Source organism: Mesorhizobium sp. M0862 (assembly GCF_040319795.1).
Taxonomy (GTDB): domain Bacteria; phylum Pseudomonadota; class Alphaproteobacteria; order Rhizobiales; family Rhizobiaceae; genus Mesorhizobium.
The window spans coordinates 273,427-327,976 of the sequence record NZ_JAMYOJ010000005.1 but is presented as its reverse complement, the minus strand read 5'-3'; the positions used below and the strand labels follow the sequence as shown (position 1 = coordinate 327,976).

General features: G+C 63.5%; 56 protein-coding genes (2 of these 56 running past the window's edge). 29 read left to right on the top strand and 27 right to left on the bottom strand.

The window, feature by feature from the left end:
• Both NKI15_RS10655 and NKI15_RS10650 read right to left on the bottom strand, forming a co-directional pair.
• Window positions 1-445, bottom strand: partial view of a LysE family translocator gene (locus NKI15_RS10655; protein WP_023692796.1) — the 5' portion only. It extends 182 nt beyond the left edge of the window; 445 of the gene's 627 nt are visible here — the first part of the coding sequence; the start codon lies at window positions 443-445; its stop codon lies off the left edge, out of view.
• Entirely contained in the window at window positions 442-2,589 is a 2,148-nt protein-coding gene (locus tag NKI15_RS10650) for a S9 family peptidase (protein WP_352514201.1), read from the bottom strand. Before NKI15_RS10650 ends, NKI15_RS10655 begins: the two co-directional genes overlap by 4 nt.
• 114 nt (window positions 2,590-2,703) lie before the next feature.
• Between NKI15_RS10650 and NKI15_RS10645 the strand changes: the two genes are divergently transcribed.
• The gene (locus NKI15_RS10645; protein WP_023702200.1) at window positions 2,704-3,078 is read left to right on the top strand and encodes an SH3 domain-containing protein; all 375 of its coding nucleotides are present in this window, start codon (window positions 2,704-2,706) and stop codon (window positions 3,076-3,078) included.
• A gap of 412 nt (window positions 3,079-3,490) precedes the next feature.
• Window positions 3,491-3,916 (top strand): Ros/MucR family transcriptional regulator, encoded by a 426-nt coding sequence (locus NKI15_RS10640; protein WP_023673680.1) that lies wholly within the window; start codon window positions 3,491-3,493, stop codon window positions 3,914-3,916.
• A 126-nt stretch (window positions 3,917-4,042) separates the two neighbouring features.
• On the opposite strand, the gene NKI15_RS10635 is transcribed toward NKI15_RS10640, so the two are convergent.
• On the bottom strand, window positions 4,043-4,471 hold the full coding sequence (locus NKI15_RS10635) for a SufE family protein (RefSeq protein ID WP_023673679.1): 429 nt from the start codon (window positions 4,469-4,471) through the stop codon (window positions 4,043-4,045).
• A gap of 116 nt (window positions 4,472-4,587) precedes the next feature.
• Entirely contained in the window at window positions 4,588-4,956 is a 369-nt protein-coding gene (locus NKI15_RS10630; RefSeq protein ID WP_352514202.1) for a DUF5330 domain-containing protein, read from the bottom strand.
• A gap of 531 nt (window positions 4,957-5,487) precedes the next feature.
• On the opposite strand from NKI15_RS10630, the gene NKI15_RS10625 reads away from it, so the two are divergent.
• From NKI15_RS10625 to NKI15_RS10615, 3 genes are all read left to right on the top strand, one after another.
• Window positions 5,488-7,233, top strand: coding sequence for a sensor histidine kinase (locus tag NKI15_RS10625; protein ID WP_352514274.1), 1,746 nt, complete (start codon window positions 5,488-5,490; stop codon window positions 7,231-7,233).
• Entirely contained in the window at window positions 7,208-7,996 is a 789-nt protein-coding gene (locus NKI15_RS10620) for a peptidoglycan-binding domain-containing protein (protein WP_352514203.1), read from the top strand. Before NKI15_RS10625 ends, NKI15_RS10620 begins: the two co-directional genes overlap by 26 nt.
• A 72-nt stretch (window positions 7,997-8,068) precedes the next feature.
• Window positions 8,069-8,416 (top strand): DUF1491 family protein, encoded by a 348-nt coding sequence (locus NKI15_RS10615; RefSeq protein ID WP_023698568.1) that lies wholly within the window; start codon window positions 8,069-8,071, stop codon window positions 8,414-8,416.
• Here NKI15_RS10615 and NKI15_RS10610 read toward each other — a convergent pair.
• The 4 genes from NKI15_RS10610 to NKI15_RS10595 all read right to left on the bottom strand — a co-directional run bounded on the left by NKI15_RS10610 (window position 8,403) and on the right by NKI15_RS10595 (window position 13,168).
• Window positions 8,403-9,413, bottom strand: coding sequence for a hypothetical protein (locus tag NKI15_RS10610; protein ID WP_352514204.1), 1,011 nt, complete (start codon window positions 9,411-9,413; stop codon window positions 8,403-8,405). The two genes, NKI15_RS10615 and NKI15_RS10610, sit on opposite strands and share 14 nt — an antisense overlap.
• Window positions 9,414-9,809: 396 nt before the next feature.
• Window positions 9,810-10,358 carry a DUF1254 domain-containing protein gene (locus tag NKI15_RS10605; RefSeq protein WP_023702197.1) on the bottom strand — a complete coding sequence of 183 codons (549 nt, stop codon included), beginning with the start codon at window positions 10,356-10,358 and terminating at the stop codon, window positions 9,810-9,812.
• Complete coding sequence (locus tag NKI15_RS10600; protein ID WP_023670163.1) at window positions 10,351-10,935, bottom strand: DUF1214 domain-containing protein; 585 nt, start codon at window positions 10,933-10,935, stop codon at window positions 10,351-10,353. The genes NKI15_RS10605 and NKI15_RS10600 overlap by 8 nt, the downstream gene beginning before the upstream one ends.
• A gap of 73 nt (window positions 10,936-11,008) precedes the next feature.
• The gene (locus tag NKI15_RS10595) at window positions 11,009-13,168 is read right to left on the bottom strand and encodes a transglycosylase domain-containing protein (protein WP_023687235.1); all 2,160 of its coding nucleotides are present in this window, start codon (window positions 13,166-13,168) and stop codon (window positions 11,009-11,011) included.
• A gap of 127 nt (window positions 13,169-13,295) precedes the next feature.
• Between NKI15_RS10595 and NKI15_RS10590 the strand changes: the two genes are divergently transcribed.
• Window positions 13,296-13,601: a glycine cleavage T C-terminal barrel domain-containing protein gene (locus tag NKI15_RS10590; RefSeq protein WP_023727644.1), complete on the top strand. Its 306-nt coding sequence runs from the start codon at window positions 13,296-13,298 to the stop codon at window positions 13,599-13,601.
• Window positions 13,583-15,136 (top strand): trimethylamine methyltransferase family protein, encoded by a 1,554-nt coding sequence (locus NKI15_RS10585; protein WP_023754804.1) that lies wholly within the window; start codon window positions 13,583-13,585, stop codon window positions 15,134-15,136. Before NKI15_RS10590 ends, NKI15_RS10585 begins: the two co-directional genes overlap by 19 nt.
• A gap of 12 nt (window positions 15,137-15,148) precedes the next feature.
• Here NKI15_RS10585 and NKI15_RS10580 read toward each other — a convergent pair whose 3' ends face one another.
• The 3 genes from NKI15_RS10580 to NKI15_RS10570 all read right to left on the bottom strand — a co-directional run bounded on the left by NKI15_RS10580 (window position 15,149) and on the right by NKI15_RS10570 (window position 17,504).
• The gene (locus NKI15_RS10580) at window positions 15,149-15,313 is read right to left on the bottom strand and encodes a hypothetical protein (RefSeq protein WP_023687237.1); all 165 of its coding nucleotides are present in this window, start codon (window positions 15,311-15,313) and stop codon (window positions 15,149-15,151) included.
• 135 nt (window positions 15,314-15,448) lie between these two features.
• Window positions 15,449-17,077, bottom strand: coding sequence for a chaperonin GroEL (gene groL, locus NKI15_RS10575; RefSeq protein ID WP_023687238.1), 1,629 nt, complete (start codon window positions 17,075-17,077; stop codon window positions 15,449-15,451).
• Window positions 17,078-17,141: 64 nt separating this feature from the next.
• On the bottom strand, window positions 17,142-17,504 hold the full coding sequence (locus NKI15_RS10570; RefSeq protein WP_023727642.1) for a co-chaperone GroES: 363 nt from the start codon (window positions 17,502-17,504) through the stop codon (window positions 17,142-17,144).
• A gap of 247 nt (window positions 17,505-17,751) precedes the next feature.
• Between NKI15_RS10570 and NKI15_RS10565 the strand changes: the two genes are divergently transcribed.
• On the top strand, window positions 17,752-18,015 hold the full coding sequence (locus tag NKI15_RS10565; protein ID WP_023670169.1) for a hypothetical protein: 264 nt from the start codon (window positions 17,752-17,754) through the stop codon (window positions 18,013-18,015).
• Complete coding sequence (locus tag NKI15_RS10560; protein WP_023727641.1) at window positions 18,012-18,278, top strand: DUF1488 family protein; 267 nt, start codon at window positions 18,012-18,014, stop codon at window positions 18,276-18,278. The genes NKI15_RS10565 and NKI15_RS10560 overlap by 4 nt, the downstream gene beginning before the upstream one ends.
• Window positions 18,279-18,321: 43 nt before the next feature.
• Here NKI15_RS10560 and NKI15_RS10555 read toward each other — a convergent pair whose 3' ends face one another.
• Complete coding sequence (locus tag NKI15_RS10555; RefSeq protein WP_023684535.1) at window positions 18,322-18,513, bottom strand: hypothetical protein; 192 nt, start codon at window positions 18,511-18,513, stop codon at window positions 18,322-18,324.
• Between the two features lie 7 nt (window positions 18,514-18,520).
• Entirely contained in the window at window positions 18,521-18,730 is a 210-nt protein-coding gene (locus tag NKI15_RS10550; RefSeq protein ID WP_023727640.1) for a hypothetical protein, read from the bottom strand.
• A 217-nt stretch (window positions 18,731-18,947) separates the two neighbouring features.
• Between NKI15_RS10550 and NKI15_RS10545 the strand changes: the two genes are divergently transcribed.
• Window positions 18,948-19,355, top strand: a complete 408-nt coding sequence (locus tag NKI15_RS10545; RefSeq protein ID WP_023670173.1) for a DUF3168 domain-containing protein — start codon at window positions 18,948-18,950, stop codon at window positions 19,353-19,355.
• 6 nt (window positions 19,356-19,361) lie between these two features.
• On the opposite strand, the gene NKI15_RS10540 is transcribed toward NKI15_RS10545, so the two are convergent.
• Window positions 19,362-19,748, bottom strand: a complete 387-nt coding sequence (locus NKI15_RS10540; protein WP_023684533.1) for an ester cyclase — start codon at window positions 19,746-19,748, stop codon at window positions 19,362-19,364.
• A gap of 280 nt (window positions 19,749-20,028) precedes the next feature.
• On the opposite strand from NKI15_RS10540, the gene NKI15_RS10535 reads away from it, so the two are divergent.
• The 8 genes from NKI15_RS10535 (at window position 20,029) to NKI15_RS10500 (ending at window position 27,180) form a co-directional block, all read left to right on the top strand.
• Entirely contained in the window at window positions 20,029-20,289 is a 261-nt protein-coding gene (locus NKI15_RS10535) for a hypothetical protein (RefSeq protein WP_023670174.1), read from the top strand.
• Window positions 20,290-20,370: 81 nt separating this feature from the next.
• Window positions 20,371-21,036 (top strand): response regulator transcription factor, encoded by a 666-nt coding sequence (locus NKI15_RS10530; protein ID WP_023670175.1) that lies wholly within the window; start codon window positions 20,371-20,373, stop codon window positions 21,034-21,036.
• Window positions 21,020-22,438, top strand: coding sequence for an ATP-binding protein (locus NKI15_RS10525; protein ID WP_023670176.1), 1,419 nt, complete (start codon window positions 21,020-21,022; stop codon window positions 22,436-22,438). The genes NKI15_RS10530 and NKI15_RS10525 overlap by 17 nt, the downstream gene beginning before the upstream one ends.
• 174 nt (window positions 22,439-22,612) lie before the next feature.
• Entirely contained in the window at window positions 22,613-23,056 is a 444-nt protein-coding gene (locus NKI15_RS10520) for an RT0821/Lpp0805 family surface protein (RefSeq protein WP_023670177.1), read from the top strand.
• An 85-nt stretch (window positions 23,057-23,141) separates the two neighbouring features.
• Window positions 23,142-24,281, top strand: a complete 1,140-nt coding sequence (gene ccmI / locus NKI15_RS10515) for a c-type cytochrome biogenesis protein CcmI (protein ID WP_023698582.1) — start codon at window positions 23,142-23,144, stop codon at window positions 24,279-24,281.
• 3 nt (window positions 24,282-24,284) lie between these two features.
• Window positions 24,285-24,728 (top strand): cytochrome c maturation protein CcmE, encoded by a 444-nt coding sequence (ccmE, locus tag NKI15_RS10510; protein WP_023670179.1) that lies wholly within the window; start codon window positions 24,285-24,287, stop codon window positions 24,726-24,728.
• The gene (locus tag NKI15_RS10505; protein ID WP_352886080.1) at window positions 24,728-26,719 is read left to right on the top strand and encodes a heme lyase CcmF/NrfE family subunit; all 1,992 of its coding nucleotides are present in this window, start codon (window positions 24,728-24,730) and stop codon (window positions 26,717-26,719) included. The genes ccmE and NKI15_RS10505 overlap by 1 nt, the downstream gene beginning before the upstream one ends.
• A complete protein-coding gene (locus NKI15_RS10500; protein ID WP_023670181.1) occupies window positions 26,716-27,180 on the top strand; it encodes a cytochrome c-type biogenesis protein in 465 nt (154 codons plus the stop codon). The genes NKI15_RS10505 and NKI15_RS10500 overlap by 4 nt, the downstream gene beginning before the upstream one ends.
• Here the strand turns inward: NKI15_RS10500 and NKI15_RS10495 are convergent.
• Entirely contained in the window at window positions 27,177-27,485 is a 309-nt protein-coding gene (locus NKI15_RS10495; RefSeq protein ID WP_023670182.1) for a type II toxin-antitoxin system RelE/ParE family toxin, read from the bottom strand. The two genes, NKI15_RS10500 and NKI15_RS10495, sit on opposite strands and share 4 nt — an antisense overlap.
• Window positions 27,482-27,751: a CopG family ribbon-helix-helix protein gene (locus tag NKI15_RS10490; RefSeq protein ID WP_023684527.1), complete on the bottom strand. Its 270-nt coding sequence runs from the start codon at window positions 27,749-27,751 to the stop codon at window positions 27,482-27,484. The genes NKI15_RS10495 and NKI15_RS10490 overlap by 4 nt, the downstream gene beginning before the upstream one ends.
• Window positions 27,752-27,942: 191 nt before the next feature.
• Here NKI15_RS10490 and NKI15_RS10485 point away from each other — a divergent pair, with 191 nt between their 5' ends.
• The 5 genes from NKI15_RS10485 to NKI15_RS10465 all read left to right on the top strand — a co-directional run bounded on the left by NKI15_RS10485 (window position 27,943) and on the right by NKI15_RS10465 (window position 35,512).
• Complete coding sequence (locus NKI15_RS10485; RefSeq protein ID WP_023702184.1) at window positions 27,943-29,496, top strand: Do family serine endopeptidase; 1,554 nt, start codon at window positions 27,943-27,945, stop codon at window positions 29,494-29,496.
• Window positions 29,497-29,750: 254 nt separating this feature from the next.
• Window positions 29,751-30,425: a response regulator transcription factor gene (locus NKI15_RS10480; protein WP_023670185.1), complete on the top strand. Its 675-nt coding sequence runs from the start codon at window positions 29,751-29,753 to the stop codon at window positions 30,423-30,425.
• 107 nt (window positions 30,426-30,532) lie between these two features.
• A complete protein-coding gene (locus tag NKI15_RS10475) occupies window positions 30,533-32,008 on the top strand; it encodes a sensor histidine kinase (protein WP_023709807.1) in 1,476 nt (491 codons plus the stop codon).
• Entirely contained in the window at window positions 32,008-34,974 is a 2,967-nt protein-coding gene (locus NKI15_RS10470) for a bifunctional [glutamine synthetase] adenylyltransferase/[glutamine synthetase]-adenylyl-L-tyrosine phosphorylase (protein WP_352514208.1), read from the top strand. The genes NKI15_RS10475 and NKI15_RS10470 overlap by 1 nt, the downstream gene beginning before the upstream one ends.
• A gap of 64 nt (window positions 34,975-35,038) precedes the next feature.
• Window positions 35,039-35,512, top strand: a complete 474-nt coding sequence (locus NKI15_RS10465) for an EF-hand domain-containing protein (RefSeq protein ID WP_023705425.1) — start codon at window positions 35,039-35,041, stop codon at window positions 35,510-35,512.
• 103 nt (window positions 35,513-35,615) lie between these two features.
• Here the strand turns inward: NKI15_RS10465 and NKI15_RS10460 are convergent, their stop codons facing one another.
• Entirely contained in the window at window positions 35,616-37,937 is a 2,322-nt protein-coding gene (locus NKI15_RS10460) for a PAS domain-containing sensor histidine kinase (protein WP_023705424.1), read from the bottom strand.
• A 308-nt stretch (window positions 37,938-38,245) separates the two neighbouring features.
• Window positions 38,246-40,885: an aminopeptidase N gene (gene pepN, locus NKI15_RS10455; RefSeq protein WP_023705423.1), complete on the bottom strand. Its 2,640-nt coding sequence runs from the start codon at window positions 40,883-40,885 to the stop codon at window positions 38,246-38,248.
• A gap of 37 nt (window positions 40,886-40,922) precedes the next feature.
• On the opposite strand from pepN, the gene NKI15_RS10450 reads away from it, so the two are divergent.
• Entirely contained in the window at window positions 40,923-41,135 is a 213-nt protein-coding gene (locus NKI15_RS10450; protein WP_352886077.1) for a hypothetical protein, read from the top strand.
• A gap of 170 nt (window positions 41,136-41,305) precedes the next feature.
• Window positions 41,306-42,208, top strand: coding sequence for a DMT family transporter (locus NKI15_RS10445; RefSeq protein WP_023705422.1), 903 nt, complete (start codon window positions 41,306-41,308; stop codon window positions 42,206-42,208).
• Between the two features lie 19 nt (window positions 42,209-42,227).
• On the opposite strand, the gene NKI15_RS10440 is transcribed toward NKI15_RS10445, so the two are convergent.
• The 3 genes from NKI15_RS10440 to NKI15_RS10430 form a co-directional block, all read right to left on the bottom strand.
• A complete protein-coding gene (locus NKI15_RS10440; protein WP_023705421.1) occupies window positions 42,228-43,040 on the bottom strand; it encodes a helix-turn-helix domain-containing protein in 813 nt (270 codons plus the stop codon).
• 226 nt (window positions 43,041-43,266) lie between these two features.
• Window positions 43,267-44,145, bottom strand: coding sequence for a uracil-DNA glycosylase (locus NKI15_RS10435; RefSeq protein WP_023705420.1), 879 nt, complete (start codon window positions 44,143-44,145; stop codon window positions 43,267-43,269).
• Window positions 44,146-44,411: 266 nt separating this feature from the next.
• Window positions 44,412-44,966, bottom strand: coding sequence for a hypothetical protein (locus NKI15_RS10430; protein ID WP_032890987.1), 555 nt, complete (start codon window positions 44,964-44,966; stop codon window positions 44,412-44,414).
• 302 nt (window positions 44,967-45,268) lie between these two features.
• On the opposite strand from NKI15_RS10430, the gene NKI15_RS10425 reads away from it, so the two are divergent.
• Both NKI15_RS10425 and NKI15_RS10420 read left to right on the top strand, forming a co-directional pair.
• Window positions 45,269-46,948: an electron transfer flavoprotein-ubiquinone oxidoreductase gene (locus tag NKI15_RS10425; RefSeq protein WP_023705418.1), complete on the top strand. Its 1,680-nt coding sequence runs from the start codon at window positions 45,269-45,271 to the stop codon at window positions 46,946-46,948.
• Window positions 46,945-47,691 carry a DUF922 domain-containing protein gene (locus NKI15_RS10420; RefSeq protein ID WP_348528043.1) on the top strand — a complete coding sequence of 249 codons (747 nt, stop codon included), beginning with the start codon at window positions 46,945-46,947 and terminating at the stop codon, window positions 47,689-47,691. Before NKI15_RS10425 ends, NKI15_RS10420 begins: the two co-directional genes overlap by 4 nt.
• 25 nt (window positions 47,692-47,716) lie before the next feature.
• On the opposite strand, the gene NKI15_RS10415 is transcribed toward NKI15_RS10420, so the two are convergent.
• The 5 genes from NKI15_RS10415 to NKI15_RS10395 all read right to left on the bottom strand — a co-directional run bounded on the left by NKI15_RS10415 (window position 47,717) and on the right by NKI15_RS10395 (window position 51,561).
• A complete protein-coding gene (locus NKI15_RS10415; protein WP_156932609.1) occupies window positions 47,717-48,730 on the bottom strand; it encodes an endonuclease/exonuclease/phosphatase family protein in 1,014 nt (337 codons plus the stop codon).
• A 139-nt stretch (window positions 48,731-48,869) separates the two neighbouring features.
• Window positions 48,870-50,330 (bottom strand): AMP nucleosidase, encoded by a 1,461-nt coding sequence (locus tag NKI15_RS10410; protein ID WP_023731828.1) that lies wholly within the window; start codon window positions 50,328-50,330, stop codon window positions 48,870-48,872.
• Window positions 50,331-50,606: 276 nt separating this feature from the next.
• On the bottom strand, window positions 50,607-50,801 hold the full coding sequence (locus NKI15_RS10405) for a hypothetical protein (protein ID WP_023670200.1): 195 nt from the start codon (window positions 50,799-50,801) through the stop codon (window positions 50,607-50,609).
• A 39-nt stretch (window positions 50,802-50,840) separates the two neighbouring features.
• A complete protein-coding gene (locus NKI15_RS10400; protein WP_023670201.1) occupies window positions 50,841-50,993 on the bottom strand; it encodes a hypothetical protein in 153 nt (50 codons plus the stop codon).
• 226 nt (window positions 50,994-51,219) lie between these two features.
• Complete coding sequence (locus NKI15_RS10395; protein WP_023705415.1) at window positions 51,220-51,561, bottom strand: DUF2147 domain-containing protein; 342 nt, start codon at window positions 51,559-51,561, stop codon at window positions 51,220-51,222.
• A gap of 440 nt (window positions 51,562-52,001) precedes the next feature.
• Here NKI15_RS10395 and NKI15_RS10390 point away from each other — a divergent pair, with 440 nt between their 5' ends.
• Both NKI15_RS10390 and NKI15_RS10385 read left to right on the top strand, forming a co-directional pair.
• Window positions 52,002-52,268 (top strand): SEL1-like repeat protein, encoded by a 267-nt coding sequence (locus NKI15_RS10390; RefSeq protein ID WP_006199745.1) that lies wholly within the window; start codon window positions 52,002-52,004, stop codon window positions 52,266-52,268.
• A gap of 386 nt (window positions 52,269-52,654) precedes the next feature.
• Window positions 52,655-53,776, top strand: coding sequence for an ABC transporter substrate-binding protein (locus NKI15_RS10385; protein WP_023670204.1), 1,122 nt, complete (start codon window positions 52,655-52,657; stop codon window positions 53,774-53,776).
• Between the two features lie 66 nt (window positions 53,777-53,842).
• Here NKI15_RS10385 and NKI15_RS10380 read toward each other — a convergent pair whose 3' ends face one another.
• Window positions 53,843-54,550, bottom strand: partial view of an acetyl/propionyl/methylcrotonyl-CoA carboxylase subunit alpha gene (locus tag NKI15_RS10380; RefSeq protein ID WP_352514209.1) — the 3' end only. It continues 1,254 nt past the right edge of the window; the window shows 708 of its 1,962 coding nt (coding positions 1,255-1,962); its start codon lies off the right edge, out of view; its stop codon occupies window positions 53,843-53,845.

The following is a 54,550-nucleotide window of genomic DNA, read 5'->3' as shown; positions in this document are numbered from 1 at the left end:
GCTGGAGCATCACCGATCCGTTTTCAGGCCGCACGAACTGGGGCAGGAAGGCGAGGAAGAAAAGCGCCGTCTTTGGATTAAGCACTTCGGTCAGGACAGCTTGACGAAACGCCTTGCTGGCGGAGATCGCGAGTGCGCCGGCAGTAGGGTCGGCCGGTATTCTCTCGATGATTGCGCGGATGCCGAGGTAAACGAGATACGCCGCGCCGATGTATTTTACGACGCTGAACAGCGTTGCCGAAGTGGCGATGATCGCCGAAATGCCGACCATCGCCATGATGGTATGGAACACATCGCCAGCCGCGACGCCCGCGCCCGTCGCGACGCCAACCCTGGTTCCGGAACTCGTCGCTCGCGCGACCGTCAAAAGCGTGGCTGGGCCTGGAATAAACACAAAGCCAAGCACAACCGCTATGTAAGCCGTCAAGGTGGATAGATCGATCATTGCGACGCCTCCGTTGCATTCTCAGCCTTGCCCGTAACCTCGGGTTCGGGCTTGGCCGTAACCTTGAGCGCGAAGGAGTAGGTATAGGCGATCTCCTCCAGCCTGGAGAACCGGCCCGACGCGCCGGCATGGCCGGAATCCATGTTGATCTTGAACAGCACCGGATTGTCGCCGCTCTTGCGCTCGCGCAGCCGCGCCACCCATTTGGCCGGCTCCCAATAGGTGACGCGCGGATCGGTGAGGCCGGCCAGCGCCAGGATCGGCGGGTAGTCGTGATCGGCAACATTGTCATAGGGCGAGTAGGCGGCGATGGTATTGTAATCTTCCGCCGACCCGATCGGGTTGCCCCATTCCGGCCACTCCGGCGGCGTCAGCGGCAAGCTTGCGTCGAGCATCGTGGTCAGCACGTCGACAAAGGGAACCTCGGCAACGATGGCGCCGAAATTTTGCGGCGCCATGTTGGCGATCGCACCCATCAGCATGCCGCCGGCCGAGCCGCCTTGCGCGACGATGCGGTCGTGATGGGTGTAACGCTCGGCGACGAGATGCTGCGCGACGGCGATGAAATCGGTGAACGTGTTCATCTTGTGCGCCCGTTTGCCGTCGTCATACCAGCCATAGCCCTTGTCCTTGCCGCCGCGGACATGGGCGATGGCAAAGACAAAGCCACGGTCGACCAGCGAGAACCAGTTGGTGTTGAACGCCGCCGGAATGGCAATGCCGTAAGAGCCGTAGCCGTAAAGCAGGCACGGTGCGGAGCCATCGAGCGGCGTGTCGCGGTGGTGCAGCAGCGAGACCGGCACCAGTTCGCCATCGGCGGCCGGCGCCATCAACCGGCGCGTGACATAATGATCCGGATTGTGACCGGACGGCACTTCCTGGGTCTTCAGCAGCACACGCTCGCGGCTGCGCATATTGTAGTCGAAGACCTGCGCCGGGGTCGTCATCGACGAATAGGTGAAGCGCATGATCTCGGTGTCGTATTCATAGGACCCCGACAGGCCGAGCGAGAACGCCTCTTCGTCGAACGAGATCAGATGCTCCTCGCCGCTGCGGCGATCGCGAACGACGATGCGCGGCAGCCCTTCCTTGCGCTCGAGCCTGACCATATGATCCCTGAAGCCGACCACCGACAGGATCAGCCGGCCTGGCTCGTGCGCCACCAGCTCTTCCCAATTGGCGCGAACCGGGTCATTAGCCGGCGCCGTCATGATCTTGAAGTCCTTGGCGCCGTCGGCATTGGTGAGGACGAAGAAGATGTCGCCGCCTTCTTCCAGATCATATTGCAGGCCAGTCTCGCGCTTTGCCACCAGCTTTGGCTCGGCGAAAGGCTCATCGGCGCGCATCAGGTGATATTCCGAGGTTTCGTGATCGTTGATCCCGATCATGATCCATTCGTTGGAGCGCGTGCCGCCGACATCCATGAAGAAGCCGGGATCGGTTTCCTCATAAATCAGCCGGTCATTAAGGGGGCTGCCGCCGAGCGCGTGGAACAGCACCTTGGACGGGCGATGATTGTCGTCGAGCCTTGTGTAGAAGAAGCCGTCATCGGCGGCATTCCAGACGCCGCCACCACTGGTGGCCTCGATCTGGTCGCTCAGTTCCTTGCCGCTGGTGAGATCGCGCACGCGAAGTGTGAAGAATTCAGAGCCCTTGTCGTCGAACGCCCACAACAGCTTGCGGTGATCGGCCGAATGGTCGACGCCGCCGAGGCGGAAATAGGGCTTGCCCTCGGCTTCCGCGTCGCCATCGAGCAGGATCTGCTCATCGCCGCCATCGCGCGGCATGCGGAAATAGCGGGGCTGTTCGCCGCCAAGCTTGAAGGATGAGCCGTAAGCATAGGGGCCATCCTTCATCGGCACCGTCGAATCATCTTCCTTGATGCGCCCCTTCATCTCGCCGAACAGCTGCTTCCGAAGCTCTAGCGTATCGGCCATAAGCACTGCTTGATAGGCGTTTTCGGCTTCGAGATGGGCGCGGATGCGGCCCTCAAGCAGGGAAGGGTCCCTGAACATCGCCTGCCAGTTCTCGGCCCTCAGCCAGGCATAGTCATCTGTGCGGGTAATGCCGTGATGCGTGTCGAAGACGGGGTGTTTCTCGGGGCTCGGCGGGCTGGCGGTCGGAAAAGCTGAGGTCTTGGTCATTGCGTCTCACTGAAGAAATTACTTGAATGGCAAATGAACACGCCGATCAGCGCGGGTTCAAGGGCCGGGATGTATTGGTTGCGGCGGGCTCGGGAGATGAGCCAAAAGGAGAGGATGATGAATTTCCATATCAACACCGCTGCGGCTCTCGCCGTCGTCGCTTCGACCGTTCTGGCTTTCACCGGCCAGTCTCATGCAACCGCGTTCGCCGCTTGGCAAGTGGCTGGCGTGCCGTTCGGCGACACGCTCAACGTTCGCAAATATCCGTCCGGCACCTCGCAGAAGCAGGCCGCCTATCCCAACGGGACGATCCTGCAGATGACCGGCAAGTGCACCGGCGGCTTGAATCTTCTGGAGATCGCCGGCCAGCCGCACTGGAAACAGAAACAGGCAATTCGCTATCAATGGTGTCAAGTTTGGCACGACCCGGCGCAAAATGGTGGTTTTGTTAGTGGCTGGGTCTATGGAAAATACCTCACGCCGTATTGAATCCGGTCAGACCGAAGATCTTCTTCGGCGTGTTTCGCCAACGCTTTGCAACTTGCGGTTTGGTACGAATCCGACAATCAGCCGCCCAAACCTCGAAGCATAGACCAAGCATCGCTGCCCACTTTATGAGTCCTTGCTGATTTAGCGGTGGTGTGACCTTACGTCATGCTAGTCCTGGTCCGACCAGAAAATATCGCGAAGTTACAGAGTGCACGAAAGATTGAAGCTGAAGAGCGACTATTCGATGAATATCGTTGAATATAGCGCAAGATGCGAATTGACTTACTTTGTCTGTGGGCTCATTAAGATGCCCGGACGCGAATCCATGAAGCTCTTCCCGCGTGAAATTCGCGCCATGCCCGATCTTCCAAAAAGGGCGCAAACAGAAACATCCTTCGTTGGGGCCTAAACCATGGATATCGTCGAAACACCTTCCAGAAATAGCGATGCGCTGATCGAGCTGACCGCCGATGTGGTGGCAGCCTATGTCAGCAACAATCCCGTGCCGGTCGGCGAATTGCCGAACCTTATCGCTGATGTCCATGCCGCTCTCGGGCGCGTGGGCGGAGCAAGCGAACAGCCTCCGGCCGACAAGCAGAAGCCTGCGGTAAACCCGAAGCGCTCTGTTCATGACGATTACATCGTCTGCCTTGAAGATGGCAAGAAGTTCAAGTCGCTGAAGCGCCACCTGATGACCCATTACGGTCTGACGCCCGATGAATACCGCGAGAAGTGGAATCTCGACGCCAGCTATCCGATGGTTGCCCCCAACTATGCCGCTGCCCGTTCGCAGCTGGCCAAGAAGATGGGCCTCGGCCGCAAGCGCAAGGGGCGGTAACACCGGCTCCAATGGACAAGATCAACGGCGCCCCTTACGGCGCCGTTTTTGTTCCTAGAACAATTCCAGGAAAACTGCCGAGCGCTTTCCCTTGGAATTGCGTCGAAAGAAGAGAAGATAGAGCAATCAAGCAGTCTGCTTGAGAGCCATCTCGGCGTCCCGCTTGACGCGCTTGACCATCGAGCGCAGGCCATTGGCCCGCTGCGGCGACAGATGTTCGTCGAGGCCAAGCGACCTCAGCGTCGCCTCGGCGTCCGTTTCAAGGATCTGGCTGGCAGTCCGTCCCGAAAACAGCGCCAGCATGATGGCGACCAGACCGCGCACGATATGAGCGTCTGAATCGCCTGTGAAGGTGATGACCGGATCGGCGCCCGGCGCTCGGCTCGTGGTCAGCCAGACCTGGCTGACGCAGCCCGGCACCTTGTTGGCGGCGTTGCGTTCGGCGTCGGGAAATGGCGGCAGCGCTTCGCCGAGCTCGATCACATAGCGATAGCGGTCTTCCCACTCGTCGAGCAGGGAGAAGTCGTCGCGGATCGTCTGGATCGTCGTGGCCATTGCTCAGGATATAGTCATCCGCGGCTGCGGCGTCACGGAAAAAGAAGAAAAGCACCGCAGGCATCGAGAGGTCCGACCGGCCTGCGGTGTCGCTGTAGATACAGCTGAAACGGTGTTTAGTTCTTCGCCACCAGCTTGGCAGGTATGTTGACTGTCGCCGGCAGCACGATGTCCTTGGCGACGTTGCCGGTGGCCAGCGATGTATCGGGCGAGGTCTCGGCGCTCTTGTCGTCCAGCATGGCGGCGGCGATCTTGGCGGTTTCCTTGGCCCGGGCGCTGATCGTATGCATCGCCGACTTGCCGGTTTCGCAGACGTCCGGCTTACGCTCGCAAATGCCGGCGATGTCGCCGACCGCTTCGCGCGCCGCAAAAAGCGCCTGGAACGGCCCGACGCTTTCGCGGCCATCCTCGTCGGGGCCGACGGTCAGCGGCAGCGCCAGCAACACCAGCGAAAACCAGAACGCCATTCTTATCAAAAAGCCCATCGATCTGCCCTCTCGTCCAATGACCGGATCATGCGTCCATGCGCAATGACCTCTTTATATCAGCGACAATGGCACATGAGGCGCAAAGGACGGCTTTCTTGCTCAGCGAAAATTTTCCTCAAATTTTAGGCAAATTCGAAGCGAGGCGTTTTGCAGTGCATTAGCCTCAAATGCCGGCAATTTTCTTAACCTTGCAGTAACCATCTAAGCGATTGTTGCGCATGGATATCTTCAGAAGAGCAGGCATGCCGGCTCAGGGTTTCGCAGCCACGGGCACGCCCTTTGCACATAACGCTCCGTTTACTATGGCTACAAATGGCGGTGCATTCCGGTGCCGGCGCTCCAATTTTTGCCGCAGCGCGCTCGTTGTTCCGGTCAGCCTTATTCATTCCTTAAACGCTGGATGCGAGTTTCAAACAAGCAAAAGCGACCTGCAAAGCAGGGCAGTCACGACCGGGTGCGAGTGCGTTGAGTTTGACAACTGCCAGATACATTGAACTGCCTGGCGCGCTGGCGGCCGGTTGCGAACGCATGGTCCATCCGGCCATCATCGGCCAGGGCGATCGCCTGCGCCAGCGCCGGTTCATCGGCATCATGCTTGCCGCTCCGTTCTTCGCCGCCGGTGCGGCGGTGACACTGGTCACCTCGGGCATGGGCGCCGCCGTCACCGTCGCAACCATTTTCGCCGCCTTCGGTCTTTGCTGGTTCGCCGCCTTGCTGGTGGCGGCGTCGGGCAAGATGACGCTGGCAGCCCAGGTTGCCCTTGCCGCCGGCGGTCTTGCCCTTGCCGGCGCCGTCGCGGCAGCAGGCGGCCTGGCGTCGCCGGTTGCGCTGCTGGCCCTGGCACTGCCATTCGAGGCCTGGTGGATCGGCGGTTCAAAGCGCGCGGCACTTTGGGGCGGCCTCTCAACCTTGGCCGCAATGCTGCTGCAGCCCTTTGTCGGCTCTGTCGTCCCGCTCGGAGGGGCGCAAGTCGCGGCGTGGCACTGGCTGCTGCCGCTCGCCTGGGGCCTGACGCTGGTTCCCCGGCTCGCAGCCCTCGGCGATGCCGCACGCGCGCAGCCCGCGCTGCTTCCAAACGACCGCCTTGAAGATATGATCGACGCCGTTGTCCTGCATGTCGCCCGGCATGGCGAGGTCCTGGATGCCTCGGCCAAGGCGCGCACCATCCTGAAGCTGCCGCCGGAACTGCTTTTCGGCGCCGGGCTGTTCGACCGCATCCACCTGTCCGATCGCGTCGCTTATCTCAGCGCGCTTGCCGACATGCGCGATGGCGCCCTGGCGCGCCGGCTCGATCTTCGGGTAAGGCTGCCGCAGGACGGCAGCGCCTCGACGGCCGACAATTACCGGCCATTTCAGCTCGAACTGATGCGTGCCGAAGAGCAGCAGGAGACCTTCACCCTGCTGCTGCGCGAGAACGACGAGACTGCCGAATTGCGCGACGAGCTTGCTGCCGCCAATGAGGCCGCAGCGTCGGCCGAGGTGGCAAAGGGCCGCTTCCTGGCGGTCGTCAGCCATGAGCTTCGGACGCCGCTCAACGCCATCATCGGTTTTTCCGACATGCTGCTGCATGAGATGTTCGGCGGCTTCAAGGACCCGCGCCAGAAGGAGTATGTCAGCCTGGTGAAGGAGTCGGGCCAGCATCTGCTTGCCGTCGTCACCTCCATCCTTGATGTCTCGAGGATCGAGGCCGGCGCCTACGCGACCGAGCCCGAACCGTTCCGATTCATCGAAGCGGTCGAGATGTGCCAGTCGATGATGCAGCTGCAGGCGAATGCCAAGAACATCGATCTCCAGGCGCAGATTGCGCCGGACGCCGGGGAGATCAATGCCGACCGTCGTGCCGTGCAGCAGATCCTGATCAACCTCGTCTCCAATGCGGTCAAGTTCACGCCCGATGGCGGCAATGTCGTCGTCGGCGCCAAGCGGATCGGCTCGCGGCTGCATTTCTGGGTCAGGGACACCGGCATCGGCATCGCCGAGGAAGATTTTGTCAATCTCGGAAAGCCGTTCATGCAGATCCAGAATGACTATACGCGCCGCTTCGAGGGCACCGGGCTCGGCCTGTCGCTGGTCAAGGGCCTGGTGGCGCTGCACGACGGCACGATGTCGATCGAAAGCATGCCGGGCGAGGGGACGACGGTCACGATCAGCCTGCCGGTGAACGGGCCGAAGAGGAGCGCGACCGACAGGAACGGCGTGCTGCCGATGCCCGCGACCAGGACGAAAGGCGACGCGAAAGGGGACAGGAATGGCTCGCTCCGCAAAACAGCCTAAGGCGGTCAAGCGCCGCAGCGGCGCGTTCGAGGCCGGCGCGATTGCGCTCGGCGGCGCGATCTCGCGCAATCCGGTCCTGGTCGGCGGGTCGACCGCCTTCCTGGTGACGCTGTTCTACGTTTCCGCCAACGCGCTGTGGTACCAGCCGTTTCCGCATGCCGGCGCCTTCTTCGCCACCCGCAGCATCGAGGGTTTTCCGCACCCCGGCGCGGACGAACCCGAAACCACCATCAACATCCTGCGGCCCGGCCCGGCACCGGTCAAAAGCGACCCGACCGTCGAGCAGGTCCAGGGCATCCTGAAGGATCTCGATTTCTACACGGGAACGGTCGACGGCATTTCCGGGCCGAATACCCAAAAGGCGATCCAGGCATACCAGCAGAAAGTTGGCCTGCCGGCCTCCGGTGAGATCGACGCCGTCCTGCTCGACCAGCTCGGCGCCAAGCAGACAACAGCTGGCATCCCGCATCCTGTGCCGAGGCCCGTGGATATGGCCGCCGCTCGAGTTGCCGCGCCCGAGGCCGCGCCTGCGCTCATCCCGGTTTCCGCGTCGGTATCCGCCCAGGCGCCCGATGCCCGCATCGTCAAGATCCAGGCCGGCCTGAAGGCATTCGGCAATGACGACATGCAACTCGACGGCGTCGTCGGCGCCCGCACCAAGGCGGCGATCAAGGAATTCCAGTCGCTGTTCGGCCTGCCGGAAACGGGCGAGCCCGACGAGGTCGTCTACGTCAAGATGCGCGAGATCGGCCTGACCAATTGAGGGTCAAGACGACCGCTCGCGGATAGCCGAAAATCCGGCTAAGACGCCGCGCATGTCCTCCGGAGCCTCGTCATGCGCGTAACCACCGAGTTTTGGGTGTCGGCCCTGCTGCGCCGTGTGTTCGGCGCCGGCGGCTTTGCGGCCGTCGTCAAGCGCGGCGCGACCGAGGCCGGCGCTGTCTTCGTGCTCTCCCGCGGCAGGCTGGGCGACGTCTCCCTGTTCGGCCCGGCGCCGCAGACGAGCTACGATTCGGACAAACCGGATGATCGCTTTTTCACGCTGCTCGGCGCCGGCGACGATGCCGCCGCGCTTGACGCCAGGCTTGAGCGGGAGAAAAAATTCGATCCCGACATCTGGGTGGTCGAAATCGAGGCCGGAACGGTTTCCGTCGAGGAGCTTCTCTCCGTCAAGACGCCTTGAGGCTGGCCCCTAAGCTGGCTTTGTCGACGTCCGGCGCTTGGTCGCCATTCGCGGCGACAGGGGTGTTGCCGCGCACCGCTCGCGACAATGTTTCGGCCTTCCAGCCGCGCACCTTGTCGAGCGCCGCCTCGTGGTGCAGCAGCCGGTAGCGGTCGAGGAAGATGCGGATCGCCTGCGGGTGCGGAAACTCCCGGGGGTAAACCGCGACCACGATCAGGAATGCCCTGTCCTCACTGAGGTCGAGCGCCCGCAGCGCGGCGAGCAGCGAGACATAGCTCGAATGCTCGGTCAGCGACCGCGCCGTCGAGAAGTCGATGTCGAGCGCGTCGGCAAGCGCGGTCTGGAAGAAGGCGGCGTTGCCGGTCAGCGCCGTCTCGCGCAGCTTGCTGTAAGTTGCTAAGCCGACGAAGGGATTGACCGATGTCGCCTCGCCCTCGGCGAGCATCATCGAGCGCAGGCGGCGCCTGGCGGTTTCGGCGGCGCTGCCGGGCAGTTTTGGTGCGCTGGGAGCGGCGGCAGCGGCTTCGGCGTCGGCGCCCGCCACGTCGGCGATCGGCTCGGGCTGCCGCACGCGCACCAGGGTCGGCTTTTCCAGCGCCTTGATCAACTGCGCGATGGTCGGGTTCAAATCCTTGCGGCGGGCAATGGCGCGCGCATGCGGCAGGCCGTGGCGGCCGATCAACGCGATCAGGTCGATGTCGCCCAGCGCCCGCGAACGGACGAGCAAGGGCGCGCAGACATCGACCGGCTCCTCGCAAAGCCGCCGCACCAGGGCGGCCGGCGCATATTCGCATTCGGACAGGGCGGCGGCGACATAGCGGCGCGATTCGTCCGGCACGCTGTCGAACAGCGGCAGCGTCAGATCCTCGAGCTGGGCGATCTCGCGGCGCGACGGGCGGGTCAGCGAGCAGAACGCCGACACGGCGGCGCGAAACAGCCTTTCGGCTTTTCCCGATTCTGTCCGTATGGCGATTTGCCTGAAATCCGAAGCTGACACGGAAGATACGCCCGACACTCGACACAACCCGGACCATGCTCAACCGCAACTGTGTCGGTTTCGCGCTAGGCCTGGAACAAACATCAAATTAGCCGCGATCCGTTAGCGCTCCGTTAACCCTCTGCCTGCCTTAATCACATTTGGAGGCGTTGCGTTGTGCTCCGGGGCAACCGAGAGGAATACGCGAACCATGGGCAGGGTACTGTCTTTCGTGCCGCGATCGGCACCAGTCAATCGAGCAGTTCAGGACACCGGTACGCCGGCGGCGGTGATCATTTTCCCCGGCGTCCGCTACGAGCATCCGCCATTGGCGGGCCAGGCGCGACCGGCGGACCAGCCGGGCACACCACGGACGCCTGTTCCGCACCACTGAATTTGCTGGTCGTCGGGGTGAGGTCAGTAGTCCTGCAGTTCGCAGGAGCTCTGGTCCAGGAACTGCGACACAACCGGCTTCCAGCTGTCGTCAGGCACCAAGGCGCGGATGACGAAGATGCCTTCCTCGATCGGCGCCTCGACGAAGATCGCCCCTTGCAGGTCTTCGGGAAGCTCCCTGCGCACGTCGATCATCTGTGCCGGCGTCAGCACCACGGTGTCCAGCTTGTTGCCGGTCGCCGTGCGGTCGTTGAATGAATAGAAATTGTGGCCGTTGCGGTCATAGACCGACACCGACCAGAACGGCACGCTGCCCGGCGCTTTGATCCGCACCACGCCTTCGGCAAGGTCGAAGCGGCAGGCGGCGGCGTAAAACAGCGGATCCACCGACTTCACCACCGGCGCGCCGCCCGCCTCGGCATCCAGCCTGGTCATCTTGTAGAGGTCGGACGCCATCGCCAGCCGTGACCAGGCATCGCGCTCGGTAAATTCCGGCACCAGCAAAAGCACCACGATGTGGACGATGCCGGCGCCGAGCAGGCCGAGCAGGATGGCGTGCAGCAACCTACGCATTGCAGCCAGCCTTGACGATCCGGGGCAGCGACACGTCGGAAAGGCCGGTGCTTGAGGCAATCGGCGTGTCGTAGAAGGTGAGCACGAAATACATCCGGCCAAAACCTTCGGTCAGAAGCCAGTTGCCGGGGGCCGGACGGTTGCCGACGGCGATGATCACCGAATTGTCGGGCTGACGCAGCACCTGGTAGGATTGCAGCGCCGCCAGCCTCGGCTTGCCGGTGTCGACCACGCCGAGCGATTGATCCGCGGCATAGAGCGTCCAGAACCGGGCGGTCGGGAAACTGCCTTCGATCCTGTAGTCGCATTGCCGCTGAAGCTCATCGCCGGCCGCATCGCGTTCGGCGATGAAGGACAAGCCTTCCGCCTTGCCGAGCGCCAGCACGCCCTCGCGCGCCACGCGCGCCTTCGAATAGGGGTCGGCATCTTGCGTGCCGATCTCGGGGAAGGCGGTCCATTGGCCGATGCTGATCGCGCCGACGCCGCTCTGCGCCTGCAGCGCATACCAGACGCTGCCGCCGCCGAGGCCGATGGCTATGGCAAGCGAAAGCAGCGTGAAAAAGGCGGTCTTGAGCATGAAGAACCGGGACGAGAGAATTATCGTTCGGGGATATAGCGGGGCAGGCCACAGAGCAAGCAGCGCTGTGGAATCAAAGCGCCGACAGGGTCTCCGGTGTCTGCGGCGAGCCGAGCACGGGCGCTGTCTGGAACACCTTGGTCATCTCGCGCAGCGTCTGTGTCGTGCGGCTGGACAACACCGCCGGGCGCTCGGCCGCGGCATCGGCGGCTGCCTGATCGGCGTTTTTCTTCTCCGCTTCCTCGGCTTTGGCCGCGATCTCTTCGTCGACGAAGGGCTTGTCTAGGCCGGGGATCGGCTTCAGGTCGATATTCTGGTGCGCGTAGACCATCAGCCGCTGCCACACCATCGCCGGCAGCGTGCCGCCGGTCATGTTGCGGGTCGGGGTGAAGTCGTCATTGCCGAGCCAGACGGCAGCCGTGTAATTGCCGGTGAAGCCGACGAACCAGGCGTCGCGGTAGGATTGCGTCGTCCCCGTCTTGCCAGCGACGACGATGTTGGGCAGCTGCGCGCGCCGCGCGGTGCCGATCGCCGGCACCGCAGCCAGCATGGTGTTCATGTATTTCAAAGCCTGTTCCGACAGAACCCGATGCGGCGCCGGCGCATCCTTGGCAAAGTCGTAGACGACATCGCCGGTGCGGGTGACGAGCTGGGTGATGCCGTGCCGCGAGCCGGCGAAGCCGTTCTGCGCGAACACGCTGTAGCCCGTCGCCTGGTCCATGACCGTCATGCCCGATGTGCCGAGCACCATGGTCTTGTGCGACTCCAGCGGCGATTCCACGCCGAATGATTCGGCCATCGCCTTGATCGGGCCGATGCCGAGATAGTCCTTGGCCAGCCGTACCGGCACGGTGTTGATCGATTTGGCGATCGCCGTGATCAGCGTCACATTGCCGGCCGAGCCGCCATTGTAATTGTGCGGTGACCAGCCGCCCCAGCTGATCGGCCCGCCTGAGACGACGGAGTCCGGGGTGAACCCGTGCTCCATGGCGGTGGCGTAGACGTAAGGTTTGAACGAGGAGCCGGTCTGGCGCAGCGCCTTGGTGGCGCGGTTGAACTGGCTTGCGCCATAGTCGCGGCCGCCGACAATGGCGCGTACCGCGCCATTGGTCTCGATCACTACAACGGCGCCCTCGGTGACGTTGTATTCCTTGCCGAACTGGCGGAGATGGAATTCGACGGATTCCTCCGCCGCTTTCTGGATGTTGGCGTCGAAAGTGGTGTGGGCGACCAGCGAATGCTGGCCGGGCTTGGCGATTTTCTTGACCTCATCGAAGGCCCAGTCGAGGTAATAATCCGGGCTCTTCTGCTCGCCGCGGTCGACGATCTCGGCTGGATGCAGCCTTGCCTGCAGCACCTGGCCTTCGGTCATGAAACCGGAATCGACGAGGTTCGACAGCACCACATTGGCGCGAGCACGGGCGGCGGGCAGGTTGATGTGCGGGGCGTATTTGGTCGGCGCCTTGAACAGGCCGGCCAGCATCGCCGCCTCGGCGAGGTTCAGATCCTTGACGCTCTTGCCGAAATAGAAATCCGCCGCCGCCTCGATGCCGAACGTGCCGCCGCCCATATAGGCGCGGTCGAGATAAAGCTGCAGGATCTCCTTCTTCGACAGATTGGCCTCCAGCCACAGCGACAGGAAGGCTTCCTTGATCTTGCGTTGGAAGGTCCGCTCATTCGACAGGAACAGGTTCTTGGCCAGCTGCTGGGTGATGCTGGAGCCGCCCTGGACGACGGAATTGGCCCGCACATTCTCGAAGATGGCGCGCGACAGGCCGAGCACGTCGATGCCGTAGTGCTCGAAGAAGCGCCGGTCCTCGGTCGCCAGCACTGCTTTGATGACATGGTCCGGCATCTCGTCGACAGGCACGGAATCGCGCTGGATGATGCCGCGCTGGCCAATCTCGTTGCCGTAGCGGTCGAGGAAGGTGACGGCGAAATCGCCCTGACTGCGCCAGTCGCCGGTGGTGATCTGGAAGGCCGGCATCGCGAGTGCGAGCAGCACGACGACGCCGCCGGCGCCCATCGTAAAACCTTCGCTCAGCACCTCGATGATGCCGCGTCGCCAGCCGGTGACTCGGAAGCGCCGCGAAAAAATGGTCGCCGATTCCCAGAACTGGCCGGCTTTGAAGCCGATTTCGTAGAGCGAGGAATCGATCCACGCGTCCACCGCCAGCAGTGCGGCGGCGATCGGACCTCTTCGTCTTGGACGTCGTTCTAAAGGACTGGCCATTCCCGAAACTCACCCCACCCACCTGAGAACCGCAAGCGGGCAATTTCAGGGCGGGCATACCCGGCGAAGACTATTCTTCCATTTCAGCCCGGCTCACAAGGGCAGCCAGGCCACACCGCACGGTTTGTTGAGCGCCGCCCGGATCGTGACGCTGGAGGTCGACGCCGTCGATGCCGACGCCAGTGGCTTCGAGCCAGTCTGGCACAAGGGCCGGCGCGTCGGCTTCGTCGCCTCAGCCGGCTATGGCTACACAATAGGCAAAAGCGTCGCGCTGACGTTGCTGGGCGACGAATTCGCCGGGGAGGGGACCGCGCTTTGGGTGCACATTGTCGGCGTCGAGCGGCCGGCGCGAATTATTCCGGCCTCGCCATACGACCCCGAGGGCAGGCGATGCGGCAATGAGGAGTTTTGGCCATGGTCGATGACATTATAAGGGAGACCAGGCGCGAGCGCCGGCGCGGGCACACCGGTGAGGCCGGCAGCGGGTCAAGCCGCCACCCGAACTATCGCTCGCTCAAGAACCCGTTCCTGCCGCAGCCGGTGTTTTCGGACGACCAGGTCGCGGCCATCCACGACACGGCGTTGCGCGTGCTGGAAGAGCTCGGCATCAAGGTGCTGCTGCCGGAGGCACGGGCGATCTACGCCAAAGCCGGTGCGCTGGTCGACGAGGACAGCCAGATGGTGCGCATCGGCCGCGATATTGTCACTGCGGCACTGGCCTCGGCGCCGAAATCCATCCGGGCGCTGGCGGGCAACCGTAGCCGCGATCTCATGCTGGAGCTCGGCTCGATGACGTTCCTGGCCGGAGCCGGGGCGCCCAACGTCACCGATCTCGAACGCGGACGGCGTCCGGGCACGCTCGCCGCTTTCGAAGAACTGACCAAGCTTGTTCAGAATTTCGACGTGCTGCATATGCTCGGCCCCTGGATCGAGCCGCAGGATGTCGACAACCATTTGCGCCACTATGCCGTCAACCGTGCGCAGCTGACCCTGTCGGACAAGTTCCCCTTCGTCTTCGCCCGCGGCACGCCGCAGGTCGAGGATGGGTTCGAGATGATCAGGCTGGCGCGCGGGCTCTCGCAGGACGAGTTCCTGGCCGGCGTCCATTGCTACACCGTGATCAACACCAATTCGCCGCGCCAGCTCGATATCCCGATGGCGCAAGGCATCATCGACTTCGCCAGGGCCGGCCAGGTCTCTGTCATCACGCCCTTCTGCCTGGCCGGCGCCATGGCGCCGATCACCGTCGCCGGCGCATTGACGCTGCAGCATGCCGAGGCGCTGGCTGGTCTCGCGCTGGCGCAGATGGTGCGGCCGGGCGCACCGGTGGTCTACGGATCCTTCTCCTCCAATGTCGACATGAAGTCCGGCGCACCGGCCTTCGGCACGCCCGAGCACGTCAAGGCGACGCTGGGCGCCGGCCAGCTGGCGCGCTTCACCGGCCTGCCTTGGCGGTCCGGCGGCGGCAGTGCGGCCAACATTTCCGATGTGCAGGCGGCGCACGAGACGCAGTTCGCGCTGTGGGGCTCGGTGCTTGCCGGCGCCACCGTCTGCATCCATGCCGCGGGCTGGCTGGAGGGTGGCCTCAGCGTCTCCTACGAGAAGCTGATCACCGATATCGAGGCATTGCAGACGGTTGCCGAACTCTGCGCTACGACCCCCGGCGACGAGGATTCGATCGGCTTCGAGGCGATCGCTGAAGTCCAGCCGGGCGGGCATTTCTTCTCCGCCGGCCACACCATGACGCGCTACCGCACCGCCTTCTACGAGCCGCTGGTCGCCGATTGGTCGAATTTCGGCAGCTGGACGCAGTCCGGTTCGAAGTCGGCCACCGAGCGCGCCACCGGCATCTGGAAGCGGACGCTGGCCGACTTCCAGCCGCCGGCGTCGGCCGTTGCCACATCCGATGTGCTCGACGAGTTCATTGCCCGCCGCACCGAAGAGGGCGGAGCGTTGCCGGTGTCGTGAGGTTGGCAGCCGTCACGTCGGCCGCTTGTCGCCGGTCTTCGACGGCTCGCGGCGAATCGGCCCGGCATCGGCCTGCCTGTGCTTGTCGGCGGCAATCCGGCGGATGCGATCGAAGCGGCTCTCCTCCGCCGGCTTGGTCGCGGATACAGCGTTTGGCTTCGGGGCGAATGTGATCATCTATCGATCTCCCTGTCGTTGATGACTGGTCTTGACTGACTGACGGAAATTCCTGGCTCGCCGGGGAAATGTCCCCGGCAGCCTGTTTTGATTTATGCCCGCCCAGATTCCCAGCGGGCAATTTTCGGGCGATGGTCAGTAGCCGCCCATGCCGCCACCGCCGCCCGCAGGCGCCGCATCCTTGGCCGGAACGTCGGTGATCATCGCTTCGGCGGTGATCAGAAGGGCGGCGATCGAGCCGGCGTCCTGCAACGCGGTGCGCACCACTTTCGCCGGGTCGACGATGCCGGCCTTGATCATGTCGACATAGACCTCGTTCTGGGCGTCAAAGCCCTGATTCTGGTCCTTGCTGTCGGACAGCTTGCCGACGACGATCGAGCCTTCGACGCCGGAATTCTCGGCGATCTGGCGGATCGGCGCTTCCAGCGCCCTGAGCACGATCGAAATGCCGGCGGTCACATCGTCATTGGCGCCGGTCAGGCCGGCCAGAGCCGATCTTGCGCGCAGAAGCGCCACGCCACCGCCGGGCACGATGCCTTCTTCCACCGCCGCGCGCGTCGCATTCAGCGCGTCGTCGATGCGGTCCTTCTTTTCCTTCACTTCAGACTCGGTGACGCCGCCGACGCGGATCACGGCGACGCCGCCGGCGAGCTTGGCCAGCCGCTCCTGCAGCTTCTCCTTGTCGTAGTCGGACGTGGTCTCCTCGATCTGGCCCTTGATCTGCGCGATGCGCGCCTGGATGGTCGCCTTGGTGCCGGCGCCGTCGATGATCGTGGTGGTGTCCTTCTCGATCAGTACGCGCTTGGCGCGGCCAAGCATCTCGATGGTGACGTTTTCGAGCTTGATGCCGAGATCCTCGGAAATCATCTGGCCCGATGTCAGCACGGCGATGTCTTCCAGCATCGCCTTGCGGCGATCGCCGAAGCCCGGCGCCTTGACGGCCGCGACCTTGAGGCCGCCGCGCAGCTTGTTGACGACCAGCGTCGCCAGTGCTTCGCCTTCGACGTCTTCCGAGATGATCAGCAACGGCCTGCCGCTCTGCACCACTGCTTCGAGGATCGGCAGCATCGCCTGCAGATTGCCGAGCTTCTTCTCGTGGATGAGCACGTAAGGCTCTTCCAGTTCGACGCGCATCTTGTCGGCATTGGTGACGAAATAGGGTGAGAGATAGCCGCGGTCGAACTGCATGCCTTCGACGACGTCGAGTTCGGTGTCGGCGGTCTTGGCCTCCTCGACGGTGATGACGCCGTCATTGCCGACCTTGTCCATCGCCTTGGCGATCATGGCGCCGACGCTGGCATCGCCATTGGCGGCGATAGTGCCGACCTGCGCGATCTCGGCCGACGACTTGACCTTCTTGGCCTTCGCCTTGATGTCCTTGACCACGGCGGCGACAGCCTGGTCGATGCCACGCTTGAGGTCCATCGGGTTCATGCCCGCGGCAACCAGCTTGGCGCCTTCGCGCAGGATCGATGCGGCCAGCACCGTGGCGGTGGTGGTGCCGTCACCGGCGAGGTCGTTGGTCTTCGAAGCCACTTCGCGCACCATCTGCGCGCCCATGTTCTCGAACTTGTCAGCAAGCTCGATTTCCTTGGCCACCGTCACACCGTCCTTGGTGATGCGCGGCGCGCCATAGGCCTTGTCGATGATGACGTTGCGGCCCTTGGGGCCGAGCGTGACCTTCACCGCATTGGTGAGGATCTCGACGCCGCGCAGCATGCGGTCGCGCGCGTCGGTGGCGAATTTGATTTCCTTGGCAGACATTTTTTTCAATCCCGTTGGTGTGGTGAAGCAAGCGGCTCGCCGGAGCCTGGCAAAGCCAGGCCGGTCAGGCAGCCTTCTTGGCTTTGACGCTCTTCTCGGTGACGACCGTCCCGCTCTTGCCGATAGCGGCCGTCTCGCTCTTGCCGATGACGCCCATAATGTCGGCTTCCTTCATGATCAGCAGGTCCTCGCCGTCGATCTTGACCTCGGTGCCCGACCATTTGCCGAACAGGATGAAGTCGCCGGCCTTGACGTCGAGCGGAACAAGCGCGCCGTTTTCGTCGCGTGCGCCCGGCCCAACGGCGATGACTTCGCCTTCCTGCGGCTTTTCCTTGGCATTGTCGGGAATGATGATGCCGCCCTTGGATTTGACATCGCCTTCGGCGCGCCGGATGACGACGCGGTCGTGGAGTGGCCGAAACTTCATGAGAACTTCTTTCTGGGGCCGGCATAGGCGACCGCGCCGTTCTTATAGGCGTGTTGGCACTCGATAGATAGGAGTGCCAAAAATTATTCGTGGCCAAAATTAAATATTAAAAAGTATTATGATGTCTGCAGGGTTCGAAACGTCGCGAGGCGCCTAGATATTTCAAAAAATTGAATTTCGAGGCAAAAGTGGCTATTTATATCGTAAGTTCGATTTCACAATTTCAGGCACGAAGGAGATTTAGGCGATGGCCGAAGGCAATCAGAGCATCATGGAAAAAGCTGAAGCCCGCTTCATGGACAAGCAGAAGAAGACGGCCGAGCGCAACAAGGCAACCTCCGACTACATGTCCGAAGCGAGGGCCAGGGAGATCAAGACAGCAAGGCTCAGGGAATTGCGCCTGGCCAAGGAAGAGGCCGACCGCGTCGCGGAAGCCTTGAACCCGACACCGAAGAAGAAGCGGGCGACAGTCAAGAAAGCCGCCGCCGCGCCGAAGGGGGGCACGTCATGAGCCTGACATTCCCCAATCCAAGTCGCTTCTATGACGAGGCCGGCAAGCGCATCCGCTTTGTCGGCCACGACGGCATGTTCCAGATTTCCTTCTCTGTCGCAGCCGATGCCCTCTCGAAGGCGCCATCAGGGACGGCGACCGCGGAAGCCACCTATCTGGCGGCTTTCGACACCGCGTCCAGCTCCATCCATGACGTTGCCAGCAAGGCCTACGCCCGCACCCGCAAGAGCATATATGTGCTCACAGCCGCGGATTTCGGTTAGCGCGCGTTCGTCTTGCAATCAGAGCGGCTGAGATCAGCGTGCGTCAGGACTTGCGGTCGGCTTTTGCCCGCCGCTTGACGTCCCGGCTGTTCAGGCGGTCGGCCATCGCTTCCGCATCGCGCAAATTCATGGCCACCATCACCTGTTGCTTAAGCTCGACAGGCTGGCCGGTGAAGATGTCGAAGATAGTCCAGCTCTCGGGCTCGTCCATGCGCAACGCGTAGCGGTTTGTCATATCGGCATCAGGCCTTTGACATGAAAAATGCCGCCGCCAGGATCAGGATTGTCCAGGCCACCACCGACAGCTTCAAGGCCAGGCCGCCATGCATTGAAAGTATCTCGCGCATGCGCAGGGCCACGGTCCTCTTCGACAGGGCGGGTGCTGCCGCAATCGCGACCGGGGGCTTGACGCCGAGCTTTCCAAAAGCCGGCAGCAGCGGTGGCGTTCGCATGAAATGACCTCGAATTGCCGGAGAAAACAGGGCTCCTCATAACACCCTTCTTGAAACTCCCCGCATGCCAAATAGAACCCGGTCCGTGAAAGGGCCATGCCGCCCGATTCGCCGCCTTCCATCAGGCGGATCGTCATCTGGCGAAATCCGTGCAACGCGGTTAGGTTGCGCGCGAAACTGAGGTTGTTCAAAGCGTGACAGGCGAACGGAGACGACGATGACGGCGCCCGGCGATTTGCTGCAAGCCTTGTTCATGAGATTGAAGAGCGATGCCTCGCTGACGGCGCTGCTCGGCGGCGCCGGGTTGCGCGAGCAGGCGGCCGACAGTGCCGCCTTCCCTTATGTGACCTATGGCAGGACCAGCGCATTCGATCTGGACACCGGCGCCGACAATGATGACGACCAGCTCATCACGCTGCATGTCTGGTCGAAGGCGCAAGGCGAGGCCGAGACGCGTCTGATCATGGACAGCATCCGGGCGCGCCTTGACGGCGCCGCTTTCGCCACCGGCTCGCGCGACCAGACCCGCCTGTCCTTGGAGTTCGCCGAGGCCCGCTACGACGAGGACCTGGCGCTCTACCACGGGGTGCTGCGGATACGCGCCCTCACCGAGCAAAGTGATTGAAGCAACCTAGATTTGCGCCTGGATCTCGGCCTTGTCGATGACTGACCACACCTCGCGGATGCGACCCTCTCCGAATTCGTAGAAAACATTCTCAGCGAACGACACGCGCTTGCCGTTCACCGGCAGGCCGAACAGCACGCCCTTGGGATGACAGTCGAAATGCAGGCGCGCCGCCACGCGCGGCGGCTGGCAGACCAGCAGTTCGATGTTGAAGCGGAGGTCGGGAATCGCCTCGAAATCGCCTTCGAGCATACGGCGATAACCCGACAGGCCGAGCATTTCGCCATTGTGCTGCACCTCGTCGCCGACAAAGTCTCCAAGTTTCGCCCAGTCCTGGGCATTCAGGCAAGCGATATAGCCCCGGTAAAGGTCGGCAAGGTCTTTATCCGTCATGGCGCACTCCGATGATTTGGCGTTTCCCGCGCTATTTAGGGCGGCCCTTCAGAATGGTCTCGCCTTGACCTGTTCCCAATCTGGCTGCGAATTGAGAACCTGCGCGCAAACACCATAGCCGCGCAGCCGGTTTTCCGGTTATGAATCCATTGCCCGGTCTGAGGGACTGGGCGGTAGGATCGCATTCATTCGTTGCGCGCGCAGGGGGTATTGCGGGGATGGATTTTCACCCGTTTACCGTTCATTTCACGTTCAGCACAGTTGCGTTACAACGCCGACCATGAAAACGCTTCGCTCTCATGTCAGAACCGCGATACTGGCGCTCACAGCGGCCGGCCTGTTGGCGTCGCAAGCGACGCCGGCAGCCGCGGCGGATTGCTACGCGATCGGCCAGCAGGTTGCCGAGCAGAATGGCGGCACGCTGGCCAAGGCTTCGCAGACGACGCGTGGCGGCCAGGAGGTCTGCGTCATCGTCGTGCTTGTGCCGGGCAAGGACGGCCAGCGTCCGCGCCGCTCCGAGATCGTCGTCCCGGCGAACTGATCCAATCTTCCCCCTTGCAGGGTCGTTTCCCAGACCACCGGAATCGGCCTATAGCTGACCCATCAACAGGCCTGACCGATCATGCGCGTACTCGTCGTCGAAGATGACAAGGATCTCAACCGGCAACTGGCCGACGCGCTGGTCGATGCCGGCTATGTCGTCGACCGCTCCTATGACGGCGAGGAGGGGCATTTCCTCGGCGACACCGAGCCCTACGATGCCGTCGTGCTCGACATAGGCCTGCCGCAGATGGACGGCATCAGCGTCGTCGAGCGCTGGCGCCGCAACGGCCGCAAGATGCCGGTGCTGATCCTGACAGCGCGCGACCGCTGGAGCGACAAGGTGTCGGGCATCGATGCCGGCGCCGACGACTATGTCACCAAGCCGTTCCACATCGAGGAGGTACTGGCCAGGGTGAGGGCGCTGATCCGCCGCGCCGCCGGCCATGCCTCGTCCGAGCTCACTTGCGGGCCGCTGCGCCTCGACACCAAGGCCTCCAAGGCCGATGTCAACGGCGTGCCGCTGAAGCTGACCTCGCATGAGTTCCGCCTGCTGGCGTATCTGATGCACCATATGGGCGAGGTGGTGTCGCGCACCGAGCTGGTCGAGCATCTCTACGACCAGGATTTCGACCGCGATTCCAACACCATCGAGGTCTTTGTCGGCCGGCTGCGCAAGAAGATGGGCATCGACATGATCGAAACCGTGCGCGGCATGGGCTATCGCATGCGTGAGCCGGAGGCGTAAGGCGGAACCGCTCCCCATACCAGCAAGGAAGCCTTTTTCGGCGCGGCTCTGGCCTCGCTCGCTGGCCTTCCGCGTCATCGGCTTTTCCACGATCTGGGCGATCCTCACCCTGATCGTCATCTTCACTCTGATCACCACGCTCTACCGCCAGGCCAGCGAGCGCGGCTTCGACAGCCTGCTGTCGGCGCATCTGTTCAATTTGATCGGCTCCGTCGGCGTTTCCGAAACCGGCCAGCTCACCGGCGCTCCCGACCTTGGCGACCTGCGCTTCTCGGAGCCGAATTCGGGCTGGTACTGGTCGGTGGAGCCGGCTTCCGAAGGCGTGCACGGCAACCTTCATTCGTCCTCGATGACCACGACGATCCCGTCGCCGACCGTTGCCGAGGTGCCTTTCAATTCCAGTTTCCAGCGCAGCTATTCCACCGACGGCATCGGTGACGAGGAACTGCAAGTGTTCGAAAGCGAATTCGTCCTCGATGCCAAGAACCGCGCCGCGCGCTTCCGCGTGATGGGCAACAAGACCGAGCTCGAGCACGAGATCGCCACCTTCCAGGGCCGCCTGTTGACCTATCTCAGCCTGTTCGGCGTCGGCATGATCGCCATCAATGCGATCGCTATCCTGCTCGGCCTCCAGCCCTTGCGCCGGGTTCGCAACGCGCTTGCCCAGGTGCGCGAAGGCACGGCGCAGCGGCTCGATGGCCGGTTTCCCGCCGAGATCGAGCCGCTCGCCAACGAAACCAATGCGCTGATCGAAAACAACAAGCGCATCGTCGAGCGCTCGCGTACGCAGGTCGGCAACCTTGCCCATTCGCTGAAGACGCCGCTCGCCGTGCTGATCAATGAGGGCCGGGCTCTAGGCGGCGCCAAGGGCCAGCTCATCGCCGACCAGGCGGCGTCGATGCAGAAACAGGTCGACCACTACCTGCAGCGGGCACGGGTCGCGGCGCAGCGCGACAGCGTCGTCTACCGCACGCCGGTGACGCCGCTGGTGCAGCGCATGGTGCGCGTGCTGCAAAAACTCAAGCCTGATGTCAGCCTGTCGCTTACGCTGCCGGCGGCCGACATCGTCTTTGCTGGCGAGCGCGAGGATTTGGAGGAACTGCTCGGCAACCTTCTCGACAATGCGATGAAATGGGCGAAGAGCACTGTTGCCGTATCCGTCACGCCGGCCGCAGCCGGCCTGTTCGAGCTATCGATCGAGGATGACGGTCCCGGCATCCCCGAGGACAAGGCCCGCGATGTCTTGAAACGCGGCCGGCGCCTCGACGAGACAAAGCCGGGAACCGGGCTCGGACTTGCCATCGTTGCCGACCTCGTCAACGAGTATGGCGGGGCGCTGGCGCTGGAACGCTCCACGATGGGCGGGCTGAAGGCGGTTGTGCGCTTGCGGAGCTTGCAATGATGTACTGCCCAGGGCCAATCGACACGGCCGAATGCCTGTGTTATGGCGGCCCCTCGATTGCACAAAAGCCGTTAAAAACGGCCAAATTTCCGACAAATGTCAATAGTATGACGTCCTGACGCCCCCGATGACGCGGCCCCCAGCGCATCCCGTTCAAGAAAACCGGTTGTTGGCATGAAGATTCGCGTTGCGCTCGTTTCCGCACTGCTCGCTCTTTCCGGCTGCGGAACGCTGGGCAAGGGCAGTGGCCCGGATATCTCCATCACCAATCCGCCCGCGTCACCTCCCTCGGGTGCCAAGGTCGCGACGACGATCATCTCGGCCATGGCTGGCGGGCTCGTCGGCGGGTCGATCGGCAGCGGCCTGACCAGCACCGAGAAGCGCAAGGCGCTCGAGGCGGAGTACAAGGCGCTCGAATATACCGCGAGCGGCCAGAAGGTGACCTGGAAGGGCGACAGTTCGGCCCATTCCGGCGAAGTCGTCGCGGCCCAGCCCTACCGCGTCGGCTCGCAGGATTGCCGCCAGTACACCCATACAGTGTTTACCGGCACGGGCGGCCAGACCGCGCGGGGCACCGCATGCCGCAACGCCGACGGCAGCTGGACGCCGCTGACCTGAACATTGGGCCGGGGTCGGAATCCCGTCAAAGCGTCGCAGCGACCTCATGTTGTGAGAGCAGGGCTCTCGCTCTATTGGAAGAACCATGCTGTTCTGGGTCATAGCCGCACTCCTCACGCTGGGCGCAAGCCTGGCGGTGCTGCTGCCGCTGACCGGCGGCGGCACGGACGCTCCGACCAGCAGCGACCATGACCTCGAAGTCTATCGCGATCAATTGGCCGAGCTCGAGCGTGACGCCGCGCGCGGCCTGATCCAGCCGGCGGAAGCCGAGGAGGCGCGCGCCGAAATCGCCCGCCGCATCCTTCGGCTGGGAAATGCCGGCCAGGCCGATGCCGCGACGCTTCAGCAGCCGTCAAAGGCGGCCAGGCTGGTGGCGACATCAGCGGTGCTGATGGTCCCGCTGCTCAGCTGGGGCATGTACAGCCAGCTCGGCTCGCCCGATCTGCCGTCGCAGCCGCTTGCCGAACGGCTGGCCAAGAATCCGGCCGATAGTTCGGTCGATGAGTTGGTGGCGCGCGCCGAGGCCCATCTTGCCGCCAACCCTGGCGATGGACGCGGCTGGGACGTGCTCGCCCCGATCTATCTGCGCCTGCAGCGCTTTCCCGATGCCGTGACCGCCTATCGCAATGCCATCCGCCTCGATGGCGACACGGCTGCCCGCGAGGCCGGTCTCGGCGAAGCGATTGCCAATGCGGCCGGCGGCATCGTTTCGGCCGATGCGCAATCCGCTTTCGAACAGGCGCTAAAACTCGACCCGGCAAACGCGAAAGCCTCGTTCTATTTGGCGATGGCGCTGGCCCAGGAAGGCCGCATACCCGAGGCAACCACGGCTTGGCAGAAAATGCTCGATTCCCTGCCGCAGGATTCGCCATGGCGCGGAGCTGTCCAACAGGCACTGGCCGAGGCCGCCAACCGCAGCGTCGCGTCAGGAGAGCCCGCCAAAGGCCCCGACGCCGCAGCCGTCGATGCCGCCTCGTCGATGGCGCCGCGGGACAGGCAGGCCATGATCGAAACCATGGTCGCCGGCCTCGACGAAAAATTGCGGCAAAATCCGCGCGACACGGAAGGATGGATGCGGCTCATTCGTTCCTATGTTGTGCTGGGCAAGGCCGACCAGGCGCGGGACGCGCTGCATCGCGGTATTGCCGTGTTTGGCGCCGACAGTGAGGAAGCGAAGAAATTCACCGCCTTTGCCGCCTCGCTCGGCCTGACGGCGACGGAGTAGGACATGACGCGCAAGCAGAAGCGATTGTCGGTGATTGTCGGAGGTCTTGCCTTCCTCGGCGCCGCCACCGGGCTGACCTTCTATGCGTTGGGCCAGAAGGCCTCCTATTTCTATATGCCCGCCGATCTGACCACCGCCAGCTTGCAGCCGGGACAGCGCATCAGGCTCGGCGGCCTCGTCGAAAAGGGCACGGTCGTGCGCGGGCAGGGCGCGACGGTTGCGTTCTCGGTCACCGACACGCACAAATCGGTCAAGGTCAGCTATACCGGCATCCTGCCCGATCTGTTCCGCGAGGAGCAGGGCGTCATCACCGAAGGCAGCTTTGGCGCCGACGGCGTTTTCGTCGCCGACAGCGTGCTGGCCAAGCATGACGAGCGCTACATGCCCAAGGAAGTCGCTGACGGGCTGAAGGCCAAGGGCGTGTGGCAAGAGAGCAAGAGCCAGTAATGGTTGAGACCGGACACTTCGCGCTCGTCCTCGCCTTTGTGCTGTCGCTGGTGCAGACGCTGGTGCCGCTGATCGGCGCCCGTACCGGCAACCAGAGGCTGATGGCTGTCGGCGGTCCCGTCACGGTCACAGGCTTCGCGCTCACGGCGCTATCGTTCGCAGCACTCGCCGGCGCCTATGCAAGTTCCGATTTCTCGGTGGCGAGCGTGTGGGAAAACTCGCATTCGCTGCAGCCGCTGATCTACAAGATCACCGGAACCTGGGGCAATCACGAAGGCTCGATGCTGCTCTGGGTGCTGATCCTGACCTTCTTCGGTGCGCTGGTCGCTGTCTTCGGCTCCAACGTTCCGGCGACGCTGCGCGCCAATGTGCTGGCCGTGCAGGGGGCGATCGGCGCCACCTTCTTCCTGTTCATCCTGGCGACATCCAATCCGTTCACCCGGCTCAATCCGGCGCCGATCGAGGGCCGCGATCTCAACCCGGTCCTGCAGGATCTTGGCCTCGCCATCCATCCGCCGCTGCTCTATCTCGGCTATGTCGGGTTCTCTATCTGCTTTTCCTTCTCGGTCGCCGCCCTCATCGAAGGCCGCATCGATGCCTCCTGGGCGCGCTGGGTGCGGCCGTGGACGCTGGTCGCCTGGATGTTCCTCACCGGCGGCATCGCGATGGGCTCCTACTGGGCCTACTACGAGCTCGGCTGGGGCGGCTTCTGGTTCTGGGATCCGGTCGAAAACGCCTCCTTTATGCCGTGGCTGGCCGGCACGGCTCTTCTGCATTCGGCGATCGTCATGGAGAAGCGTTCGGCGCTCAAGATCTGGACGCTGCTGCTTGCCATCCTCACCTTCTCGCTGTCGCTGCTCGGCACCTTCCTGGTGCGCTCCGGCGTGCTGACCTCGGTGCATGCTTTCGCCACCGATCCGACCCGCGGCATCTTCATCCTGTGCATTTTGACGCTGTTCATCGGCGGCTCGCTGGCCCTGTTTGCGCTGCGCGCCTCGCGGCTGACGGCCGGCGGCCTGTTCCACCCGATCTCGCGCGAAGGCGCACTCGTCCTCAACAATCTGTTCCTGACCACGGCCACGGCCACCGTGCTGGTCGGCACGCTCTATCCGCTGGCGGTCGAAGCGCTTTCGGCCGGCAAGATCTCAGTCGGCGCCCCCTTCTTCAACCTGACATTCGGCCCGCTGATGGTGCCGCTGCTGGTCGTGGTTCCTTTCGGACCATTGCTCGCCTGGAAGCGCGGTGACCTCTATGCCGTCGCCCAGCGCTTGATGGCGGCTTTCGGCGCCGCTCTCCTGGCGATGCTGGTCACCGGGCTGTTCATCGACGGCGCGTCGGTGTTCGCCGCCCTTGGTGTCGGCCTCGCCTGCTGGCTGGTCTGCGGCGCGCTCACCGACCTCGCCGTCAAGTCCGGCTTTGGCAATGTGTCGCACGCCATCATGCTGCGCCGTTTCGCCGGCCTGCCGCGTTCGGTGTTCGGCACTGCACTTGCCCATCTCGGCCTCGGGCTGACGACGCTCGGCATTGTCGGCACGCTGTGCTTCGGCACCGAAAGGATACTGTCGATGCATGCCGGCGAGAGCGTCGAACTCTCCGGCCACACGCTGCGTTTCGACGGCCTCTTCCCGGCGCAGGGTCCGAACTACAGCGAGCAGCGCGGCCGCTTTTCCCTGATCGGCGCCGATGGCGGCGTTTCAGCCGAAATCACCTCGGCCAAGCGCTTCTTTCCGGTGCGGCAGACGACGACGACCGAATCCGGCATCGAGACGATCGGCTTCAACCAGCTCTATCTGTCGCTGGGCGATGAAGGCACCGATGGATCCGTCGTGGTGCGCCTGTGGTGGAAGCCGCTGGTGACGCTGATCTGGGGCGGAGCTCTGGTGATGATGGCGGGAGCCGCAATGTCGCTGCTCGACCGTCGCCTGCGGGTTGGCGCACCCTCGCGCCGCCGCAAGCAGGCAGCCTCCATGCCGTCGGCAGGCGCGCCGTGAGCACCAGGTTCTCGTTGGCCTCGCTCACCCTGCTTCTGGCGCTGCTGTTTGCCGGCGCCGCGCAAGCGGTGAAACCGGACGAGGTTCTCACCGATCCGGCGCTCGAGGCGAGGGCGCGGCTCCTGTCGGAAGGCCTGCGCTGCATGGTCTGCCAGAACCAGTCCATCGACGAATCCGATGCAGACCTCGCCCGCGACCTGCGCATCCTGGTGCGCCAGCGCCTGGTTGCCGGCGATACCGACCAGCAGGTGATGGACTATATCGTGTCGCGCTACGGCGAGTTCGTGCTGTTGAAGCCGCGCTTCAGCCCGCGCAACGCCTTGCTTTGGGGCACGCCGGTGCTTCTGCTTCTAGTCGGCGGCATTTTCATTGTGCTGACCACACGCTCCCGCCGCTCGTTGGCAACCAAGGCGCTGAGCGCCGAGGAACAGGCGGCGCTGGACAAGATGCTGAGCGACTAGCTCGGCCATTCCTCCAAAGGCCAGTCCCGCGACGTGTGGATGGCGCGCAGGATAACAATGCTCTGACGGCCGGCGATCAGGCGCAATTCATAGGCAATGATGTAGGGCAGGCGGCCGATGGGCTTCTCATAAGTGCCTGTTACCCGGCCAGGTCGGCCCGTCGCCATATCACCAAGGCCCCGGCCCATTTCACGGATACGGTCCGCGAGGCGTCGGGCGGCGGCAGGATTGTCCTGAGCGATAAAGGCAACTTGCTGCGTGAGATCGTCCAGCGCTTCTCGCGACCAGGTGACGAACCGCTTCACGCCTTGCCTGCGCGCCTGGCTTTCGCTGCTTCGATCACCGCGTCGAGCTCCGCCATGGCGTCGTCGTGGGGCACGACACGGCCAGCCTCTGCGTCGGCCATGCCACGTTTTATGCCTTCGATGATATCCAGCTCGCGATCGACATAGGCTGAGACCGCCTCGGCGGCGAGGAACGATTTACTACGCCTGGTATCGGTAGCGATCTGCTCCAGCTTCAGCTTGGTCTCGGACGAGACTCGAATGGTCATGGTGGTGCTTGCTGTCATTGTGAAAGCCTTGTGCTGAGTTGTGTACACCATAGGGCAGCAGGCGAGCGCAACCAAGCGATTTGTGCGACCGCCCAACATTACAAAACTTTCATGCACCGGAAATGGCGCCGTAATGTGCGCCTCTCTATTTCTCTTGTCCGAGGATGCTCTGCCTGAGCCGCATCCAGTGAAAAGAGGATACGAGACCCATGACTATCGCCCCCAACCCATATTCCCGCACCCGCAAACGCCTGTTGGCCGCCGCCGCTTCGCTGGCCATTGCCGGCGGCATCGGTTTCGGCGCCGTTGCCACTGGTACAGCTCCCGTTCTGGCCGACGCCGTGCGGGTCGAAGCGCCCCAGGTGCCGGGCTTTGCCGATGTCGTCGAGCGCGTTTCGCCGGCCGTGGTCAGCGTCAAGGTCAAGGCCAAGATCGAGCCTGCCGCCGATGACGGCTCCGACCAGTCCGACGATCCGGACGGCATGAACAACCTGCCCGACAATCCGCAGCTGCGCCAGTTCTTCAAGCAATTCCGCGGCTTTGGTGATCAGAACGGCCATGACGGCGGCAATCGTCGCTTCAGCCACCGCGACCATAACAACGACCAGCCGCGTCCGGTGGCGCAGGGTTCTGGCTTCTTCATCTCCGATGACGGCTATCTCGTCACCAACAACCATGTCGTCGAGGAAGGCTCCGCCTTCACAGTGGTGATGAATGACGGCAAGGAGCTTGACGCCAAGCTGATCGGCACCGATCCGCGCACCGATCTGGCGGTGCTCAAGGTCGATGGCGTCGGCAAGTTCACCTATGTCGATTTCGCCGACGATTCCAAGGTTCGCGTCGGCGACTGGGTGGTGGCCGTCGGCAATCCGTTCGGCCTCGGCGGCACCGTCACCGCCGGCATCGTCTCGGCCCGTGGCCGTGATATCGGCGCCGGTCCCTATGATGACTTCATCCAGATAGACGCTTCGGTCAACCGCGGCAATTCGGGCGGCCCGACCTTCAACCTTAACGGCCAGGTCGTCGGCATCAACACCGCGATCTTCTCGCCGTCGGGCGGAAGCGTCGGCATCGCCTTCGACATTCCGGCCTCGACCGCCAAGCAGGTGGTGCAGGATCTGATGAAGAGCGGCTCGGTGCAGCGTGGCTGGCTCGGCGTCGAAATCCAGCCGGTTACATCGGACATCGCCGAATCGCTGGGCCTGAAGTCGCAGAACGGGGCTCTGGTTTCGGGCGCCCAGGACGGTGGCCCCGGCAAGAAGGCCGGCATCACCGCCGGTGACGTGATCACCCAGGTCGAAGGCAAGGACGTCGCATCGCCGAAGGAACTGGCTCGTCTGATCGGCGCCTACCCACCCGGCAAGTCGGTCGACGTCACGGTGTGGCGCGACGGCAAGAGCCAGACCATCAAGGTCGATCTCGGCACGTTGCCATCCACTGACAAGCAGGCCTCGGCCGACCCGCAGCAGCCCGCGGCACCGGCAAAGCCCGCCGCGCTGGCCGATCTCGGCCTCACCGTCACCAAGTCGGAAAACGGCAAGGGCCTGGTGGTGACCGATGTCGATCCCGACAGCGATGCCGCCGACCGCGGCATCCAGCCCGGCGATGTCATCACCTCGGTCAACTCGACGGAGGTGAACGGCACCGACGACGTCGCCAAGGCGATGGCCGATGCGGTCAAGTCCGGCCGCAAGGCGGTGCTGATGCAGATCACCCGCGACGATTCAAACCGCTTCGTCGCGCTGCCAGTCGCCAAAGGCTGACATCACACAGTTTCCAGTGCGGCGGTTTCAACACCCCCGAGCCGCCGCACGGGAAGCAAGGGGCCGATCGCGTTAGTCAGTCATCGTGTTCTGCCCCCGGCGGCAGCGGGCCCCCATCGCCCGCTGCCGCTCTAACAGCGAAGCATGTCGCCCAAAAGTGCACTGCGGTTTTGGCAAAACGACATGCTTGAACGAAAGCTTTTGCGCTCATGGCGGCCCCTCAATCTTCCGGCGAAATCGCGTATAACGGCTCTATGAAGATTCTCGTCATAGAAGACGATCGCGAGGCGGCCGACTATATGCAGAAGGCCTTTGCCGAGGCTGGGCACACCGCCCATGTCGCCGGCGACGGCGAAACCGGCTTTGCGCTGGCCGATGCCGGCGACTATGACGTGATGGTCGTCGATCGCATGATGCCACGCCGCGACGGGCTCTCCGTCATTGCCGGCCTGCGCTCGCGCGGCAACACCACGCCGGTGCTGATCCTGTCGGCGCTGGGCGAAGTCGATGACCGCGTCACCGGTCTGCGCGCCGGCGGGGACGACTATCTGACCAAGCCCTATGCCTTTTCCGAATTGCTCGCCCGCGTCGAGGTGCTGAACCGCCGCGCCAGCGCCAGGGAGGCCGAAACCGTCTACCGGGTCGGCGATCTCGAGCTTGACCGGCTGTCCCATTCGGTCAAGCGCGCGGCGCGCGAGATCACGCTGCAGCCGCGCGAATTCCGCCTGCTCGAATATCTGATGCGCCATGCCGGCCAGGTGGTGACGCGCACCATGCTGCTCGAAAATGTCTGGGACTATCATTTCGATCCGCAGACCAACGTCATCGACGTTCACGTCTCGCGCCTGCGTGGCAAGATCGAGAAGGGTTTCGACAAGCCGATCCTGCATACGGTTCGCGGCGCCGGCTATATGCTGAAGAGCGGCTAGAGCATGATCCCAAAAAGTAGGTACCGGTTTTTGGAGAAGATCATGCTCCAACAAAGGGGTAGGTCATGATGAGATTTCAGCCAAATCTCATCATGAGCTAGAACTCGATGGCCCTTTCCCTGCCGGCCATCATGAGGACGACGGCGGCGCGGCTTTCAGCGCTTTATTTCCTGCTTTTCGCGCTATGTGCCGTGTTGCTGGTCTTCTACATGACGTCGTTGTCGGCCCGCATGCTGACCGGCCAGACCCAGCAGACCATCAATGACGAGGTGCTCGGCCTCGCCCGTGCCTATCAGAGCGGCGGCCTGCCGCGGCTGGTGCGCGTCGTCGAGCAGCGCTCGCGCCAGCCCGGCGCCAACCTCTATCTCATTGCCGACGTCAACGGCCAGATCCTCACCGGAAACGTGCAGAGCCTGGCGCCGGGGGTGCTCGAGACCGATGGCTGGACGACCGAACCCTTCTCCTATCGCCGTTTCGGCGAAGGTGAGCTCGAACGGCAGCGCAACCAGGCTTCTGACCCGAACGGCGCGCAGCCCGGCGAGACCGAAATTCAGTCCGAGGGCGAGAAGGGCCACAACGCCATCGCGCTGGTGCTGCGGCTGCCCAACCAGATGATCATGCTGGTCGGCCGCGATCTCGGCGAGCCCGAGCGCTTCCGCGCCGTCGTCCGCCGCGCCCTGATGCTGGCGCTGGGCATGATGGGCCTGGGCGGGCTGCTGATCTGGTTCCTTGTCGGCCGCGCCGCGCTGAAGCGCATCGACAGCGTCTCGGAGGCAAGCCGCCGCATCATGGGCGGCGATCTCACGGGACGGCTGCCGGTGACCGGCGCTGGCGATGAGTTCGACCGCCTGTCGGAAAACCTCAACACCATGCTGGCCAGGATAGCGACGCTCAACGAAGGGCTGAAGCAGGTCTCCGACAACATCGCCCATGATTTGAAGACGCCGCTGACCAGACTGCGCAACCGCGCTGAGGCGACACTTTCGGGCAAGCACAAGACCACCGACTACCGGCAGGCGCTGGAAGGCACCATGGCCGAATCCGACCAGCTGATAAAAACCTTCAACGCCATCCTGATGATCTCCAGGCTGGAGGCCGGCTATTCCTCGGAGAGCACCAGCAAGGTCGATCTCGCCGCCGCGGTGCATGACGTTGTCGAGCTTTATGAGCCGGTGGCGGAGGAGGCTGGCGTGGTGCTCGAAACTGCCGCGGACGGGAATTTTTCCGTCAATGGCAACCGCGAGCTGATCGGCCAGGCGCTGTCGAACATCGTCGACAACGCCATCAAATACTCGACCGATGCGACGGAAAAGCCTGCTGTGCGCGTAGCCCTGCAGCGCGTCGGTCACGAAATCCGCCTTTCTGTTGCCGACAACGGCCATGGCATCCCTGATGACGCCGACCGCGCCAGGGCGACCGAGCGCTTCGTGCGGCTGGAAAAGAGCCGCTCGCAGCCGGGATCCGGTCTTGGCCTCAGCCTCGCCAAGGCGATCATGACTTTTCACAATGGCCGGCTTGAACTTCTGCCTGCCAATCCCGGATTGTCCGTTATCATGAGCTTCCCGGCGCGGGAGGACCATTGATGGCGGTGAGGATGGCTGCGAAACGGATCGAGACCGAATGGCGCCTGCAACTGGCGGCGCAGCTCGCGCCGCTGGATGAGACCCGCGCCCGGCGTGAACTGTCGGAGATCGCTGGCGATGCCAAGGACGAGAACCTGCCGCGGCTGGCGAAATTCCTAGGGGGCAAGGGCGCGGCCCAGGAGTTTCTCGCTGCCGTCTTCGATCTCTCGCCTTTCCTCCGCGATGTCGCGCGCCGCCGGCCGCAAATCCTCGACGCGCTGTTCGATGGCAGTGTCGAGGCTCGGCTGCTCACCATCGCCGAAGCGATCGGCAAGGCCGCCTTTTCCGAGACCGTTTCCGAATCCAGCCTGATGATGGAACTCAGGCAGTGGAAGGGTGAAGCTCACTTTCTGATCGCACTTGCAGACCTCTCCGGCGAGGCCGATGCCGCGCTGACGGTAAGGCGCCTCAGCAATCTCGCCGATGCCTGCACCTGTGCGGCGGTCGACTTCCTGCTGCGCGAGGCGCACAGCCAAGGCAAGCTCAAATTGCCCGATCCCGAAAATCCGTCACGGCAATCCGGCTGGATCGTGCTCGGCATGGGCAAGCTTGGCGCGCATGAACTGAATTTCTCCTCCGACATCGACCTCGTCGTCTTCTTCGATCCGGATGCGCCGGCAATCGTCGATCCGCTCGACGCCACAGAGCTGTTTGCGCGCCTGACCCGCAGGCTGGTCCGCATCCTGCAGGACCGCACCGGGCACGGCTATGTCTTCCGCACCGATTTGAGGCTTCGTCCCGATCCAGGCTCGACGCCGCTGGCGATCCCGGTCGAGGCAGCACTTCGCTACTATGAGGCGCGCGGCCAGAACTGGGAGCGCGCCGCCATGATCAAGGCGCGTCCCGTGGCCGGCGATCTCGATGCCGGGGATGCGTTCCTGCGGGAATTGCAGCCCTATGTCTGGCGCAAATACATGGACTATGCGGCGATCGCCGACGTTCATTCGATCAAGCGCCAGATCCATGCCCACAAGGGTCATGGCGAGATCGCGGTCAAAGGACACAACGTCAAGCTCGGCCGCGGCGGGATTCGCGAAATCGAGTTCTTCGTCCAGACCCAGCAACTGATCGCCGGCGGCCGTTTTCCGGAGCTGCGCGGCCGCGAGACGGTGCCGATGCTGGGTGCGCTGGCGGCGCGCAACTGGATCACCGCCGATGCACGCGACGCGCTCACGCAGCAATATTGGTTTCTGCGCCGCGTCGAACACGCCATCCAGATGGTCGCCGACGAGCAGACGCATATTCTGCCCGACGATGATGAAGGGCTGGAACGCATCGCCCATATGCTGGGCTTTGCCGATGCCGCCAGATTTGCCGAAACCTTTCGCGCGGCTTTGCATGAGGTCGAGCGCCATTACGCCGCGCTGTTCGAGACCGCGCCTGAATTGTCGGCCGGCGTCGGCAATCTGGTCTTCACCGGCGATGTCGACGATCCCGACACGCTGCAGACCTTGCACGGCCTTGGCTTCCAGCGGCCAAGCGACATCTGCCGCGTGATTCGAGGCTGGCATTTCGGCCGCTACCGCGTCACCCAGTCTGCGGAAGCGCGCGAGCGGCTGACCGAACTGACGCCGGCGCTGCTCAAAGCCTTCGGCCAGACGCGCCGGGCCGACGAGGCGCTGGTTCGCTTCGACGAATTCCTCGCCGGCCTGCCCGCCGGCATCCAGCTGTTTTCGCTGCTGCAGTCGAATCCCGCCCTGCTGAAACTAATGGCGACGATCATGGGCGCCGCGCCTCGGCTGGCGGCAATCATCACAAGGCGCCCGCATGTCTTCGACGGTCTGCTCGACCCGGCGCTGCTCGCCGAACTGCCCAACCGAGCCTATCTCTCAGCGCGGTTGGCCGCTTTCATCGAAGGCGACCGGGCTTATGAGGACGTGCTCGACCGTTTGCGCATCTTTGCCTCCGAGCAGAAATTCCTGATCGGTGTCAGGCTGCTCGCCGGCTCGATCGACCCGGCGCGCGCCGGCCGCGCCTTTTCCGATCTCGCCGACCTCACCATCGACGCCGCATTGCAGGCGGTGACCACCGAATTCGCGCTACGTCATGGCCGCATCGCCGGCGGCACCGTGTCGCTGCTCGGCATGGGCAAACTCGGCAGCCGCGAGCTCACCGCCGGCTCCGACGTCGACCTCATTCTGCTCTACGACCACGACGCGAATGCCGACGAGTCCGACGGCGACAAGCCGCTCGCACCATCGCACTACTATACCAGGATGACGCAGCGGCTGATCGCGGCTGTCTCGGCGCCGACCGCCGAAGGCGTTCTCTACGAGCTCGACCTGCGCTTGCGGCCATCCGGCAACAAGGGGCCGGTGGCCACCCACATCGATGCCTTCAAGAAATACCAGCGCCAGGAGGCCTGGACCTGGGAGCACATGGCGCTGGCCCGGGGGCGCGCCATCGGCGGCGACGCGGCTCTTTGCACCGAGGTCGAGGCCGAGGTCGCGGCACTTCTGGCCTTGCCGCGCGACGCCGCCAAGGTGGGGGCAGAGGCATCCGAGATGCGCGCGCTGATCGAGAAGGAAAAATCGCCGCGCGATCTCTGGGACATCAAGCTCATCTCCGGCGGCCTCATCGACCTCGAATTCATCGCGCAGGTGGCGGTTATAACCGGGCAGGTCGAAGGCGGCCGCAGGGTGACCGCGACCGGCGAAATCCTAGCGCATCTGTCGCCGGATTTCGCCGAGGCCGACGTCAGGCAGCAGCTTTGCGAAGCCTACCAACTCTATCTGGCGCTGACCCAGATGACGCGGCTTTGCCTCACCGGCGCATTCGAACGCGATGACGTTCCGCCGGGACTGTCGGATCTGCTTCTGGCGGTGACTGACCTGCCGGATTTCGGTGTGCTGGAAGCACACCTCAAGGAGACGTCGCAAAAGGTCAGAAAGGATTTCGACCTTTTGCTTCGTACGAAACGGTCGTGAGGGCGTGAAGCGCTGGCGGCTGTTTCGGATCGCATCGGGGGTGACGATGCAACAGGAGATACCCATGAGAAAAACAACCGGACTTGCCCTTGCCTTCGTCGCGCTTGCCGGCGCCGTTGGCACCACCGCCTATGCCGAGAACAATGCCAGCGCCAGAATGCGCGAGGGCGCGATGATGCGCCTCGACAAGGCGATGAAGGATTCCAACGGCACCATCAGCTTCGACCAGTTTTCCGACGCCATGAACGCGCGGCTGAAGAAGCTGGTCGCTGACAATGGCGGCAAGCTGACCGTTGCCCAGCTCGCCGACGCGCTGGAGAAGGCGCGGTTCGAGGAAATGGCAAAGCGTATCGTCGCCCGCTACGACACCAAGGGCGACGGCACGCTGACCACGGACGACATCACCGGGCGCGAGAAAAAGGTGTTCGCGATGCTCGACCGCAACAATGACGGCAAGATCGAGCGCAACGAACTGCCGAAGAACGGCCGCATGGGCCGCCACCACCAATGGGACGGCGGCGACGACAGCATGGAGTGAGTGGCGATATGTCTCCGGCGGCGAAAGCCGCCGGAGCCCTTACATGACCGCGGCTACCCAGTCCTTGAACGCGGCGGAGAGCACCGCTGGCATTGGCGGGCCGTCAGGCCGCCGCCTTCACCGCCGGCTGCGCCTTCTTCACCGGGATGCGCACCGACACGATCGTGCCGACGCCTTCGGTCGAGCGGATTTTCAGCGCTCCTCCTTGCAACTCGGCCAGCGAGCGCGAGATGGCAAGGCCGAGGCCGGAACCGGCGTGGTTCTTCGAAAACTGGTTCTGCACCTGTTCGAAGGGGCGGCCAAGCTTGCTCAGTGCCTCCTTCGGAATGCCGCAGCCATTGTCCTCGATGGTCAGCACCAGCGCGCCTGACGTGTTGCGGGCGCGCACCGAGATATGGCCGCCCTGGCCGGTGAACTTCACCGCATTCGACAGCAGATTGATGGCGATCTGCTTGATCGCCCGGCGGTCGGCGAACAGCGTCATCGTATCGGCGATGCGGGTTTCGACGGTGATCGACTTCTCCGCCGCCTGCAGCGAGATCACCCGCACCGTCTCGCGGATCAGCGGGCAGAGATCGATTTCCTCGCGGTCCACCGAGAACTGGCCGGCTTCGATCTTCGACATATCGAGTATGTCGTTGATGACGCCGAGCAGATATTTGCCGCTGCCGTTGATGTCGTTGGCATATTCCTCGTAGCGCGGCGAACCGAGCGGCCCGAACAGGCCTTGTTCCATCAGTTCGGAGAACCCGATGATGGCGTTGAGCGGCGTGCGCAGCTCGTGCGACATGTTGGCCAGGAACTCGGACTTGGCCCGGTTGGCGGCCTCGGCGCGCTCGGTTTCCTTCATATATTCGCGGTTGAGCTCGACCAGTTCCTTGGCGCGCTCTTCCTCGGCCCGGCGGGCGAGGCTGAGGTCGTGGATGGTCGCCATCAGCCGGCGCTCGCTGTCGACCAGCTTTTCCTGGTGCAGCTTGATCTGGGTGATGTCGGAGCCGACGGAGACCGTGCCGCCGTCCCGGGTCCTCAGTTCGTTGACCTGCAGCCAGCGGCCGTCGGAGAGCTGCCGCTCGAACGTCGCGCCCCCTTGCGGCCCGTTGGTGTTGGCCAGCCGCCGTTCAGAGGCGAAGGCAAGCATGCGCTCTTCAAGCACGGCGCGCGCAGCGCCCGGCATGACGTCGCGGTCCGACAGGCCGTTGTCCTTCTGGTATTTGGAATTGCACATGATCAGGCGCTGGGCGGCATCCCACAGCACGAAGGATTCGTTGATGTTTTCGATCGCGGTCCGCAGGCGCAGGTCGGCCGCCTCCGAGCGCAGCGCCAGATGCCGCTGCTCGGTGACGTCGACGGCAATGCCGATCAGCTGGATCTCAGGCGCTTCCGGGTCGATCACCTGGGCCCTGGCGCGCATCCATACCCACTGGCCGTCGGCGTGACGCATCCGGAACACCTGGTCGATATGGTCGATCTCGCGCTCGACGATTTTGTTGGCGAGCTCGAACAGGTCGCCGTCTTCGGGGTGGATGATGTCGTCGACCTCGCCGAACGACAGCATCGAGTTGCAGGGCTCGTAGCCCAGCATGTCGTACATCGAGCGCGACCAGTACATCTTGCCGCGCACCATGTCCCAGTCCCACAGGCCGCAGCGACCGCGCACCAGCGCCATGTCGATGCGCTGATGGGCTTCGAGATAGATGCGGTCGGCTGTCTGAGCGCGCGATGCCTGGCCGAAATAGGCGTAGAGGATGATGATCAGCACGCCGGCTGTCAGCACAAACAGCGTGACGTTGAGCGAGACGGTCTTGCGCCAGCTGTCGAACACCGCTTCCTGCGGCACCAGCACGGCGGCGGCGTTCTTGCGGTCCCGGGTCAGGCTCACCGCCGCGTACCAGTCCTGGCCGCCGATGCTGACATCCATGACCCCGGCGCGGTCGCCGAACATGAACAGCGGCTGGCCGTCCAGCACCAGGCTGTCCAGCGATCGCCCTTGCCAGCCGGTCGACAGCGGCGAGACGGCAATGATCTTGAAGGCGCTGTCGGTGATCACAAGCACATGGCTTCTGCCCATGGCGCCCTGGCGGCTCGTGCTTTCCAGAAGATCAATTGCACCGCTGGATGCCGCGGTCGGGTCGGCCGAGATTGCGTTCGCCATCTGGCCGGCGGCGAGACCCAGCACCGCCTTGACGTCGCGCTCGGCCTCGTCGCGCTCGTTCATCAGCGACAGCACGCGCAGTGCGGCGATGACGATCAGGAAGATGATGATGAGAGCCGGTATCGAACGGCGCAGAAGGGGTTCGGCAGCCAGGAGCCGCCGGTAGGCTGGTTCAGCGATGAGCCGCGTATTGCCGGCGAGGCCGTCGCCTCGCGCCTTGCGCCGCTCAAAAGCCGTCCCTTCGGGCGCGCCCCACGCGTCCGCCTTGGCCATAAATGGCACTCCCCGAATTTCCGTACGCTTGACGATCCGGCAACACCGCACGTCCGAATCGTCTGTAAAGAATCAAAGGTGATTCGCCTTGTCCAGAGGCGCGGCCGAAAAACATTAAAAATTGATTGAAATAACGCTGAAATCCCTCCTTGAGGCGAGAGTGGCCCGAAGGGCCGGGTGGGGTCCTCGGCGAAGCGCTCGACTCTCTCAATCACGGTCGAAGTTGGTCGAGGTCGCGCACTGCCGCAACGACCCCACCCGTCCATCCGCCTTCGGCGGCTGTCCACCGTCCCCTCAAGGGGGAGGGATCAGGCCAGCGTTCGCTCCACAATATCCCGCAAATCCGCCGACAGGTTCTCGGCACCGGCGATGGCCAGCAGCGCTTCCCTGGCCTTGGCTTGCCTGCCCGGCTCCAGCGAGCGCCACGAGCGCAGCGCTGTCGCCAGCCTGGCCGCCACTTGCGGATTGCGTTTTTCAACCTCGAGTACGGTCTGGGTAAAAAACCGGTAGCCTTCGCCATCGGCGCGGTGGAAGCCGGTCTGGTTGGCGCTGGCGAATGTGCCGACCAGCGAGCGCACCCGGTTCGGATTGGCCATCGAGAAAGCTGCGTGCCCAGTCAGCTCGCGTACCGTATCGACTGTCCGGGGGCCTGGCACGCTGGCCTGGATCTGGAACCATTTGTCCATGACCAGCGGATCGGCGCCATAACGCGCCTCGAAATCGGCCAGCGCCTTGATCGCCTCCAGCGATCCGTCATGGCGGTGCGCAAGGACGGTCAGTGCTGCGGCGCGGTCGGTCATGTTCGTCGCGACCTCGAAATGCCGGGCGGCGAGCGCAGCGCCTTCCGGCAGCAGCGAGAGATAGTCGAGCAGGGTGTTGCGCAGCGCCCGTCGTCCCGCACTTGCCGCGTCGGGGCTGAACGGACCATCGTCGGCGAGGTGGCTGTATAGGCCGGTGAACGTTTGCTGATTGGGGCGCGCGATTGCCAGCGCCAGTGCCTGGCGGGCAGCGAAGATGGCGTCGGGGTCGATGTTCGTGCCGATGTCGCGGGCAATGTCGGCCTCGCCCGGAAGTGACAGCGCCAGCGCCCGGTAGGCAGGTTCCAGGGTCTCGTCGCCGGCGATCTTGCCGGCAAGTCCGGTCAGCCTGGCGGTGAAAGCCGGCTTCGCGCCGCCGAGGATCTGGCGGAAGGCCGCTATCAGCGCATCGGTCAAAAGCGTGTTGAACGCCTGCCAGCGCGCAAAGGCATCGCTGTCATGGCCGGCGAGAAAGAACTGGTCGTCGGCCTTCTGCTCGACCGAAAGCGTGATCGGTGCCGAAAAGCCGCGGTTGAGCGACACCGCCGGCCGCTCGGCAACGCCTGAGAAGCGCACCATGTGACGGCGCTTGCGAATATGGATGACACCGTCCTCGACGGCGGCGCCCTCGACGCCGCCATAGGCAACCGGTTCGCCGCCGGCGCCGACCAGCCCGAAGGCGAGCGGGATGTGCATCAGCCGCTTGCGGCTTTCCGACGGCGTCGGCGGCACCGACTGCTCGATCTCGAGCGTGAACTCGCGCGTGGCCGGATTGTGCGTCGAACTGACGGTCAGGTTCGGCGTGCCCGCCTGGTGGTACCAGAGCGCGAATTGCGACAGATCGCGCCCGGAGGCGTCCTCGAACACTTTGAGGAAATCCTCGATCGTCGCTGCTTCGCCGTCATGGCGCTCGAAATAGAGATCCATTCCGGCGCGGAACGTGTCAGGTCCGAGAATGGTGCGGATCATGCGCACGACTTCCGAGCCTTTTTCGTAGACGGTCGCCGTGTAGAAATTGTTGATCTCGCGGTAGCGGCGCGGCCGCACCGGATGCGCCAGCGGTCCTTGGTCCTCGGGGAACTGGTGTGCCCTGAGCGTGCGCACTTCGGCGATGCGCTTGACCGCGCGCGAGCGCTGGTCGGCGGAGAATTCGTGGTCGCGAAAAACCGTCAGCCCTTCTTTCAGGCAGAGCTGGAACCAATCGCGGCAGGTGATCCTGTTGCCGGTCCAGTTGTGGAAATACTCATGCGCGATGATCGCCTCGATATTGGCGAAATCGGCATCGGTGGCGGTTTCCCGGTCGGCCAGCACATATTTGTCGTTGAAGATATTGAGGCCCTTGTTCTCCATGGCCCCCATGTTGAAGTCGGAAACGGCGACGATGTTGAAGACGTCGAGGTCGTATTCGCGGCCGAAGGCCTGCTCGTCCCATTGCATCGAGCGCTTCAGCGCATCCATGGCGTAGCCGGCAAGCCCCTCCTTGCCTGGCTCGACATAGATGCCGAGTTCGACCTCGCGCCCGGACATGGTGACGAAACTGTCCGCAACCTTGCCGAGATTGCCGGCCACGAGCGCAAACAGATAGGACGGCTTGGGGAAGGGGTCGTCCCAGACTGCAAAGTGCCAGCCGTCGGCAAGCGCGCCGCTTTCGACCGGATTGCCGTTGGAAAGCAACAGCGGCGCTTCGTCCAGCCTCGCCTCGATACGCACGGTATAGACCGACAGGATGTCGGGGCGGTCGAGGAAATAGGTGATGCGGCGAAAGCCCTCGGCCTCGCATTGCGTGCAATAGACATTGCTGGAGCGGTAGAGGCCCATCAGCGCCTCATTGCTGGCCGGCGCGATCTCGGTCTCGAGCAGCAGCTGGAAACGGGCCGGCGGCCTCAAAATGGTCAGCTGGTCCGGCGTGGCGAGATACTCGGCCGGGGCAAGCTCGCGACCGTCGATGGCAATGCGCTTGAGCACCAGCCCGTCGCCGTCCAGCACCAGCGACGTCGAGGCGGCGGCGCCATCGCGGCGTTCGATCGTCAGCACTGCGGTGACACGCGTTGCGTCTGGCGAAAGGCGGAAGGTGAGGCCGGTTTGCGGGATGGAAAAGTCGTTGGGGCGGTAGTCTTCGAGCTTGAAGACCTGGCCGGTATCGGTTCGCATTCCCTTGGGTTTCCCTGTCGCTATCGGAGCCGCTGACGTGTCCTGGCCCATTAAATCTAAAGTTGCGCGCTCTTTACACGAAACGGTCACTCGACAAAACTGCGCCAATGCCTATTTCGGGGCGTTCCCCTTCCGCCATTATCGTGAGGCCTTGATGACCGTCATCACATCGAAGTTCGGCATGGGCGCCTGTGTACCGCGTCGTTCGACGCGCATCTCAGCGGAGATCCGGGAAGCAACAAAACAGTGAAAGCCGGGCCTGGAGACGAAGCGGGCGGGAAACTGTCCGATCATCCCGGCGCGCATCGGCCCAAAAATCAATGTCGATTTTTGGAAAGCACGATGCGCAGATTTAAAGTGTCAGAGCGTCCTTTACGCGTCGAAGACGACGCGCGGCGCTCTAATGTTCTCACTGGGATCATGCTCAAGGTCATGTCGGTGGCAGTCTTTGTCGGCATGCAAACCTGCATCAAGGCCGCCGGCACTTTGCCGGCCGGCCAGATCGTCTTCTTCCGCTCCTTCTTCGCCATCTTCCCGATCATCGTCTTCCTGGCCTTCAAGAGAAAACTCGGTACGGCGTTCGCCACCAAACGCCCGCTGAACCACATTGCGCGCGGTGTCGTCGGCGTTTGCGCCATGGGGCTCGGCTTCTTCGCGCTGACCCGGCTGCCGCTGCCTGAGGCGATCACGCTGAACTATGCCCAGCCTTTGCTGGTGGTGGTGTTCTCCTCGCTATTCCTCGGCGAAGCCATTCGCGTCTATCGCTGGAGCGCGGTTGCGGTCGGTCTGGTCGGCGTGCTGATCATCTCCTGGCCGGAGCTGACGCTGCTCACGTCGGGCGTCGCGCTCGGCGACCAGGAGGTGCTGGGCGTCATCGCTGCTCTTGTTTCTGCAGCAATCTCCGCCAATGCCATCCTGCTCGTGCGCAATCTTGTCCAGACTGAACGAACAGCGACCATCGTGTTGTGGTTCTCGGCGACGGCGAGTGTCATGGCGCTGCTTACGCTGCCCTTCGGCTGGCAGGCGCTGACGCCGCTGCAGGCCGGTCTGCTGGTCGCAGCAGGGTTCTGTGGCGGGCTGGCGCAGATTTTGATGACGGCGGCGTACCGCCATGCCGAAGCTTCGGTGGTGGCGCCGTTCGAATACACCTCGATGATCCTCGGCGTGGTCGTCGGCTATTTCGCCTTTGGCGATATCGCCACCATCAACACGCTCGTCGGCGGTGTGATCGTCGTTGCCGCCGGCATGTTCATCATCTGGCGCGAGCGCCAACTCGGCCTGGAACGCACCCGAACGCGCAAGGCAGCGCCACCACAGGGGTGAGGAGGTCCGCGGGGTTGGCTCAGTTAGCTTCCGCACGTTCCTTCGCCAGCCGCACCAGCACCGCTCGCGTCTGCTCGTCGGCCGGGAAGAAAGACTCGATCGCCAGTTCCGACAGCGTCACGTCAAGCGGCGTGCCGAAGACGGTGATGGTGCTGATGAAGGACAGCACCTGGTCGCCATGCGCCAGCCGCAGCGGATGGACGATGCCGTTGGGCTCGACCCGCACCGGCCGCGCACCCTTGAGCCCGGACGGATAGGTTCGCAATTCGCGCTCCAGCTCGACCAGGACGGGATCGCCGGCGGCATCGTTCTGGTGTTTCAGCCGCTCCAGCAGATGCGCCCGCCATTCCGCGAGATTGACGATGCGCGGTGCGATGCCGTTCGGGTGCAGGCTGAGGCGCAGCACATTGACCGGCGGCTGGAGCAGCGACGGCTCGGCAACATCGGCCAGAAACGGGCCGATGGCGGCATTGGCGGAAATCAGGTTCCAGTGCCGGTCGACGGCGAGGGCGGGGAACGGCTCATGCCCTTTGAGCACGCTCTCGACCGCGGCAAGCGCCGGCGCCAGCGTCGTATCTGTGAGTGGCCGCTCGCTGAAGCTCGGGGCAAAGCCGGCAGCCAGCAACAGCTGATTACGCTGCCGCAGCGGAATCTCAAGCTGCTCGGCCAGATGCAGCACCATCTCGCGCGAGGGCGCGGCGCGGCCGCTTTCGACGAAGGAGAGATGACGCTGGGAAATCTCAGCCTCCATTGCGAGATCAAGCTGGCTCATGCGCCGGCGCGTGCGCCATTCGCGGATCAGGCCGCCGGCAGAGGTCTGGGGTGTTGTCATGGGTGAAAGGATTAGGCCGGGGTGGGCGGTATTTCAATTACCTCGGAGGTCATTGGCGCGGTTCTCCCTTCTCCCCCTGTGGGAGAAGGTGGCCGAGCGAAGCTCGGTCGGATGAGGGGTGTTCCAGGGAACGCCAACGTCTCACTCCGCTGGAACACCCCTCATCCGTCTCGGCGCTGCGCGCCGATCCACCTCCCCCCGCAAGGGTGGAAGGAAGAGGCGCGCCTCACCCCACCTCCCGCAACTTCGCCTTCACCTCGAGAAAGTCCCGCCAGGCCAGCTTCTTGTGCGCAGGGGTCCGCAAGAGATAGGCCGGATGCAGGGTCGGCATCGCCGGAATGGCGACACCGGAAGCCGTGGTGTGGACGCGCCAATTGCCGCGCAGGCGCAGGATGCCCTCGGTCGTGTTGAGCAAGGTTTTGGCTGATGGGCCGCCGAGATTGACCAGCACCCTCGGATTGACCAGCTCGATCTGCCGCTCGATGAACGGACGGCAGATCTCGGTCTCGTGCGGCGTCGGCGTTCGGTTGCCGGGCGGCCGCCAGGGAATGACGTTGGCGATATAGACCGAGGTGCGATCAAGCCCGATCGCCGCCAGCATGCGGTCGAGCAGTCTGCCGGAGCGGCCGACGAAGGGAAGGCCCTCAATGTCCTCGTCGCGGCCGGGCGCCTCGCCAACCAGCATCACCGACGCTTCCGGATTGCCGTCGGCAAAGACCAGGTTCTTGGCGGTGAATTTGAGGTTGCAGCCGTCGAAGGACGCCATGTGCTGGCGCAGCGCGTCGAGCGTCGAGGCGCTTGCCGCCATTTGCCGGGCAAGAGCCGCCTGCGCCTCGTCGGGCACCGTCGCGGTGGCCGGCACGGAGCGCGCCGGCGCGTCCGGCACCCGGCTCGCATCCAGACCAGGGCTTGCCGTGGCTTGTTCCGGTGCCTTGTTTTCGCGAGACGGCGCGGCAGGCGCCGTTGTGCGCTCGGGGCGCTTCGGTGCTGCCCCGGCAAACCGGTTCACCGGCGCGTCCTCCAACGCTTCGTCGACGCCGGCAGAGGCGTAGAAGGCGAGCAACTCGGCCAGGTCGGATCGGTTGTTGGGGGAGGCGGCAGTCATGCCGGGCACATTCGTCCGCCGAGAGACGATTTGCAAGGTTGGGCGGTTAGTAATCTCCCCCCTCGAGGGGAGATGTCCCCGAAGGCGACAGAGGGGGTCGGCACGACCGGACGCGGCCTGTCGGCGACAGAGGAGGTTGGCGCTCGACGCGCAGCGACCCCCTCTGGCCTGCCGGCCATCTCCCCCTCACGGAGGGAGATTACGCGCTCGTCGGCTTTCGCCAATCACGAAGGGCATTTCGTGGCGATTTTCACGGCGTCTGCCGCTTACCCCGTAGGAATCCGCGGATCCTGAACCAGATAAAACGTCCAGCGCGGCGTGTAGTCGGTGATCAGAAACTCGAAGCGTCCCCTCTTCAGCGGGTCGATCTGTCCACTCTTGAACAAGAGCCGGTCATAGGGTTCGAAATCGCGGTCGAAATCGGCGTACGCGTTCGACAGGATGTTGTCGGGCGTCTTGTTGCGCTGGTCGAAGGACAGGCCGTCGCCGAACACGCTCGGCTGGTTGAGTATCTCCTGCAGCTCGAACTGGAATTCGACCCAGGCCTGGCCGCTGTTGTTGAGCACCTCGATACGCATGTACAGGATGCCGTTGGCGAATTCGCCGTTGGTGCTGAACGGCTGGATCGGTTTGGTGGTGCGGATGGTGAGCGTCACCGGCGTCGACGAATTCAGCTCCTCGGAGATGACCAACGGATCTTCCTTGGTGCCGGTGCCCGAGGCGCCGGTGATGTGGAAACCGCCAAGCTCGTCGGAAAAGGAATAGGCGCCGGTCGCCCATACCTTCACCGGCTCGGCCTGAGCGCGAACCGGCGTAAGCATTGAAAGGGCGAGAAGGATCGCTCGGCACGTCCGGCCGGGCGGAAGGGGGAAGCGCGTCAATGAATAGCCGGACGGCGTGCGCATGGAAATAAGTATGGCCGATAAGAGAGCCGTCGAACAATTAAAATATGGGACGCTGAGCGCGGCCGCGCGCAAAACGCTTGCGGCAGAGTTGTTATCCGCGACTTTTTGTCGAAATCGGCATTGTCACGTCAGCGCCGGTTTCCTGTCGCGGATTGATGCGCTATGCAGCGCAGGAGCCAGCAAAATGCCGGAAACGGTTGGCCAGTGCGGAGGGGTTGATGAGCGAGATCGAACGCGAGAGCATGGAATTCGACGTGGTCATCGTCGGGGCCGGCCCGGCGGGCCTTGCCGCAGCGATCCGTCTCAAGCAGGTCAATCCCGAGCTTTCCGTCGTGGTGTTGGAAAAGGGCGGCGAGGTTGGTGCACACATTCTGTCAGGCGCCGTCGTCGATCCCATAGGCATCGACCGCCTGTTGCCGGGCTGGCGCGAGGAAGATGGCCATCCCTTCAAGACGCCGGTTACGGCCGACGATTTCCTGGTGCTCGGCCCCGCCGGCTCGTTCCGTCTGCCCAATATCCTGATGCCGCCGCTGATGAACAATCACGGCAACTACATCGTCTCGCTCGGCAATGTCTGCCGCTGGCTGGCAACCAAGGCTGAAGCGCTAGGCGTCGAAATCTATCCGGGCTTTGCTGCCGCCAGCCTCGTCTACAACGATGCCGGCGCGGTCACGGGCGTCATCACCGGCGACATGGGCGTCGAAAAAGACGGCACACATGGCCCGGGCTTTGCGCCGGGCATGGCGCTGATGGGTAAATACGTGCTGATCGGCGAGGGCGCGCGCGGTTCGCTGTCCAAGCAGCTGATCGCAAAATACAAACTGTCCGACGGCCGTGAGCCCGGCAAGTACGGCATCGGCCTCAAGGAGCTGTGGCAGGTCAAGCCCGAGAACCACCGGCCGGGCCTGGTGCAGCACTCCTTCGGCTGGCCGCTCGACCTGAAGACAGGCGGCGGCTCCTTCCTCTACCACCTCGAGGATAACCAGGTCGCGGTCGGCTTCGTCCTGCATCTCAACTACAAGAACCCCTGGCTGTCGCCCTTCGAGGAATTCCAACGGTTCAAGACGCATCCGGCGATATCGCGCACCTTCGAGGGCGCCAAGCGCATCGGCTATGGCGCGCGCGCCATTACCGAAGGCGGCTGGCAGTCGGTGCCGAAACTCTCCTTCCCCGGCGGCGCGCTGATGGGGTGTGCGGCGGGCTTCGTCAACGTGCCGCGCATCAAGGGTTCGCACAATGCGGTGCTGTCCGGCATGCTGGCGGCCGAGCATGTCGCGCAAGCGATCGGCTCCGGCCGCGCCAATGACGAGCTGTCGTCTTATGAGGACGCCTGGCGCGCGACCGATATCGGCAAGGATTTGAAGAAGGTCCGCAACGTCAAGCCGCTCTGGTCGCGCTTCGGCACCATTATCGGCGTCGGCCTCGGTGGTCTCGACATGTGGCTGAACACGCTGTTCGGCTTCTCGCCCTTCGGCACGCTGAAACATGGCAAGGCCGATTATGCCACGCTTGAGCCCGCGGCCAAGCACAAGAAGATCGCCTATCCCAAAGCGGACGGCGTGCTGACCTTCGACCGCCTGTCCTCGGTGTTCCTGTCCAACACCAATCACGAGGAAAACGAGCCGGTGCATCTCATCGTCGGCGACATGGGGTTGCAGAAGCGTTCCGAGCATGATGTCTTTGCCGGGCCTTCGACCCGCTATTGCCCGGCCGGTGTTTACGAATGGGTCGACAAGGACGGCAACGCCGCCGCCGATCCGTCTGCCAAAGATGTGCGCTTCGTCATCAACGCGCAGAACTGCGTGCACTGCAAGACCTGCGACATCAAGGATCCCAACCAGAACATCAACTGGGTGCCGCCACAAGGCGGCGAAGGCCCGGTCTATCAGGGCATGTGAGCCTCACCGACCGGGGCCGTCTCAACCAGCAAAAATGGCGGCGATGGCCGGGTTTACCAAGGCATGTAAGGCGCTCGGCGCCAAAGATTGTTGAAACCGTCGTCTGCTTGTGGTCTCATTGCCGCGTCCATGGGGAAAATGGCATGCGCGTGTTGGTCTTGTTTTGCGTCGCCGTCGTAAGCGCGGCCTGCGGCGTCGTCGGGACGGCGTCGGCGGGGGTGAAAACCGTCGTCAAGACGCGAACCTATGACATCACCGGCACGACAGGTGCCGGTCTGGTTATCGCCATGAACCGCAGGGGCCCCAAGCACGGTTTCATGACCCACGCCATCGCGCAGACAAGCTACACCGCCGACTGGAGCCTGGACGTGGGTCAGGTCAACGGCGTCTGCCGCCTGCGCCAGGCCAATGGAACGCTCAACATCGCCTACACCTACCCGCGCGTCGCCTCGGCCATCACGCCGGCGCTGCGCAAACGCTGGAACCGGTTTTTCACAGGCGTTCTCGCTCATGAAGGAACCCATGGCCGTATCGCCGGGCAGATGATGCAGGCTGCCGAGCGGTCGGTTCGCGGCCTGAAATTTGCCAACGATCCGCAATGCAACAAAACGCGCGTCGAAGCCACGCGGCGCTTGCAAGCCACTTCCAAGCTCTATGAGGCAAAACAGATCGCGTTCGACGCGCGCGAGCACAGTGAAGGCGGCCATGTCGAGCGCATCATCGAGGCCTTGGTAGGCTTGTGAAACCGTAAGCCCCGTGGCGTACGATCTAGCCGCCCATGCTGGGCTGGATCAGCGACACAGTCGCGGTAGAATCCTCGTCGACCGGCTTGGTCTCGTCGCGCATCAATGAAAATTCCACCATCACCGGCAGATGATCGGAGCCGGTCTCTTCCATCTGCGTCGACGACAGGATGGTCACCCCGCCCTTCGAAAACACCTGGTCGATCGGCAGGCCCGCATAGCGCCGCAGGAAATCGGGCAGGGTCCGGTGGATCCAGGTCGGTCCGGCCGACGGCATCACGGTCAGTCCGCCGAGCGAGGCAACGCGCCGTACCGCGGCGCTCCACGGCACGGCGTTGCAGTCGCCGGCCATGATCGCCGTCTCGCCGAGCGAGGTGAGCGTCTCGGTCAACTCGCCGATCTGCCAGTATTGTTCCTTCGGCCACGGCCAGCTCAAATGGATCGCCGCGACATCGACCGGAGTGCCGCCGAAATCGATGGTGGCGGCCGCCATCGCGCCGCGCGGTTCGCAATGCGGCTCGGTGCCGGCCGCAAAAGGTCGCCGGGACAAAAGCGCCACGCCCCACACGCCGTCGGGATGGGCGCACAGGATGCGATAGGGATAGGCGTTCTGGATATAGCCGAGTTCGGTCGCCCACATGGCCGATACTTCGTCGAGCGTGATCACGTCTGGGTTGGTCCTGGCGATCAGCGAAAGAACCTTCTTGGGTGTCGGATTGTTGAAACGCAGGTTCATCTGCAGCAGCCGGTAGACCGGTTCGTTGCCGGGCGCGGCGTCATTGGCGGCCTGCACCGGCCACAGGCGCGGCAAGGCGCTCAACGTGCTGGCGAAGGCGGCCACGGCCAGCAGCAGGCCCACGCCCGCCTGCAGGCGAAACGAGGTGGCGAGCAGCGGCAGCGCAATCAGCCCCATCAGCACGGCAAAATGGATGCGGAAATGGGCGAAGGAATCGAAGGCCGGATGCAGTGCGCCAAAGAACCCGGCTACAAGCGCGGCCGAGAGGCCGAGCATTGCCAGGAACGCCATTGAAGCCATCATCTTTCGCACGCGTGCCATCAGACCGGGTTTTGCCCATAGACCGGGTAATACATTGCCGAGGTATCAGGCCTTTATCGGCTGAAATGCGGCCCAATCAAGATGACGAAACGCCTCGCGGCAAACATTTACGGCAGCCGGTCTACTGAAAGGCCGTCTCCGAAAAGCTTCTCAGCTTGCGCGAATGCAACCGTTCCATCGGCATTTCCGCCAGCTTCTCCATCGCCTTGATGCCGATGGTCAGATGCTGCGCCACTTGCCGCTTGTAGAATTCGGTCGCCATGCCGGGCAGCTTCAACTCGCCATGCAGCGGCTTGTCGGAGACGCAAAGCAGCGTGCCGTAGGGCACGCGGAAGCGGAAGCCATTGGCGGCGATCGTGGCCGATTCCATATCGAGCGCGATGGCGCGCGACTGCGACAGCCGCTGCACCGGTCCGCGCTGGTCGCGCAGTTCCCAGTTGCGGTTGTCGATGGTGGCGACGGTGCCGGTGCGCATGATGCGCTTGAGATCGTAGCCGGAAAGTCCGGTGACTTCGGCGACCGCCTCCTGCAGCGCCACCTGGATCTCGGCCAGCGGCGGTATCGGCACCCACACCGGCAGGTCATCGTCCAGCACATGGTCTTCCCGGACATAGGCATGCGCCAGCACATAGTCGCCCAGCGCCTGAGTGTTGCGCAGGCCGGCGCAATGGCCGAGCATCAGCCATGCATGTGGCCGCAGCACCGCGACATGGTCGGTGATCGTCTTGGCGTTGGACGGGCCGACGCCGATGTTGACCATGGTGATGCCGCCATGGTTCGGCTTCTTCAGATGATAGGCTGGCATCTGAGGCAGGCGCGGCGCCGCCACGCCTTCGCTGGGTGCGTTTTGCCCTGCCTTGGTGATGACATTGCCCGGTTCGACGAATTCGGTATAGCCGTGGCCGCCTTCAGCCATCTGGGCCCGCGCGCGGGCGACGAACTCGTCGATGTAGAACTGGTAGTTGGTGAACAGCACGAAGTTCTGGAAATGCTGCGGGCTCGTCGCCGTGTAGTGCGTCATGCGGTGCAGCGAATAGTCGATGCGCTGCGCCGTGAACGGCGCCAGCGGCCTTGGTTCGCCGAACGCGACCTCGAAGGTGCCGTTGGCGATCTGGTCGTCGGTGCCGTCAAGATCCGGCACGTCGAACAGGTCGCGGATCGGCCGTTTGATGCGGTCGGCGGCGGCGCCATCGACATGGGTTCCTTCAAGGAACGCGAAATGCAGCGGGATCGGCGTGGTCGATTCCGAAACCGTTACCGGCACACCGTGATTGCGCATGATCAGGCGAAGCTGCTCTACGAGATAGCGTTCGAACAGCACCGGCTGGGTGATGGTGGTCGAGAAATGCCCGGGGGTCGGCATGTGGCCGTAAGCCTGGCGCGAGTCGATCTGGGTGAACGAATTGGTGGTGACGCCGATCTCTGGGTAGAAGGCGCGGTAGCGCTTGCTTTCGTCGCCGCCGGCGGCAAGCGTGGCAAAGGAGTCGCGCAGAAACTTGGTGTTGCGGTCGTAGAGCACCTGCAAGGCGGCCACGGCCTTTTTGGCGTCGTCGAAGCTCTGCTTGCCGAAAGGCTCCGGCATGACGACCGATTCGATAGCTTGTGGGTAGATTCGCTTTTCCATGGCTCAATATAGAGACTTGAGGCCGCACTTGGGAGGGGAGGATGGCCGCCAAGTGGTCGATTTATTCGTCCACGCCCAAGGTGTGCTGAGATTCAGGTAACGCTGAGCCGGAGTCGAGCCGGGCGCGAAGCGACCAAACTGGTTGGCTTCGAGAACCGGAGCGGAGCGTACTCGAAGCATGTGAGCACCAAGGCCGCCACTTGCAGGCCGGCATCACCTTAATACCGGCACACCTTACCCGCGCTGCAGACTGACCAGCAAGACAAAGCCGACGCCATGCTTCTTCGTCGCCGGCGCGTCGATCGTCGTGTCGGCATTGGCCCGCATCATTGGCATGGCCAGGACCGGCGCCGACAGCACGACCAGGACGAGCGCCGCCCGCGGCAGGAGCCGAAGGGTCTGGAGGGCGTTGATGGCGATGCGGTTCATGGCTTTTGCTTTTCTGTTTGGATCTATGTCTTTGTCGTCTCAGGGGCGAAAATGGTTCATGCAATCGAATTGGCAGGAACTGGCTGCATCCCAGGAACGCGCCGGACGGCCGGATTCGGCCACGAGGATGGCGAAGAGCATCCCGAACAGGCTCATCAACAGGCAGACGATGGTGAAGCGGCGAGCGAGCATTTGCGGAGTGTCTCCTTGAACACGCCATCAAAATGCCCTGATGCGACTGAACCGGCGCTGATGCCGGCGTTCATCTGCGGTTCAAAGTGATTGACGAGGTCTTAGAGAGAGCGTCGGTTCGGGTTTGCGCCGCCGCAAACGGCACGGTCGTCGCTATGGCGCGGACCGTCCTGCAAAAGAAAACGGGGCCTGTGAAGGCCCCGTTGGTCAACTCAAAGCAGCAAGATCAGAGCTTGTGCCAAGTCTGGCTCTTGCAGATCAGCCCGCCGAGCACGCAGCCGCTCATCTTGAGCGAGGTGCCCGACAGTGTTGCCTTGCCCGAATAGGTCTTGTCGTTTGCCGGATCGGTGATGTTGCCGGCATATTTGTTGGCCCCGGCCGCCTTGAGCGAACCGATGGTCTTCCCGGCATATTTGCCGGTCTTCAGGGTGATGGAGAATGAACCGCTGCCGCCGATAACTGCTGTGTCGCCGGCTTGTGTCTTCCAATTGCCTTCGATCGGATCGGCCCAGGCCGCACCAGCCATCATCACGGTGGCCGCCAGGGCCAAGCTCACTTTGCGAAACATATCTGTCCTCCCTGGTGTTAGGTGGGGCAGCCGCCTCTCTGCCCCTTACGCAAACGTAAGCTAATCCAGCTCCCGGCAAAACAAAAGCGGGTGCCGCGACGGAAGGTTTCGCAATTTTCATGCGGGGTCGGGAGAGCGCAGCCCGTGAAAATGAAACGATCGAGGCGTTGGCTTTGGTTTGCGTGGTTAGCAGAGTGTTGATCGGCGTCTTGCAAATTTTCGTCAAATCGATCGAAAAACGGCGGGATTGCTGACTTTGTATCCTTAACGAATTTCCGCGTTTACCTCTTGTTTTAGCTTTGTTTTCTCCAAATTAAGCACGCCATTTAACGACGGATTCAAGGCTCGGCCTCATTCTCGGAAGCATCGAAAGAGCGGCTCCCCGGGGAACACCGGGGGACAGAAGAGGCCCGCTCTCGGGAGCCAGACAGGGGACTAAAATGGCACGTTTTGAAATGCTTGAAGCCGGCTTCGGCGCCATGGGGGCAACTGCCCAGGCCGACATTCTTTTCGAACTGGGCATGATGTACGCGACCGGCCGCGATTGCGAGACCGATGTCGTTGCCGCCCACAAATGGTTCAACATCGCCGCCATCAAGGGCTCGGTCCGCGCCGCGGAACTGCGCTCGGAACTGTCGGCCGCAATGTCCAAGGTCGAGATCGCCAAGGCGCTGCGCGAAGCCCGCGAATGGATGACGATGCACTGAGATCGCGAGCAGATTATCGCAGGCAGATTATCGAAAACAGGGAAGCCCCGGGATCAAGACCGCAAAGACGGTCGGAACCGGTGAAACGACAAGGCCGCGACAAGACGGCCGACCATGAAAGAACAAGAACGCGGCAGGCGGGCACGGTCCAGTCGTGCACAATGGGGACGGCGGGCAGGTTTTGGTGGCGCGGGGGCGCATGGGGACTGCTACGAGCAAAAAGCCACGACCGGCCGGAACAGGCTGGCGTGGCTTTTTGCGTTGATGAGGCCCAATCGAGCGGCGCCGATGCGCCTAGACAGGCCCAATGAAGGATGAAATTGTCCCGCCTTCGGAAAGAAGCGCGGCCAGAGCGGCTGCGCGAGTGTGGGAGGAGTTCTATCACCATGAAAAAAATGGGTATTTTGAGCGCGGCCGTATTTGGCCTGATGATGAGCGCGCCGGTTGCCTTTGCCGATGACATCACCATTTCGGTGGTCGGCCCGATGACCGGACAGCTCGCCACGATCGGCGACCAGTTCAAGCAGGGCGCAACGGCAGCCGCCGACGCGATCAACGCCGCCGGCGGTGTCAACGGCTCGATGATCAAGCTCGACATCGAGGACGACCAGTGCGATCCCAAGCAGGCGGTTTCGGTGGCCAACCGGATCGTTGCCAACAGCGTCAAGTTTATTGACGGCCATGCTTGTTCAGGTTCGAGCATCCCGGCTTCCGCCGTCTACGCCGAGGCCGGCGCGCTGATGATGAGCCCGGCCTCTTCAAATCCCGAGCTGACCGATGCCGCCGCCAAGGCCGGCTGGCCGACGATCATGCGTCTCTATACGCGTGACGACGCGCAGGGCGCCTTCATTGGCCCGTGGATCGCCAAGAAATATGCCGGCAAGAATGTCGTTATCCTGCATGACAAGAGCGCCTACGGTCAGGGCGTTGCCGATGCCGTGAAGGCGACGATGAATGCCGGTGGCCTCAAGGAGATCGACTATGAAGGCATCAATGCCGGCGAGAAGGATTATTCGGCTCTCGTCACCAAGCTGAAGGACCTCAAGGCCGACGTTGTCTATTTCGGCGGCTATCACCCGGAAGCCGGGCTTATCCTGCGTCAGTCGGCCGAGCAGAGCGTCAAGTTCCAGCTGATCATGCCGGACTCGATCGCCTCGCCGGAATTCTGGCAGGTCGCCGGCCCCGCCGGTGAAGGCACCCTGTTCGTCTTCCCGTCGGACCCGCAGGCCAAGCCGGAAGCCAAGGAGGCCATCGCCAAGATCAAGGCGGGCGGCTTCGTGCCGGAAGGCTTTACGCTGTTCTCCTACGCCGTCGTTCAGGCGTTTGCAGAGGGCGTCAAGCGCGCCGGAACGGACGATCCGGTCAAGGTAGCCGAAGCGCTGAAGAACGGCACGCCGTTCAGCACCGTGGTCGGCGACGTGACCTTCGACGAGAAGGGCGATCTGAAGAACGCCAGCTACGACATCAACCAGTGGCACGACGGCAAATACGCACCGATCGCGCAGTAAGCGGCCGCGTACTCATGGCAATGGCCGGGCTTGTCCCGGCCATTTTTCATTCAAGCCTCCAGCCGGCTATGCAGCCTCTTCAACGAAGCGCACCAGCACCGTTCCGTCGGTGACCTGCGCGCCCTCGGTGGCGATCTCGGCGATCACGCCGTCATGGCTGGCCGCGATCGTGTGCTCCATCTTCATCGCTTCCAGGATCAGTAGCGGCTGGCCCTTGATCACCCTTTCGCCCTTTGCCGCGCGCACCAGCTTGACCACGCCCGGCATCGGCGCGCGCAGGCTGCCGGAAGCGGCGGCAGTCTCGTCGGTGCGCGCCAGCGGATCCGGGACGAGGAAACTGTAGCCGACCGCGCCTTCGAACACGGTGACGTGGCCTGGCCAGCGGGCAAGGCGAGGGGCGGCGCGAAGATCATGCGAATTGACGCGGTCATAGGGCGCGTCCAGCGCCACCTCGAAGCGCCCGTCCGGCCGCACTGAAACACGCGCCAGTATATCGTCCTCGCCATGGCGCAGGCGCGTGCGGCGCGCAACGCTGTGGAAATGCGCATAGCCGGCAAGCGACGACCACGGATCGTTCGACGGCGGCAAGGCACCGGCCCCGGCCGCTGCAAGGGCTGCCGCGGCAACGATCCCGCAGCTCGGCGGGGCGACCGCGGTCAGCGCTTCCTGATGCCTGCCGATCAGGCCGGTATCGACATCACCGGCCGAAAAATCGGCGTCCGCGGCAAGTGCCGCGAGAAAGGCGGTGTTGACGGTCGAGCCGGCAATCTCGGT

What these genes read in the sequence shown, in the direction of transcription:
- NKI15_RS10545 (WP_023670173.1), top strand. Translation starts at nt 18,948, where the DNA reads ATGACGGCGCCCGGCGATTTGCTGCAAGCCTTGTTCATGAGATTGAAG.
- NKI15_RS10395 (WP_023705415.1), bottom strand. Translation starts at nt 51,561, where the DNA reads ATGTTTCGCAAAGTGAGCTTGGCCCTGGCGGCCACCGTGATGATGGCT.
- NKI15_RS10460 (WP_023705424.1), bottom strand. Translation starts at nt 37,937, where the DNA reads ATGGCCAAGGCGGACGCGTGGGGCGCGCCCGAAGGGACGGCTTTTGAG.
- NKI15_RS10470 (WP_352514208.1), top strand. Translation starts at nt 32,008, where the DNA reads ATGGCGGTGAGGATGGCTGCGAAACGGATCGAGACCGAATGGCGCCTG.
- NKI15_RS10565 (WP_023670169.1), top strand. Translation starts at nt 17,752, where the DNA reads ATGGCCGAAGGCAATCAGAGCATCATGGAAAAAGCTGAAGCCCGCTTC.
- NKI15_RS10520 (WP_023670177.1), top strand. Translation starts at nt 22,613, where the DNA reads ATGAAGATTCGCGTTGCGCTCGTTTCCGCACTGCTCGCTCTTTCCGGC.
- NKI15_RS10490 (WP_023684527.1), bottom strand. Translation starts at nt 27,751, where the DNA reads ATGACAGCAAGCACCACCATGACCATTCGAGTCTCGTCCGAGACCAAG.
- NKI15_RS10635 (WP_023673679.1), bottom strand. Translation starts at nt 4,471, where the DNA reads ATGGCCACGACGATCCAGACGATCCGCGACGACTTCTCCCTGCTCGAC.
- NKI15_RS10435 (WP_023705420.1), bottom strand. Translation starts at nt 44,145, where the DNA reads ATGACTGCCGCCTCCCCCAACAACCGATCCGACCTGGCCGAGTTGCTC.
- NKI15_RS10410 (WP_023731828.1), bottom strand. Translation starts at nt 50,330, where the DNA reads ATGCCGGAGCCTTTCGGCAAGCAGAGCTTCGACGACGCCAAAAAGGCC.
- NKI15_RS10405 (WP_023670200.1), bottom strand. Translation starts at nt 50,801, where the DNA reads ATGAACCGCATCGCCATCAACGCCCTCCAGACCCTTCGGCTCCTGCCG.
- NKI15_RS10555 (WP_023684535.1), bottom strand. Translation starts at nt 18,513, where the DNA reads ATGACAAACCGCTACGCGTTGCGCATGGACGAGCCCGAGAGCTGGACT.
- groL (WP_023687238.1), bottom strand. Translation starts at nt 17,077, where the DNA reads ATGTCTGCCAAGGAAATCAAATTCGCCACCGACGCGCGCGACCGCATG.
- NKI15_RS10440 (WP_023705421.1), bottom strand. Translation starts at nt 43,040, where the DNA reads ATGACAACACCCCAGACCTCTGCCGGCGGCCTGATCCGCGAATGGCGC.
- NKI15_RS10535 (WP_023670174.1), top strand. Translation starts at nt 20,029, where the DNA reads ATGAAAACGCTTCGCTCTCATGTCAGAACCGCGATACTGGCGCTCACA.
- NKI15_RS10465 (WP_023705425.1), top strand. Translation starts at nt 35,039, where the DNA reads ATGAGAAAAACAACCGGACTTGCCCTTGCCTTCGTCGCGCTTGCCGGC.
- NKI15_RS10475 (WP_023709807.1), top strand. Translation starts at nt 30,533, where the DNA reads ATGGCCCTTTCCCTGCCGGCCATCATGAGGACGACGGCGGCGCGGCTT.
- NKI15_RS10570 (WP_023727642.1), bottom strand. Translation starts at nt 17,504, where the DNA reads ATGAAGTTTCGGCCACTCCACGACCGCGTCGTCATCCGGCGCGCCGAA.
- NKI15_RS10385 (WP_023670204.1), top strand. Translation starts at nt 52,655, where the DNA reads ATGAAAAAAATGGGTATTTTGAGCGCGGCCGTATTTGGCCTGATGATG.
- NKI15_RS10430 (WP_032890987.1), bottom strand. Translation starts at nt 44,966, where the DNA reads ATGCTTACGCCGGTTCGCGCTCAGGCCGAGCCGGTGAAGGTATGGGCG.
- pepN (WP_023705423.1), bottom strand. Translation starts at nt 40,885, where the DNA reads ATGCGAACCGATACCGGCCAGGTCTTCAAGCTCGAAGACTACCGCCCC.
- NKI15_RS10600 (WP_023670163.1), bottom strand. Translation starts at nt 10,935, where the DNA reads ATGCTCAAGACCGCCTTTTTCACGCTGCTTTCGCTTGCCATAGCCATC.
- NKI15_RS10560 (WP_023727641.1), top strand. Translation starts at nt 18,012, where the DNA reads ATGAGCCTGACATTCCCCAATCCAAGTCGCTTCTATGACGAGGCCGGC.
- NKI15_RS10620 (WP_352514203.1), top strand. Translation starts at nt 7,208, where the DNA reads ATGGCTCGCTCCGCAAAACAGCCTAAGGCGGTCAAGCGCCGCAGCGGC.
- NKI15_RS10605 (WP_023702197.1), bottom strand. Translation starts at nt 10,358, where the DNA reads ATGCGTAGGTTGCTGCACGCCATCCTGCTCGGCCTGCTCGGCGCCGGC.
- NKI15_RS10505 (WP_352886080.1), top strand. Translation starts at nt 24,728, where the DNA reads ATGGTTGAGACCGGACACTTCGCGCTCGTCCTCGCCTTTGTGCTGTCG.
- NKI15_RS10390 (WP_006199745.1), top strand. Translation starts at nt 52,002, where the DNA reads ATGGCACGTTTTGAAATGCTTGAAGCCGGCTTCGGCGCCATGGGGGCA.
- ccmI (WP_023698582.1), top strand. Translation starts at nt 23,142, where the DNA reads ATGCTGTTCTGGGTCATAGCCGCACTCCTCACGCTGGGCGCAAGCCTG.
- NKI15_RS10630 (WP_352514202.1), bottom strand. Translation starts at nt 4,956, where the DNA reads ATGGGCTTTTTGATAAGAATGGCGTTCTGGTTTTCGCTGGTGTTGCTG.
- NKI15_RS10640 (WP_023673680.1), top strand. Translation starts at nt 3,491, where the DNA reads ATGGATATCGTCGAAACACCTTCCAGAAATAGCGATGCGCTGATCGAG.
- NKI15_RS10540 (WP_023684533.1), bottom strand. Translation starts at nt 19,748, where the DNA reads ATGACGGATAAAGACCTTGCCGACCTTTACCGGGGCTATATCGCTTGC.
- NKI15_RS10400 (WP_023670201.1), bottom strand. Translation starts at nt 50,993, where the DNA reads ATGCTCGCTCGCCGCTTCACCATCGTCTGCCTGTTGATGAGCCTGTTC.
- NKI15_RS10650 (WP_352514201.1), bottom strand. Translation starts at nt 2,589, where the DNA reads ATGACCAAGACCTCAGCTTTTCCGACCGCCAGCCCGCCGAGCCCCGAG.
- NKI15_RS10625 (WP_352514274.1), top strand. Translation starts at nt 5,488, where the DNA reads ATGGTCCATCCGGCCATCATCGGCCAGGGCGATCGCCTGCGCCAGCGC.
- NKI15_RS10480 (WP_023670185.1), top strand. Translation starts at nt 29,751, where the DNA reads ATGAAGATTCTCGTCATAGAAGACGATCGCGAGGCGGCCGACTATATG.
- NKI15_RS10425 (WP_023705418.1), top strand. Translation starts at nt 45,269, where the DNA reads ATGAGCGAGATCGAACGCGAGAGCATGGAATTCGACGTGGTCATCGTC.
- NKI15_RS10485 (WP_023702184.1), top strand. Translation starts at nt 27,943, where the DNA reads ATGACTATCGCCCCCAACCCATATTCCCGCACCCGCAAACGCCTGTTG.
- NKI15_RS10615 (WP_023698568.1), top strand. Translation starts at nt 8,069, where the DNA reads ATGCGCGTAACCACCGAGTTTTGGGTGTCGGCCCTGCTGCGCCGTGTG.
- NKI15_RS10585 (WP_023754804.1), top strand. Translation starts at nt 13,583, where the DNA reads ATGGTCGATGACATTATAAGGGAGACCAGGCGCGAGCGCCGGCGCGGG.
- NKI15_RS10645 (WP_023702200.1), top strand. Translation starts at nt 2,704, where the DNA reads ATGATGAATTTCCATATCAACACCGCTGCGGCTCTCGCCGTCGTCGCT.
- NKI15_RS10595 (WP_023687235.1), bottom strand. Translation starts at nt 13,168, where the DNA reads ATGGCCAGTCCTTTAGAACGACGTCCAAGACGAAGAGGTCCGATCGCC.
- NKI15_RS10445 (WP_023705422.1), top strand. Translation starts at nt 41,306, where the DNA reads ATGCTCAAGGTCATGTCGGTGGCAGTCTTTGTCGGCATGCAAACCTGC.
- NKI15_RS10530 (WP_023670175.1), top strand. Translation starts at nt 20,371, where the DNA reads ATGCGCGTACTCGTCGTCGAAGATGACAAGGATCTCAACCGGCAACTG.
- NKI15_RS10550 (WP_023727640.1), bottom strand. Translation starts at nt 18,730, where the DNA reads ATGCGAACGCCACCGCTGCTGCCGGCTTTTGGAAAGCTCGGCGTCAAG.
- ccmE (WP_023670179.1), top strand. Translation starts at nt 24,285, where the DNA reads ATGACGCGCAAGCAGAAGCGATTGTCGGTGATTGTCGGAGGTCTTGCC.
- NKI15_RS10415 (WP_156932609.1), bottom strand. Translation starts at nt 48,730, where the DNA reads ATGATGGCTTCAATGGCGTTCCTGGCAATGCTCGGCCTCTCGGCCGCG.
- NKI15_RS10580 (WP_023687237.1), bottom strand. Translation starts at nt 15,313, where the DNA reads ATGATCACATTCGCCCCGAAGCCAAACGCTGTATCCGCGACCAAGCCG.